Genomic DNA, 44062 nt, shown 5'->3' on the forward strand with positions numbered 1-44062 from the left:
CCCATTTTAAATCCCATAGAATTCATTTAGTGTTGTATACTAAGTAATTGGAATCGGTAACAAAAGGAGATCATCATGATATATTTATTGCTAACTATGCTTGAGAGAGTAGGCATTATCGTAACAGTAGCTTTTTTGACGACAAGGCTTACTTTTTTTAAGAATATGATGGGTGAACAACAATTACAACGAGGTACTATGGTGAAAATGATGGTGTTTTTTGGGTTCTTCGGAATCATTGGTACCTATACAGGTTTATCCGTAGATGCTTATTCCTACGATATTTCAAAGTGGACATTTTCATTAGCTCAAGATGAAGCATTGGCCAATTCTCGCGTAATAGGGGTTGTAATAGGGGGCCTTCTTGGAGGATGGAAAGTAGGGTTAGGTGCTGGCTTATTAGCAGGTTTTCACCGATTCACATTAGGAGGATTTACAGCAATTGCCTGTGGAATAGCTTCTATTGTAGCGGGTTTAATTGCAGGCTTAGCACGTAAAAAATTTAAATCCAATGCTTTTCAATCCTTATCTGTTCCTCTAATAGTTGGGATGGTAGCAGAAACACTGCAAATGGGGATAATTCTCTTGGTTGCCCAACCGTTTGAGGCTTCGTGGAATTTAGTAGAAAAGATTGGTTTGCCTATGATTGTATCCAATGGAGTTGGATCCGCATTATTTATTTTAATTATTCGCAATGTATTTCAAGAGAGAGAACAGGTCGGTGCAGAGAAAACCCAAAAAGCTTTACTACTTGCTAAGCTTACAACGTCTCATTTACGTTTTGGATTAAATAGAAAGACTGCTCAACAAACATGTGAGGTGATTCGTCAAGAAGTAGGTGCCTCAGCGGTTGCCATTACAGATCAGGAAGACATATTAGGATATGTCGGTATGGGACATGACCATCATCAACAAGGACAGCATATCCAGACAGATGAAACCAAAACAGTAATAGAAACAGGAGAAGTCTACATATCAAGAAGAGAAGCTATTCATTGTCAAAAGGAGGATTGCCCGCTTCAATCAGCCGTTATCGCTCCTCTCAATTTAAAAGGTGAAACAATAGGAACTCTTAAATGTTACTTTGAATCAGAAGAAGCGCTATCAAAAGTAACAATTGAGTATATTACCGGATTAGCTGCTCTTTTAAGCCAGCAGTTAGAGATTAGTGATAACGAAAGGGTCAATCAGCTTGCGAAAGATGCTGAAATTAGAGCTTTACAAGCACAAATTAGTCCACACTTCTTGTTTAATGCTCTAAATACTATTGTATCAATGATCCGTTCCAATCCTAGTGGAGCACGAAAGCTTCTGATTACACTATCCAGGTATTTACGTCAGAATATTAACGGAACAAAAGAGAGAGTGATTACCCTTTCGCAAGAACTCCAGCATGTGAGAGCTTATTTATCCATTGAAGAGGCTCGCTTTAACGATAAGCTTCATGTCGAGATGAATATTGAAGACACTGCTCTAGATAAACAAGTTCCTCCCATGACCTTACAACCAATTATTGAGAATGCAATTAAACATGGTTTAAAAGGTATGAAAGAAGAGAGTGCAGTAATAATTAATATTCATGAGGAATTGGAGAAGGTTTTTGTTTCTATTGAGGATAACGGAAAGGGAATGGAAGAAGAACGTTTAGGAAAGTTGCTAAAAGAAAGTGTTGAATCTAAGGAAGGTACTGGTATTGGCTTGGTAAATGTAAACCAACGCCTCACAATGATCTATGGTCAAGAAGCAGCACTTCAAATTGACTCAAGGATTGGAGAAGGTACTAAGGTATCTTTTCAACTCCCACTAAATAAAAATAGAGGAGGTCCTCAGATTGAATAGGCAGATTAACGTTATGGTTATTGACGATGAACCATATAGCCGTGATGAATTGAAGCACTTATTATCTTCTTATGATGATATACGTATAGTAGATGAAGCAACTTCAGGTGAGCAAGGTCTAGAAAAAATAATGCGTACCACAAATATCCATGTACTATTTGTCGATATTGAAATGGGAGGATTATCTGGTATGGACTTTGTTGAATCTATACAAAATTTAAAACATCCACCCCATGTAGTATTTGCTACTGCACATCCAGATTATGCAGCTAAAGCTTTTCGGTATGAAGCTATTGACTACTTACTAAAGCCTTTTTCAGATGAAGAAGTAGAGGAGACTGTAAAGCGCCTACGAAATGTTATGCATAACAAGGAGTCTTCTACTATTGAAGTTAATAATCACGTGAAAGGTAAGTTAGCTATTGAGACAGAAGATCGTATATATTATGTACTACCTGAAGATCTTTTTTATGTGGAAGTGGATAATGGGGAAACGAGGGTTCATACTAGTGAGAAATCATTTGCCACAAAGCTATCTTTAAAAGATATTGAAGAGAAACTTAGTGATTTTTCCTTCTTTCGTACGCATAAAAGCTATTTAGTAAATTTAAAAGAAGTTGAAGCCTTAATCCCATGGTTTAATGGTGCTTACCAATTGAAGTTAAAGCATATAACAGAAGAGATTCCAGTTAGTAGAACATATGCTAAGGAATTAAAGAGTAGATTGAGTTTGTAAAGATGTATGTAATTTCTATTTAACGACATCTTAAAGCTAATTCACGACATGTTATCTCTATACCACCCAATGAAAGCGTTTCATTTTATATAATGAATACACAAACTGATTGAAAACGCATACACATTGGGGAGGGGAACAACGAATGATTACCTTTATTATTTCTATTGCATTATTAATTATTGGCTATTTCACCTATGGAAAATTTGTAGAAAAGACTTTTGAAATTAAAGAAGAAAGAAAAACACCAGCCTATACAATAGGTGATAATGTAGATTATCTTCCAATGGGAACCAAACGAAATTCTATGATCCAACTGTTAAATATTGCAGGAGTAGGACCTATCTTTGGGCCAATATTAGGAGCCCTATACGGTCCTGTTGCATTCTTATGGATTGTATTAGGCTCTATCTTTGCAGGAGCGGTTCACGATTACCTTACTGGTATGATTTCTCTTAGAAATAAAGGGGCACACATACCTGAATTAGCTGGAAAGTTTCTAGGCAAGCCTATGCGACATATTGTAAACGCTTTTTCTGTCTTACTATTACTTTTAACTGGTACGGTTTTTGTTTCAGCACCTGCTTCACTAATTAATAACTTAACTTCGAATTGGATCGGATTGAGTGCAATTGTAGGTATCATTTTTGTTTATTACATTATCGCAACCGTATTGCCAATAGATAAGATAATTGGGAGAGTTTATCCGATTTTTGGAGCACTGTTATTATTAAGTGCTATTGGTATTGGTGTAGGTCTGATTGCAACAGGAGCACCTATTCCAGAGATGTCATTAACGAATATGCATCCTGATAATCTACCAATTTTCCCTTTACTATTCTTAACAATCTCATGTGGAGCTCTTTCTGGTTTCCATGCTACTCAGTCTCCGATTATTTCCAGAACAACTCAACGTGAAGGACAGGGAAGGAAGATTTTTTACGGCATGATGATTGCTGAAGGTGTTATTGCCATGATTTGGGCAGCAGCTGCAATGAGTATCTTCTCCGGTAATGAATTAAATCAAATCATTGCAGAAGGTGGACCTGCTGCAGTTGTTAGTGAAGTATCTAAATCTATGCTAGGTGCAATTGGTGGAACTATTGCTATTATAGGCGTTATCATATTGCCAATCACTTCAGGTGATACATCGTTCCGTGGTTTGCGAATGATTATTGCAGATTACTTTAAGATCGGACAAAAGAAAACAGCAAATCGTCTTTGGATAGCTTTTCCGGTGTTTGCTCTTTCTTTTATCCTGACGAAAATTGACTTTTCCCTTCTTTGGAGATATTTCTCATGGGCAAACCAGTCTACAGCTATGATTGCACTATGGATTGGTGCCATGTACTTGATATTATCTAAAAAGAATTACTTTATCGCCATGATACCAGCATCATTTATGACATTTGCCACCACGACATATATTTTCTACGCAGATATTGGAGCTGGTTTATCTATTGAAATAGCTTATGTTATTGCCGGAGTTATTACGGTAAGTGTGATTGCTTTTTTCTATAGAACAGCTCACAAACGATTGCAACATCCTGTATCCTTGGATGATGGATATGATCAAGTTGCATAGTAACAACACCCCCTTTATGAGATTTTTCTCTTAAGGGGGTAAATTTGTTTGAGTAAATGAAATTATTCGTTACGACATACTCTGTTACTAAAACCATCCATAAATGGAGTATTTCATTTTACTCTATCAAACATCACTAAATGTGAAATACCATCAATACCTTGCTTCTGTTATCGTATATTCTAAGTAGAACCTTTCCTATTGGATATGATAAATAATACATACTATTGAAATTGAGGTGGGTTAGCGAATGAATATCAGAATTGAATTAACGTACAAAACTCCAAAAGGTACAGAAGCCACTTTTCGTTCGGATGAGATGTATATTGGAGAAGCAATTCTAATAGGTGAAGATTTGGAAAAGACTGGACGAATACATAGTATTTCTTTTATCGACAACTATGATACTTCATTAACCTTAAAAGAAATGAAGCAGTTCATGAAGGGTGTACAAACAGAACCTCATAACATTACAGTCTATTTTGATGGTGGATTTAATATAGAAACTTATCAGTCAGGCTTAGGGTGTGCTATTTATTATCATCAAAATAGAAAGTCATTCCGCTTACGTAAAAATGCCTTAATCTATGAATTGAATACTAATAACGAAGCTGAGTATGCAGCTTTACATTTGGCAATGCAGGAGCTTGAGTTCTTAGGTGTTCGTAATATACCTATAACAATTGTTGGCGATTCCCAAGTTGTTATCAATCAGTTAAATGGGGAATGGCCTTGTATGGAAGAGGAATTAACTAAATGGGCTGATCGTGTAGAGCATAAACTTAAAGGATTAGGGATTACCCCAAACTATCATCTTATTTCACGAAAAGAAAACAAAGAAGCAGACAGGTTGGCATCACAAGCATTAAAAGGAGTAGAAATGAGTAGTACAACAGAAACCTAAGTTCATTTTCTAACTTAAAAATGTTTAAGATACATGTAGCTTATTCAACTATAGAGGAATAATTTTGAAGACTTGTATTCGAGATAAATTAAGTTATTTAGCAATGAATTGGCAAATAAAGAGGGATGTTTCCGTAGCTTTTGTGAGAATAAAGGTGGCCGTGGAACAACTCTCGTCCTGCCGGCGGCCCTACACGATGTAGGGTCGTTCGACGTTGTCACACGATGTGACGGTATTAGTCGAACCTCCCCTTCACAAGCCTCCTCTAGCCCAAAAACGGGGCTTTCCGGGGTCTCGCCTACCTCTTTCTCCGGCGGGAGTCTCCTTGTTCCACGTCCACCTTTGCTATTGTTGATAGGAACGGAAACATGGCCAGATATGAGTAAATGAGGTATTTTTATATCTTCGGAGTTAAAATCTATACACTTGTACGTCTTCTGTAACAAATGAAGGTTTTCACTAAAGATATGAACATCTTGTGCGGTCGGAGAGAGGTACTACATTTAGCCGCGGGTCCGATAGCTATTACCCTGATGGGGGTGAAGGGGGAACTGAGAGACTCCCGCGGGAGAAAGAGGTTGGTGAGACCCCGGAGGGAGCGAAGCGAGTGAGAAGGCTCACCAGCTCGCCCGCAGGAAAGCGAGTTGTTCCACCGTAACCCCCCTCCACTATTTAAGTATCGGACCCAATACTTTCCATAATACCTTGAACCCAAGTCTTCAAGATAATGGGGCAAATATGGAATAAATGCCTGGACTTTTCCAAAGCAATCGTTTTAGAAAATGACCTTTGACAGAATTCAGGCATGTACTTTAAACTGAATATGAATATATGTGCATATATTGCAAGTGGTAAATGCTAATATTTTAGGGAAACGTAATACAGTTATAGAACGTTGGAGGAGGTTGCTTTATGGGACATCATCACCATCATCACGATCATACCACGGGGAATATTAAGACAGCATTCTTTTTGAATTTATTCTTTACATTAATTGAAATTGTCGGAGGTATTTTAACAAATAGCATGGCAATCATCTCCGATGCACTTCATGACTTAGGAGACTCATTATCGTTAGGCTTATCATGGTTTCTACAAAAATACTCAAAGAAAGAACATAACAATGACTACACATTTGGTTATAAACGCTTTTCCTTATTAGCCGCTCTAATTAATAGTGTCGTCTTGATAGTCGGTTCTATATTTATTTTTACAGAGGCTATCCCAAGGTTGTTGAATCCAGTAAGTCCAAATGCTAGTGGCATGATTATGCTAGCTATTTTAGGTGTTCTTGTAAACGGAGCAGCTGTTTTCAAACTTCGTGGTGGGGAGTCGATGAACGCTAAAGTGATGACTTGGCACTTGCTTGAGGATGTATTAGGTTGGGTGGCTGTTTTAATTGTAAGTATTATCTTATTGTTTAAAGACATTCCGATTTTAGATCCTCTTTTATCCATTGGTATTACATTGTATATTCTATATAATGTGGTTATTAATTTTAAGAAAACAATGTCCTTATTCTTAGAGAAAGTACCAGAAGGCATTGATTTTGCATCATTAAAGAAAAAAATGGAAGAGATTCATTTAGTTCATTCCATTCATCATACACACCTTTGGTCACTAGATGGAGAACATCATGCCTTTTCAACCCATGTTGTAGTACCAGAGAATACTACTAGAGATGAAGTTTGTACAATAAAAGAACAAATAAAAGATATTTTAGGTGACATTCATCTTGACCATGTCACGATAGAAGTTGAATATGAAGATGAGGAATGTTCTGTATTAGAATTAACCCATCATTAAAAGGAGGGGTATGATGTTAGGCCCATTATTTTATTCAATGGTGGCGATGGCAATCCTTATCTTTGCTTTATTTGTAGCGTTCATGTATTTTGCTATTAAAAAAGGTAAGAAAAATCAAGAGGATGAAAATAGATAAAGAAAGGTGGATAGTGAATGGATGAATTACCTAAATTAGAGGAATTAGATGAAGAGACGCTGTTTATCGTTTCTCAAACGTTTAAAGCTCTCTCAGATCCAACACGGATTAGAATATTGCATTTGCTATATCAAGAAGAATTATCTGTAAATAATATTTCTGAGGCATTACATCTTCGTCAATCAACCGTATCTCACCAGTTGAGGTTTTTAAAAAATTTACGACTTGTTAAGTATCGGAGAGAAGGAACTTCTATCTACTATTCCATTGATGATGAACACGTTATGGACGTCTTAAAACAGACTATTGACCATGCCCAACACCACTAATTACTACTACTATTTTGTTATACGTGTTAAAGTAAAGTTATAGTATAAAAGAGATAATGAACAAGTAGAGAGGGAAATACATGTCAAGAGAGATAGTGAATGTAATGGAAGAATTAGCATCTAGTATTGTCACCGTCATGCTTATGAGCCCAGACTATCAAACATTTTGTAAATGTGAAAAATGTAGAAGGGATATTCTTGCCCTGAGCTTAAACACATTACCTACTCACTATGTCACTACTGAAGGTGGTCGACAGCAAGCATACGAACAACTGAATACAAATGACAATCGAAAGTGGATTAATAAACGGATAATTAGTGCAATACATGTGGTTGGTCGTTATCCGAAGCATAACGAATAAAACTCAAGCAATGCTTGAGTTTTTTCTTTTTTAATAGGAAAGAAAGCATAAGTTTCTGGCGCTTACATGTATAGCCCCAGCCCATCACTCGATGTAATAAGTCAATCATCGCTAAGTGCTACTTCGAGGCTTGTCTTAAGCCTGTATGGGGTGACCAAGTCGCTTCGAGCTTTTCTTAAGTGTGAGATGGTGCTTCTATTGCTTTGGTTTGTTCATTGTGATGTTTAACAGACCTATCATACTGATTGTTAAGCTTTGGTAGGATAAGCATATACCCTATACCTACTAGTATTAATATTCCACCACAAACATAAAAAAGTGTAGTGATGGAGAAGAAAGTAGGAAATCCTACTGAGATAATCCCCAATGTAGTGGTGTGGGAAATCATCATAACAGGTGTAATCCAGCTTTCTACTCTACCCATCATTTTTCTATCTACAATAGAAGGTAACCAGCCACCGATTGCGATATTAGCTAAAGGAATAGTTAATGCTACAAAAGCTGTGATGATAATGAAAATAATTGGAGTAGTGGCAAGACCGCTCATGAACAAAAAGCATCCAGATACTATAAGACCAAGTGATAAACATGTATATAATTTAAGTTTTTTTGCTAGCATGGCTGACAAAATACTTCCAGTAATCATAAACACTCCAAACACGATTCCCACAATAACTGACCAAGTTTCATACGTTTCAGGAACTAATTTATATTTCAATATATAGATTGGCATAACAGAAAAGCCACCGTTTACAATACCAATGATGAAGAATCCAGCAATGATGACCATTAATAGTTTATGTTTTACTATATAAATAAGCCCCTCCTTAAAATCTGCAAAAATGGATGAGTAATGTAAGTCTTTAAACGTATGAGGCCCATTAGGTAGACGGGCTTCTGTGTTGATTATACATGTTCGAATCAACCAAGCGGATATAAAAAATGTAATAGCGTCTCCTACAATCGCTCCTTGAACACCGAATAACCAATATGCACCTAATCCAAGACCTGTAGCAAACAAATTAAAGAAACCTGCCACCATTTGATTAAGTCCTGCTGCAGTGGAATAATCTTCTTCAGTTAAAATACCTTGAATCAAACTCATCTCAGCTGGGGCGAAAAATTTTGCCACGGCACTTCTTAAAAACAGTGCCAAAAAAACTAGTGGCATCCAATCGACCCAAATTGCCACAATCAGACCAAATGAAAGAACTCCACAAATAAAATCACTGTAATAAGCCACTTTCTGCCTATCCATACGATCAGCCACTACTCCAGTAAGAAAGAATACAAGCAACGTCGGTGCGGAATACATCATTTCTGTCACTGTGGCATATATTGGCTGATCAGAAAATCGGTCCAGTAAGTAAAATGTAAAAGCCGTCATACCTACAATGGTTCCAAGTCTTGATGTTATGGCAGCTAAGAATATCTTTGTAAATGTACGGTTTTTAAAAACACTAAAAGTTTGACTCATGATATTCAATCCTCTCTTTATGGCTAACTTATTGTAAGTGTACATAAATTTCCAAGTGTTTCGAACCAGCCATAGAGGGATGTGATCTCAGTCTTGAGACTTAACTTTGAAGAATGGATTTCCATAATTTTAAAATAGGACACACGTATCCTTATCTCAACGAGCTTAAGGAAAGCTTAGATGTGATGTACCCCACCGTCTTACATGGAGGTAACAGGTGGAAGGAAATTTCTTCGCCCAGAACAAAAGCTCGTGGCTCCTGCTTAGCGACGAATATGCTGTGCCGTCCATGAAGCAGGTTGGCTCGATGTTGTTACGTGATGTAGCTTCAACCGAACTTCCTCAACATATTTTTGAGATAAAAACGAAAACATGGGTTAGTTAAGGTTAACTTATCGTAGGAGGCGATGGAAGGATACTAGTCGCTGGGTACTGGGCCACATCACTTTATCAAGTTATCTACAAACTTAACCCCTTTGTAGTTAGACGATAAAAAAACAGCCAGGAAGCCTAGCTGTTTTATTCCTTTTCAGGATCATGGGTTTCTTCTTTTTGTGCATCTTTTCGTTGCGCTTCATATGGAAATAGCTCTTCTGAGGATTCGACTCGAAGCTTTTTAGGAACTAGTAATTGTCTACGTTTTTCATATACTTTTGGCCCTAATTCTAATACTCGATCCTCCATGTATATATGGAAAAATGTTTCAAAAGCTACAATGAAACTAGCTGCTGCAATTGCAGGGAGCACCGTTTGAGTTGGGATGCCATTAATCATTTGTCCGAACAAATATAAAATCCCAAAAGGAATTACAAAATCAGCAATCGATGTAACTATAAGACCGAATCGTCTTAAAATAAATAAATCACCAACGACATACGTTATTCCTAATAGTACAATACTAATTAAGAAAACATTCCCAAGCGATGCATTTGTAATAGCCCCATATATTGGGTAAAGGGCAGTAATCAGAATAACCCATTTTAAGCCTAACGCCTTTAAATGTTTCAGCTTCAACACCTCCAATATTATTTTCTGCATGGGAAGGTCTTTTATGCACAAAAGTAAGGAGGTAGAGGAGATACCCATTCAAGACTCTCAAGGAGGATAATCATGCAATCTTACTTAAATGAAAAAGTCACAGTTTTTCATTCATCTCTCTATCAAACAACATCAACGGTTATAGAAACAGACACAGCATTATTTGTGGTAGACCCTAATTGGTTACCTTCTGAGGTGGAGAGATTAAAATCATATGTAAATAAACGTAGAAAAGGGAAAAAGTTATTTTTGATCTTAACCCATTCTGATTTCGACCATATCTTAGGAGCGAATGCATTTGATTCAGCTGTTGTTATTTCAACTCAAGAGTTCCAAAATCATCCTAATAAACAAGGTATAGTCCAAGAAATTAAGGATTTTGACAGAAGTTACTACTTAGAAAGATCATATAGTATTTCGTATCCAGAGGTGGATATTGTAGTGGAAGAGAATGGGCAAAAGCTAGAAGAAGGAGACATTACATTGACTTTCTTCAAAGCGCCAGGGCATACATATGATGGACTTATTACGGTTATCGAGCCTTTAGGAATAATGATTGCTGGAGATTACTTATCTGATGTGGAATTTCCGTTTGTATTTGACAGCTTCTCTTCATACAAAAAAACACTTCAAACATTCGAACAAATAGTAAGTCAATATAATGTAAAATTGTTAGTCCCAGGTCATGGAAATCCAGCCAGTGGTCTTAGTTCTATCCAACATCGTATAGAAGCATCAAAAAAATATATACAAGGATTGCTAAATAATGAAGATTTAGTGGAGTGGTTGAAACAAGAATACTCCTTCTTTGAAGGAATGAAAGAGGTACATCAACAAAATATAGAGAAAGCCAAAAATGAGGGTTTTTGTTAATTTTATCTAACATAGAACACATATAAAGTACTAAAGGGCGCTTGGACTTCACACGGTCGAAGCGTCCTTTGTTCACGTCTAGCGTACAAATTATAAAATTCTATGCTTGTCTATAACTGAAAATGTGAAGTAGCCACGTCCAGCTCCAGCGCCCAGCGATTAGTAGCTTCCCTCGCCTCCGTACGATAAGTTAACATCGAATCACTACGTTCTTCGTGTTGCCTTTATCTCCTACGGCTCAGTCCAGCATATACGTCGCTAACCGGGCGCTTGCGCTTTTGTAGCGTCCAGCTCCAGCGCCCAGCGACAAGCAAACTTCCGGCACCTCCTTACGATAAGTCAACATCGAATCGCTACCGCTCTTCGTGTTTCCTTTATCTCATACGGAGCCGTCCAGTTTGTACGTCGCTTAACGGGCGCCCCGAGCTTTTGTAGCGTCCAGCTCCAGCGCCCAGCGACTAGCAAACTTCCGCACCTCCTTGCGATAAGTCAACATCGAACGTTTGCGCTTTGTTGCAAGATATTTAATTCTTTTGCAAAAAAGTAAAACCTGAAATTTAGAGTAATGTATTAAACATTACATTTTCTGTTAAAGAAGAATATAACTTTTCACTTTATTAATAATAAAGCCTTTTTATCAACTTCTATTTCATTTTTAGTAAGTTTGATGTAAAATTATTAGAAGATTCAATCGATTTTTTTAGGGTTTTTCTATTTTCTTAACGGGTATAAAAAGAAGGAGGTGAATATTATGACGATAAAACAATTAGAAGCAATTCGTATCCCTGCAAAAAACCTAGAAGAGACGAAGGATTGGTATGAATCTAACTTCCAATTTGAAGCAATTTCGGAGGATATGGATGAAGTAGCATTTACTTTTCAGGAAGGCGCTAATTTAATTTTCTACAAAAGTGAAATGAACCATATGTATCCATTTAGTCCGTTAAATATCAATGTGTTTGATCCCCAAACCTTACATAGAGACCTATTCTTAAAAGGGTGTAAGTTAACAGATATTGAAGATTTTTATGATATGGTCTCATATGAGGTGACAGATCCTAATGAGCTACAGATTGGCATTGTAGGATGGGGAGATCACTCCGGCAATCAAAGGGCATTTCACATCGGTGGTTATTTTCTTCCGGTTGAACAACTGGAACGATCTTCGAAATGGTATCAACAACATCTTGGAGTTCAAGAATTATATCAATTTTCGTTTAACACGCCGATGTATGGGGAATTGCGAGCAGTTACGCTAGATCATATTGGTATTACATTAGTTGAAGTTCCAAGAGATTTATTTATCAGATTAGATCATCCTTTTACACTTGGTTCTAATGATATTAAAGCAGATTATGATACATTACATTCAAGAGGATTACTCGTCACTATCGATAACAATGGTGAAGCTTTCTCATTTCAAGATGGGGAAGGGCACACGATACATGTATCGCAACTAAAATGAGTGTATACTCCTTATTGTGTAGAGCATAATGAATTAGGGTAAAACTGAAGAGAAACCCGACATTAAGGAGGAGCTTATGAGCGTAAAAGCATTTGTTTTTGATGCGTACGGTACATTATTTGATGTACATTCTGTTCAAATCCGTTTAGAAGAGATGTTTCCAAATAAGAGTGAAGCAATTAGCCAAGAATGGAGAAGTAGACAGGTTCATTACTTTTTTATTCGTCAATTAATAGATGGTTATAAGCCATTTGATCAAATTACGAAATGGGCTCTACAAGATGCACTTATAGTAAACCAGGTAGAGTATAGCGAAGAGGATATACAAGAAATGCTTGAAGTTTATAAGCAGCTTCAACCTTTTCCGGAGGTGAAGCAAGTATTAGAAGAACTGAAAGATAAGCAACTGGTTATCTTTTCAAATGGAACGATGGATATGTTAGAACCGTTACTAAACTATAATGAGCTAGATCAAACATTAGGGTTGTTAAGTGCTGATCAGATTCATATTTATAAACCAAGTCCCCATGCCTATCAATTTGCAATAGACCAGCTTGGGTTACAAAAAGATGAAGTGTTGTTTATGTCAAGTAATCCATGGGACATCACAGGTGCGAGTAGTTTTGGTCTTCATACGGCTTGGATACGTAGAGGTCAAGCCAAGTGGCCGACTATAGACGAAGAACCCGACCAAATCTATAGTGATCTAAAAGGTATTTTGGACTGGAAGTAAAGCCTATCTCCTTCAATAAGCTTGAATTTCTACTTGACATTCAAGCTTGTTGAAAGAGATTTTTTTATCGACTAGTAATTTGGTCAACTACACTCTAAAACCCAGCGACTAGTGTGTTTCCTTTACCTTCCTCTGATAAGGCAATATCGAAGAACGCATGTTTCCTCCTATACCCTTTGTGAAATCAGGGAAGTTCTGGTTTCAGGGTCCATTATAATCGCTGTATCGTGCAGCATCATCCGCCCCACCCACGTCATGTGGGTCGCACATATACTTAGTTAACTGGACGACAGCGCTATGTTCTTTAGCTATATACAAGAACCCTTACCTAATAAAGTAATACAGGAGGGAATAATAGTGATAGAGTTATCGCCTATTTTTATTGTAGTGGGAACGTGGGTCTTTATTTTTTTAATGAAGTATCGCCATAAGAAAAAAGTAAAAAATAGAATAGAATATAGAAAAGAATATGAGCTTTCCCCAGAAGAGGTGCAAAAAAGTGGTCTTAGGCATCCTGGTGGTGGGGGAGGAGGTTAATTTCTGCGTCTATTCAAATGAAAGATGTTACTTATGCAGTAGTATTCTACATCTATAGGCTCATATTAACCTCAATATAATGAAAGAAAACATGTAACCATTCTTTTTATGAATTTACAAACATTGAAATGGTAGATTTTTACATAACAATACTTAAGGTGCTATGATAAGATGAGGAAAAGGCAGGTGAGGGTATGATATGGATTCGCAATGGGGAGCGTAAAGATTTACCTGCCATTCATCATATAGAAAATGAAGCAATTTTGAATGGTAATGCGACCTTTGATTTACACGAAAAATCGATAGAGGAAAAGCAAGAATGGTTTACGAAGTTTGAGGGAATGTATCCTATTCTTGTAGCTGAATGGGAAGGAGAGGTAGCAGGCTATGCTTATTTAAGCCCTTTTGAGGAAAAATTAGCTTATCAATCTACTGTTGAGCTATCTGTTTATGTTTACCCTCGGTTTCATGGGTTAGGTATAGGTCATTCACTAATGACTGCTATTTTAGATAAAGGTAAAGAATGCGGGTTTCATACCGTTATTTCAAAGATCACAGAGGGAAATGAACGCAGTGTTCAGTTACATATTCGATACGGGTTTAGCTATGTTGGTACTCTAAAAGAAGTAGGATATAAATTTGATCGATGGCACGATGTCTTATTATATCAATGGTTTCCACAGGAACATTGAATCGATAGCGAGGGTTCTTATGATTCGAACGATGGCTATGACGAAAGACCAATCTCTACACATAGATTTACCAATCGAGAGGTTGCATAATGACACAATTGAATGGTATTGGGTGGATTTTTTTGAACCAACTCCATCTGAAACTCAGAAGCTCGAGTCTGAGTTCAATTTTCATCCGCTAGCGATAGAGGATTGTATCCATACCTTGCAGCGTCCCAAATTAGACTACTTTGATGATCATACTTTTTATGTGATTCACGCCCTAAATGCAAAGTCACTTGATAAAGAAGAAATCGATATTTTTCATGGCTATGGTTATATTGTAACGTACCATAAGGCTACTTCTCCTGAATTAGAGCAAGTATGGAATCGAATTCAACGTGATAAATCTCCACAAAATTGGGAAGAAGACCATGTACTACACCAGTTATTGGACAAAGTAGTAGATAATTATTTTCCAATAGTGTACGCTATAGAGGATCATATTAATGATATTGAGGATAATACAAAGCAACTTTCTATGGAACGATTGCTTGAACAGTTATTCGATACAAGGGCAGACTTATTGACCCTAAGGCAAACGGTACATCCTATGCGTGATTTACTATATAGGATGCTCAGCTCTCAGCATTTAGATGGCATTAAAGAACGTAAAGAATACTTCTCTGATATTCATGATCATTTATTAAAAGTTTCAGAACTTATTGAATCGAACAGAGAGATGACGACTGATATTAGGGATAGTTACATGTCCCTAAACTCACATGAAACAAATCGGACCATGCAAATCTTAACCGTTATTTCAACAATTTTTATGCCTCTTACTTTTATTGTTGGTATATATGGTATGAATTTTACATATATGCCAGAGTTAGATGAGCGGTATGCTTATTTCGTAGTACTATCCATTATGGGAGTAATTGCAGTGCTCATGTTTCTATGGTTTAAAAGAAAAGGATGGTTTAATTAAGAAGTTGCTGTAAAAAACAGTAACTTCTTTTTTTGTCGTCTGGGATAATAAAAAAAGGGTTGAGATTGTGTGTAACTTTAATAAAGTGATGTCGACACGACCAGTGGTAGCAAACTCCCTGAATTCCCTATGGTAATTCAATATCAAATGCTTGAGCTCTTTCATGTTCCCTTTAGGCATTCGCGACGTAGGCTAGTTCGATATTGCTACATGATGCAGTCGTCTGAATCGAGTATTTTTCGATTCAGAACACTTCCTCTTATCAGATTAGGACAGTTTATACGTCGCTATTTTAATTAGGTGGTATTTTCCAATAATAAACTTTTGGTAGGTGCCAATACATCCAATGTTCGTTTACTAACGAAATGAATGTAAAGCTTATAACTCCTAAGCTCATGTTTTCTAATTCCATTAAGCTTATCACCTCCGGTTGTGTAACCTATTTTATGTGAAGAGATGATTGTCTTATGTTAGGCTATTTTTTCTTCTTTATATTTCGTAATGTGTAAAAATAGATATGGTAAAAAGGGGTTTCCATAAATTACAAACGTTGATATAGTAATACTAACTAATCCACATGAAAGATGGTGAAGGGGAGTGAGAGAATCTTCATGGGGAAAGAAGAAGCTCTTTTATTGGAATATATTAATGATAGTATGTATTTTATTTTGGGTGGCTGCATCTAATGTTGCAGCAGCACCCGATCCCTCAGAAGTGGAAACAGCGAAAGAAGAAGCATCATTACAAGTTATCGGTACGGTTACCTCTCATCATCTTGTAGAAGACCTGAGTGTAGAAGGGGAACCTAAACAAAAAAGAAAAATGAAACTATCCATAAACGAAATAATAAAAAATTCTTCTGAAATAAAGAATATTCAGAATGTAGAGGTTTTTTACACATACATTCCAAAATGGTCAGCTAATCAATATAATGGATCGGGATTTTTGGATGTTGAAACAGGTGATGTAATCGAGATTTGGTTAGATAAGACCTCGGGAGGATGGAAGTCTGCTCTTGGAGCTGCTACCTATGAACATAAAACATATGTAAATGATCGGTCAGAGATTATTTCAGAACCTTTTGCTCATCGTATTAATCGAATAATAAATGAAAATATACTGAATGGTCCATATCTCTCCGCTATCGTTTTAGTTTTTTTAGTAGCTGTCTTGTTCACTATAGGTTTAGTGGCTAGAAAAAAGAAACATACGGCTTCCTAAGAAAGGGTGGGAATAAATGGAACACCCTTTCTTAGGAAAATAAATTAGGAAGTATGTTCCTTAGTAGAAGACTGTCTATCAGAATATGGGGGAGGGCATGATTTTGTTTGTTTTTTCTTGCTAAAGTATTTGAAGGTAATATAAGCAATCAATAATACTCCTAACCCTATATAGATATACTGTTGAATACTAGAGAGTAAACTTTTCATTGATTCGAGGTTACCAATGTTTCCTAGCATTAACATGAGGTATATCCACGGAAAAATTCCAATAAATGTGATGACAGCAAAACGGTAAGGGCGTACTTTACTTAGTCCAGAGAAGTATGAGATGTAGTTTCCAAGCCCTAGGGGACGAGATAAAGCAATAGTCCATTCTCCACATCGGTTAAACCACCGTTCAGCTTTTTCAATCTTATTCTCATTAAACCATTGTTTTACTTTATGATCTAATTTGTAACCGATGTAATAGGGTATAAAGCTAAATGCTGTATAAACAATCCCAGCTAATAAAGCAATTCCAAAACTTGCAAGAGCAGACGCCTTAAGTATATATCCATAAGTCAGTACGACAATCGCTCCTGGAAATGGCAAGGAGGAAGCTTCTATGGCTAGACTGAGAAGTAAACCAAATATACCTATGTCCTTAATGAAAGAGATAATGAAATCAAGCATAGGGTCTCCTTTCTGCTACTATTAATCACCTAACTATTCTTTACCCCACATTCATGGTGACTAAAAGAATATTTTGATGGGAATTTGTACCTTTTAAATGTTATAGAGTTATATATAAACAGATAACCCCCCTTTAAAACTATAAAAGCTTTAAAGGGGGGGTATCTAGTCAAAGGTGGATAACTTTATAATTCATCATTCGGCATATACGTTTAAGTTATCCTTGAATCATTGGGAAAACGTATTGAATTAAAAACCAGAGAATTCCAAAGAAAATAATTAAATACGTTACATATTTAATTGCTGCTACGCCTACTTTACTAGAGTCTTGTTTTTTCTCTTTATGTTCTATTTCTACATCGCGATCTTCATAAGCCATTTGTCATTCTCCTTTCAAATGATGATACTAAACTTGAATTGCAACATGAGCAGGAGCTTCGTGATTTGAACGAACCTCACATTTTTCTAATGGTTTCTCGCAAACTTTTATAATCTTCTCATATGCGTATTCCACATTTTCTCCGTCAATAATCATTAAAATAGGCGATTTTTTTTGATAGTAAAGAAAGAAACTTAATAATTTTGGTAGGTTGCTAACATCTGCTATAAGGTCATCTTGATATAAGTACACATCATACGTTCCTTTAGAAACAAAGCGGTATATGTTCATTATTTCTTCCATAGAAATACGTTGGTTAAAATGTACTTGATAGGATGATATTTGAGTCAAGGTAGTCACCTCTAATTTACTTTTATAAAATTTGAATCATGAAGGTTGGTATGCTCTTCATATTCATTATGTACCTTGTTTGTTAATTATCTAATACCCTTTTATTTTATTTTAAAAACAAATATATCGAGATTTATCTACATAATTAAGTGTGTAAATAATCTATATATCTTTCCTTTTAGTGAACTAATTAATGCTCATATATCATTTTTTTCGTCATGCCACCATCAATAACTATATTTTCACCTGTCACGAATGCATTTTCTTTATCACTAAGATAAAAACAAGCTCTAGCCACATCTAGAGGATGACCAACTCGTTTGGAAGGGTGTTGTGTGTGATCAATATCTCGTAAGTGTTCATAATGCTCCGTTTGAATCCAACCAGGGCTTATTGAGTTGACTCTTATTTGATATTCACTTAACGAAATAGCCATTGAATGAGTGAGAGCAATGATTCCGCCCTTCGTAGCTGCATATGACTCTGAGTCTTGTTCAGACATGAATGCTCTGGTAGAAGCCATGTTAATAATTCTCCCATGAATTCCATTATCCCGCCATCTTTTTGCCACTTCTTGTGAACATAGAAAAGCACTTCTAAGATTGGATTGAATAACGTTATCCCAATCTTCAACAGTTAATTCAAAAAAGTTCCTAAAATAACTAACTCCAGCGTTATTAATAAGAATGGTGGGCTCTAGATTTGCTTGATCTATTAATAAAAATGTATGTTGAATGGACTCTGGATTGCGAAGGTCACAATAAAAAAAAGCCCCCTGATTTTCATGTTCATTTAATTCTTGAATGAGTTTCTCACCATTTCCTTGATCATTATCTATTATAATCACATATGCTCCCTTTTTAGCATATTCTTGTACAAGAGTTTTCCCAATTCCATTACTTCCACCTGTGATAACGACAGTATCTTTAGTGAAGTTCATTTAATCAACTCCTAAATCTTCCTTAACAATAATCCTTAATAGTCATACCTTTTTCAATGAATAAATAAACAAAAAATAGTTAGATTTATAATAAGAGGAGTAGGGAAAGAAGAAAAAAAGCATATTGTATGCGGTAAGTCCTTATGATATATTATTTTGAAAACAAACGGAGGGATTATAGATGAGAGACGTTACACTAGTTGATATATTTAAGCATCATATTACCAGGAAATACCTTCGTCGTTCAGGAGTACATCATGCTGTGACTGCTGCTTTCTATGCCTTTGAGTTAGCCGTTGAACGTGGTGTTCAAGTAGATTATGCTGCCAAGGCTGCGCTTTTACATGACATAGGTCATTATGAGTGGTATAACAACGAAGGAGAATGGGATTATGACGATTATAGACAAAATGATATTCATGCCATTAAAGGAGCAGAACGTGCACATAAACTTCTGATAAGGCTTGGGGAGAATCGAGTTGCTGCAAAGCATATTTCGGTTTCAATTTTGTTGCACACAGATTCATATTTACCTTTCTCACTAGATGGCAAACAAACAGCTTTACAAGAAGTAGTTACGTTAGCTGATAATAAAGATGAACAACCTAAAGGGCTACATCATTATAAACAAATGGAAATTAGCGAAGCTATTCGTCAACTTCATCAGCTAGATCAAAAAATAGATGCGTACTTAATCAATCATAATACAGATAGTGAATTGCCTAGCTAAGAATTTTTTATTGAATTTTGTGAAATGTATTTACATTTTCCAAATCATTGCATATACTTTCCATGTACGAAAAAATTAACCAGAAAGTGAGGTCAAACCCATGAAGTATAATAAAACGAATTCAACCAATCAACTGAATACTAAATCCCATTTGACCTTACGTGTACTGCGTTAATCACAAATATAATCCTTCCAGTGACATTTAACTGCCAGGTCTAATGGGCTGCGGTGCTAATGTCTATATAATAGCTTCCTTGTAACCGTGGGTGATAAGCCTGCGGTTCTATTTATAAGATAGGGTGTTAATGTGGCAAGAATGGTTTGTTCCACAAAATATAAAACACTCTTACCTTATCCAATAAGGAAGTAAAAAGCCGTAGAAGAATCTACGGCTTTTTTTAATGGTTAAAAATGGGAGGAGAAAGGGGGAGGATTATGACTTTTCAATTTTTAGTATTTAGTGTTTCTATTAAGAAATCACCACGACAAAAAAATGAGAAAGTAACACAATTGCCTTTTCAAGAACAAACGGTACAAGAAAAGGTAACAGATCGAAAAGCCGTGTATGGTTCACAACTATAAAACAGAAAGGAGCGGATAAAATGTGCAGACAAACAATTTTCATGGAATGGTTAAATGAGGAGAAAGATAGCGCGTAGCCTCTCAGTATAGTAGATAAGGAGGAATATGGTATGCAATTTCAACTGTTTATTTTTACGATTGTCATTGAGCGAAGATCTCACAAAGAGCGCATGCAATCAATGATTCGTACAGAAAGTATTTCAAAACAAATTCAATCCCAACGTGACCGTAATTTATTTATAAAGTAATTTGTGGAAAGAACAAAAGCACAAGCGCCCGTCTAGCGAGGTACAAACTGTCCTTATAAGGAAGTTCTGTACAGGGGGGAGGTTCGATTAAGACCGCTGCATCACGCAGCAACATCGAACCAACCTACATCATGTAGGCCGAAAAGGGAACACGGAGAGCGACAGCGATCCGATGTTGACTTATCGTAAGGAGGTGCCAGAAGTTTGCTAGTCGTTGGGCGCTGGAGCTGGACGTGGTCATTTCACTTTTTTGTTATACACATGCATTGAATTTATAATTTTGCTAGAAAAATGGGGCTTGAATTAGCCCCTTTTTCTAATAGAAAGAAAGTAGCAATATTTAGTATCAAAAACGATGGTTATGGCTTTTGTAGAATCTTACAGGTAGAGATGTGCCTTGTTCTTTGGTAGTGTAAACATAATAGGATTTATTTTAGAAAGGAGAGTGAGGACTATGATTGAAAAGAGAAAGCCTATAGAGGTAACAGAAGCGGTGAATAGAGTGATGACCTATGCTAGAGAACTTACATATGAAATCGTCCCCATTGAAGAAAGTGATGGTCGTGTTCTAGCAGAAGATATATATGCTAGTCACCCGATTCCCTCTTTTGATAAATCCCCTTATGACGGATTTGCGTTTAAAGCTGCTGATACCAATTATGCAAGTCAGGATGCCCCTGTTTCTTTTGAAGTAGTAGAACATATTCCTGCAGGGACAATAGGTAAGAAAACGTTGAAAAAGGGAGAGGCTGTTAGAATCATGACAGGCGCACCATTGCCAAAAGGTGCTGATTGTGTGGCGATGTTTGAAATCTGTCAAACATACCAAGAGAATGAGAAAGAGTATATGAGTATTAAACGTACAATTAATGCTTTAGATAATGTGAATCGAAAGGGGTCTGAAACGCTTGAAGGTACCCATTTAGTAGAGAAGGGAACCTATATTCATCCTGGGGTGAAAGCGGTTCTTGCTACATTTGGACATGCGACTGTTTGTGTAGCAAAGAAGCCTTTAATAGGGTTATTTACAACAGGAACAGAACTGTTGGATGTGTCAGATGATCTAGTTCCAGGTAAGATTCGTAACTCCAATGGTCATATGATAGCATCACAGATTAATCGAGCTGGTGGAGAAGTTAGAATGCTAGGAACATTGGCAGATGATTTTGAAGCAAGTTATAAAGCTATACAAGAAGCCCTTAATGAAGTAGATATGCTCATTACAACTGGAGGAGTTTCTGTAGGTGATTATGATTTAATGCCAGATATCTATGACAAATTGGAGGCTGAGCAATTATTTAACAAAGTAGCAATGAGACCAGGCAGTGTAACTACAGTGGCTGTTAAGGGGAATCAATTATTATTTGGTTTATCTGGGAATCCATCAGCCTGTTATGTAGGATTTGAGTTGTTTGTCCGACCAGTTATTCAAAAGGCAATGTTCTCAAAACAACCATATCCCCCTAAAAGTAAAGCTTATCTCACAACAGATTTCCCTAAGCCAAATCCATTTACACGATTTGTGAGAAGTAGGGTGGTGGCTAAGGATGGTCAGATATGGATTGAACCTGCTGGAATAGATAAGTCTGCAGTAGTCACATCACTTATAGAAACAAACGCATTTATGATGTTGCCTGGAGGTACAAGAGGCTTTAAAAAAGGAGATAAGGTTGAGGTAATCTTCCTCGATACATATCAAGGCCAGACGGAGCCGTGGACAACCTAGAGCTAGGCTTGTACAATAGAAAAAATATACATTTTAACAGACGGAGGAGGGATAATGTGACAGAGCAATCTCAAGCCATAAAAGATCAATTTGGAAGACCTCTGAAAGATCTTCGAATCTCCGTTATTGATCAGTGTAATTTTCGTTGTACGTATTGTATGCCGGCAGATATATTTGGAGCAGATTACCCATTTTTAAATAAAGAAGAGATGCTAACATTTGATGAGATTATCCGTACTGCTGAAGTATTTGCTTCATTAGGAGTAGAGAAAATTAGGCTGACAGGTGGAGAACCTTTATTACGAAAAAACCTTCATTTATTAATAGAAAGACTGTTCTCTATTAATGGGATTGAAGATATCGCATTAACAACGAATGGTGTATTCCTACCTAAATATGCCATGCTTTTAAAAGAAGCAGGACTTAAAAGAGTTAATTTGAGTTTAGATGCCATTGACGACGAGGTGTTTCAATCTATAAATAGTCGCGGTGTTAAGACGTCTCCTGTACTTAAGGGGATTGAAGCGGCAGAAGAAGCTGGCTTGCAAGTAAAGGTCAATATGGTAGTAAAAAGAGGTATGAACGAATCGCAAATTTTACCAATGGCTAGATTTTTCAAAGGAAAAGGGCATATACTGCGATTTATCGAATTTATGGATGTGGGCAATGTAAACGGATGGGAAAATAGTGAAGTTGTCTCCAAACAAGAAATTATTAATACAATTACCGAGGAACTACCACTTAAACAACTTGCACCTAATTATTATGGGGAAGTAGCAACACGATATAGGTATAAAGATGGCGATGGAGAGATAGGTGTGATATCTTCCGTTACAGATCATTTTTGTGACACGTGTACTAGAGCGAGGCTGTCAGCAGATGGTAAATTGTATCATTGTTTGTTTGCCTCTCAAGGTTATGATATTCGGAAGCTGCTTAGACAGGGAATTACTGATAACATGTTCAAACTAGAAGTGATGAAAAAATGGAGTACCCGAGGAGACAGGTATTCAGCAGATCGCGCAGAGGGAAAACTTCCCATAAAGGAAAAGATTGAAATGTCTTATATAGGTGGTTAATCCTATCCATCATGATAATTAATAAACAAAATGTTATAAAGTGGAAAAGGGGAATGTAAAACGTGAAAACATTTAAATTGATTAAATTAAATGTAGTTGAAGGTGAAAGTGATGATATTCAAAAAACAACAATCCCACTTATTGATGGATTAATTATTAACCGCGAAGATGAAGATAATACTTGGCTCATTGAAGCTTATTTAGAAGAACAATACAAAGATTACTTTGAAGCTATTATGGAAAAAGATGAAGAAATTGTTCTACAAGCAAAAATCACCAAGTCAACAAACCAACCAGCTATGTTCTTAGTTAAAGTTATAGATAGTAATGATATTGGCGATAATTGTAATGTATTATTTCTAGGACATATTCTTGATCACAAGAAGGATCAAGTAGAAAATATGCTAAAGGACCTTATTGAAAAAGGATATAACGGAGAAGAACTATTGCATGCTTTCAAAAATCGCGTGGAGGATGCTGAATCTTCAGATTAAGTAGTTAGGTATATATAGCTATTTAATACCATATGTTGGAGGTTGGGCAAACACTTCTGATTATAAAAAAGCCTCACTTGTTGAACGAGTAAAAAGTTCAATAGTGAGGATTTTATATGAGGTTATAGATTATTAAGTGATTGTAATATAAATCATGTTAAAACCTGATTTACAGAAGGGAAGGCCCTCCTTTATAATACTTCAGGTATAGAAATAAATTAGGCTGTATTTTCGAAAGTTTAGAGGTAAGTGCACACTCTCAATCATACATAAGATGAAAAAAACTCTTCATAACCCCAAATTTTTTCCGATAATAAGAAATAAAACTCCTTATTTCGATGCTATACTATTGGAAGGTGCTACTATGAAGAAAGAAATATAGCAGAAGAAGGAGAAATATTATGTGGATCAGACACCGAAGCTTCAGATGGCTCAATGACTTATCCCCGGTTCAAATAATTGTTATGTTCTACGCCTCTGCTGTATTACTAGCATGCATTTTATTAGGACTTCCTGTATCGCATCAGGATGGAGTGGAAGTATCTCTAGTAGATTTAATTTTCACCTCTGTAAGTGCAGTTAGTGTAACAGGATTAACTGTTTTGCCTACAAGTGAAACCTTTAGTGTAACAGGTGTATTTTTACTAGCGTTGGTTTTGCAATTTGGCGGAATTGGAATTATGGCTATTGGAACATTTATTTGGATCATTCTCGGTAAGAAAATCGGATTACGTGAACGTCGGTTAATTATGACCGATCAAAATCAAACAACTTTCCAAGGAATGGTCCGTTTAATGAAGCAAATTCTATTCATGATTTTTTCTATAGAATTGATAGGGTTTCTCGTGCTAGGTACTTATTTCATGCAGTTTTTTGATACATGGCAAGAAGCTTATTATCAAGGCTTTTTTGCTTCTATAAGTGCTACGACTAATGCTGGATTTGATATTACAGGACAATCATTAATTCCATTCCAGCATGACTATTTTGTCCAATTTATCCATATTGTGCTAATTGTGTTGGGGGCAATTGGGTTTCCGGTACTAATAGAAGTGCGTGAATATTTATTCTCAACCAGTGAACAAAGGAAGTTCATGCGTTTTTCAATGTTTACCAAATTAACTACTAGCACCTATTTAATTTTACTTTTAGTCGGAACTGTTTTTATTGCTCTTTTAGAGTTTAATCATTTCTTTGAAAATAAATCATGGCACGAAATTTTGTTTTACTCATTATTTCAGTCTGTAACTACAAGAAGTGCTGGACTATCAACAATGGATGTAAGTCAATTTACTGAACAGACTCAGCTGCTTATGTCAGCGCTAATGTTCATAGGAGCCTCCCCAAGTAGTGTGGGAGGAGGGATACGAACAACATCCTTTGCTTTGGTCGTAATCTTCCTGTTGACGTATGCACGGGGTCAGCAACGTATTCGCATCTTTAGAAGAGAAGTGCATGATGGTGATTTAATAAAAGCAGTAGTGGTTTCCATTATGGCAGTTATTACATTTTTCACGGCAGTCGTCATATTGTCGATTACAGAGCCGTTTGGTTTAAATGAGATAATATTTGAAGTGGCTTCAGCCTTCGGTACAACTGGTCTATCTCTAGGTATAACGCCAGAATTATCTTTAATAGGTAAATTTTTATTAATGGCACTTATGTTTATCGGTAGAATTGGAATTCTATCGTTCCTATTTACTTTTAAGAAAGATAAGAAAAGTGGTAATTATCATTATCCAACAGAACGTATTATTATTGGATAAGTTAAAAGCAGGTATTGCTTTAGGGGGAATACACTATGCCCAACCCATCGAGTTATCAATCTCCTCTTTTGCATAAGTGGGTGCTAGAACACATACAAGAAGCGATTCTTTTTGTGAACGAAAAGGGAGAGGTGATTGATCAGAATACATCTGCATGTAAGTTATTAGATGTATCTGAACAAGGGTTACTATCTATTGATTATTTATTTGACTTTGAAACGTTACGAAATAATCTTGAAAAGCAATTGTTATTACAAGTGAAAGATGGCTCTAAGAGATATTTCCAAGTGAAATGCTTGAAGTTTGAAGAGCCAGAACTTTTAGTATATTGTCTTATTTTTTATCGGATTTCTCTTCATGAAAAAGTGAAAGAAACGAAAATGCGTTTGTATGAATCGATTCAAGCTGATCAAGAAGGGATGGTATTACACGATCAAGGGACTATCATTGATTGTGATGAAAGCTTCGCGAATATGTTTGGGTATACATATCATGAGATGCTACAGAAGTCCGTATATGAATTAGTAACACAAGGGAATCAATATAAATTACGCCAGCAGTTTGTTGATTATCCTGAAATCCCTTATGAGATGCAAGGTATTCGTAAAGATGGGTCATCTATATACGTAGAGATTATGGCACACCCTTACACGTATGATAACAAGACAGTGCGAGGAGCTATGATCCGTGATATCACAGTCCGAATGGAACAAAGGCAACAGATTGAATTTATGGCTTACTATGATGATTTGACAGACCTACCTAATCGATTCTATTTTTTAAAAACCATTAATGAAGCCATATACTCAGCTCAAAAAAGCGGAGAGAAATTAGCTGTACACTTTATGGATATAGACTATTTTAAGCAAATAAATGACACAATGGGATATGTTTTTGGTGATCAATTATTATCTACTTGTGCAAATCGCTTAAAGCAACTTTTGGATGAACATGTTTTTATTGCTCGCATGGCAGGTGACGAGTTCTTAATTCTACAACGTGGTATTCAATGTAAAGAAGATGCAGAAGCATTTGCTACTAAAATAATCAATCTCTTTAAAGAGCCTATTAAAATTGACGATTTTGAATTGTACACATCTGTAAGTATTGGAATTAGTCATTATCCTGAGGATGGAAATGATGAAAACGAACTTATTAAACATGCAGATTCAGCTATGAATGTTATCAAACAGAATAATAGAAATAACTACAAAGTATTCGAAACCTCTATTTCTAAAGACTTTAAGACGATGTTAACGATGGAAACAGAATTAAGAAAAGCAATTGAAGAACAGCAATTTGAGTTGCATTATCAGCCTCAAAAGGATATTGGAAGTGAGAAAGTAGTTGGTGTAGAAGCATTACTTCGTTGGAAACATCCTGAAAAAGGATATATATCACCTGCAACGTTTATACCAATAGCTGAAAAGACGAGCTTAATTTTGGAAATAGGAAATTGGGTTTTACGAGAAGCATGCAAGCAAAATAAACAGTGGCAAAATCAAGGATACACTCCTGTAGTTGTAGGAGTAAATCTATCGGCAAAGCAATTCCATCAAGCAGATTTAGTTGACCAAGTTTCATCTATCCTTCATGAGACTGGATTACTTGCTTGCTATTTAGAGCTGGAAATTACAGAGAGTATGGCGATGTCTAATGAGGAAGATATTATACATACCCTAATAGGCTTACGAGAATTAGGTGTCCATGTTTCCATAGATGACTTTGGGACAGGGTATTCCTCTCTTAAATATTTGAGCAGATTTCCTGTAAATAAACTAAAAATTGATAAAGCGTTTATTCATGAAAACAGAAAGCAAAATGAAGCTATTGTGAAATCTATTATTCACATGTCTCATTCCTTAAATATGAAAGTAATAGCTGAAGGTGTTGAAACAGAGGAACAATTACACTTCTTGCAAAAAGAGAAATGTGATGAGATGCAAGGGTTTTATTACAGTAAGCCCTTACCAGCAACTCATGTTACGCCTATTCTTCAATGTGTTAAGTGATAGTTGAAAAAAAGGGCGCTAGAGTTGGACGTGGCTAAAGCGCAAGCGCCTTGCTCACCCCCTCGGGGTCTTAAGCAAAGCCTCGTCGTGGCAAAATTGCCACAGAGAGGCTTTGCTTAAGACCCCGAGGGGGTAGGCGCTGAAGCTGGACATGACCACTTCACTTTTTCAGTTATAAGCAAGCATTGAATTTTATAATTTTCTAGTGTACACGATAAGAAAAACCCTCTTTGAAAAAAGAGGGTTTTTGTTTGTCTCATTTTTTATTAGCAATAAAAAGCTGCACCTACGATAATAAGCAGAATGAATAGTACAACAATTAAAGCAAATCCACCACCATAGCCAGCGCCGCCATAGCCGCCACCATAGCAACAACCGTAGCCACCATATCCATAGCCCATTCATATCACCTCCTGAAGACTTTACATTCATACTATATGGTGAAATGACCAATATTGTATGGACGCCTGCCTACCATTTGGTAATTTCTTAAGAGGATATGGGATAGATCCCTTTTTAATCTCTACTTTCTTACCCTCTGGTGAATAAATAGCAATTAGCAATGAGGGTGTCTCCTTAACTAATCCATTTTGCAAATATTCATCTATGTCAAAAGACAATAGGTCAATCATGGTGTGTTTGTGTAATTCCTTTCTGGTGTATCCTTGTTCAGAGAAGTCATAATACTTCCATACGTGTTCATATATCTCTTGTTTCTCTTGATGTTCTATTCCCCTTTGTTTCCAACTATTTCTAGGCTTTTGTCGGAAATTCAGATAATAGTCCATATCCATTAACCCTTCAACTATATCAGCATGATGTAAGGCATGTTTCTCTATGAATTGGTATAACCTGCTAAACAAATCAGTTAGTTGGTGACCGATTTTGTTCCATTTTTGCTGATGCCAGTATTCACCAAACAATTGAAAGAAGTCAAAAGGTGTCTCAAAAATATGTTCAACGATATAGTTTACAGTGTAATCCATAAAGTGTTTATTCCAATATTTCTCTAATATATCTTCCACTCTTTTTATTTTTATTACATCTAAAAATGAAAGTGCGTTATTGGATAGCATTTCATATGGAGCATAATCCATATAAGTATATCCCCATTGATGAGCATTATTACGAAGGCCGGTACCTCTAAGCATTTTTAAAAAACCAAGCTGTAATTCTTCAGGTCTCATTGCAAATACATCATTAAAGGTTTGGCGAAATGATTGATAGTCTTCTTCTGGTAACCCTGCGATAAGATCTAAATGTTGAACAACCTTCCCACCATCTTTAACCATCGTAATTGTACGAGTTAGTTTGTTAAAGTTTTGTTTTCGCTTTATAAGCTCATTGGTATGATCGTTGGTGGATTGTACACCAATTTCAAAACGAAATAAACCTTCGGGTGCGTTTTCGTTAATGAATTCTAAAACTTCCGGCCGCATTATGTCTGCGGTAATCTCAAATTGGAATACGACACCCGGTCGGTGATGTTTAATAAGAAAATCAAACATTTCAAAGGCATATTTACGATTGATATTAAATGTTCGGTCTAGAAATTTTATTGTCTTAGCTCCATGATCCATTAAGTAGGTTAACTCGTCCTTCATGCGGTCAATATCAAAGTAACGAACACCAAACTCAATTGAGCTTAAACAAAACTGGCAAGTAAAGGGGCACCCTCGACTTGTTTCAACATATGTTACACGTTTGGATAAGTCAGGTAAATCTTCTTCAAAACGGAAGGGGGAGGGAATCTCATTTAATGGGAATTTAGGTGCGTTAGGGTTTGATTGTATTTCGCCTCTTTCATCTCTGTATGTAATTCCATTTAGTGAATGGAGAGATTGATTGGTTTGTATAGAACTTAGCAATTTATTAAATGTTTGTTCACCTTCCCCCCTCACAATAATATCGACTTCAGGTACACGCTGTAACCAATATTCACTATCGTAGGTTACTTCTGGACCGCCTAGTATAATTCTTACATTTGGATGGATTTTTTTTAAGATCGAAATCACAGGAATGGTTTCTTCTATGTTCCAAATATAGCAACTGAAGCCAATGACATCTGGATTTAGATCATATAGAGTACCTGCTATCTCTAAGGAAGGATCGTTTATTGTAAATTCTTTTATGAGTACATCAAAATCTGAAGAAGTAGCTTTTAGATACCTTAAAGCCAAAGAGGTATGAATATATTTAGCATTTAACGTAGATACAACCGTTTTCATGTTTACACTCCAATTCATCTCATTACGTTTATTTAATATATTACCATATTGTAGAAAGGAAATCTTTTCAATGTTTAATATAGACAAACTACATACATCAACATAGTGATCAGAACCATACCAGGCATACAATGTTTCCCCAAGTTTACGTAAAGTAAAATGAAGCTATTTTGTACAATAGTTTTCCTATTTAAATAAAATCTCATTATGTAGAGGTTAGTAGAGTAAAGAAATTGTTTTCGTTGCAGTTTCATATCTCACTGTGTATAATGAATGTACAACAAATGTACAATAAGGCGGTGAGGGATATTCGAAAAATAATTATCATTGGTGCTGGACCAGGAGGACTTGCTACAGCAATGTTACTGTCTGCAAAGGGATTTGATGTTCATGTATATGAAAAACAATCCCAAGTAGGTGGTCGAAACGTGGCATTAACATTAGGTGAGTACAGGTTTGATGTAGGTCCAACATTCTTTAGTATGCCTCACATTTTAGAAGAATTGTTTCAAGCAGCAGATCGAAAGCTTGAAGACTATATGAATCTCAAAGAGTTAGACCCGATGTATGATTTATTTTTTCCAGATAAGCAACTAACGATGTACCGAGATTCTGAGAAAATGAACCAACAAATCAACATTCATTTTCCAGGTGATGAACAGGGTTATACAAGATTTATGAATGATACACGCAAACGCATGAATGCATTAATGCCCATGTTGCAAAATCGTCACCATCGACTTGTTGATTATATACGCCCCAGAACGCTAAAAGCTTTACCATATCTAGCATTGGGGAAATCATTATACGGTGTATTATCTGACTATTTCTCCTCAGAACAATTAAAACTCGCTTTTACTTTTCAAGCTAAGTATTTAGGGATGTCCCCATGGGAATGTCCTGGAGCATTTTCAATACTTTCTTTTATGGAACATGAATATGGTGTGTTTCACCCAATAGGTGGAGTGAATCAAATCTCTGAAACGATGGCAGAGGTTGTGAAAGAACATGGTGGCAAAATTCATTTAAATAGTGGAGTGAAAAAACTTTCACTTTCTGGAAAAAAGGTTACTGGAATACAACTTGAGGATGGCTCTTCTATTGATGCAGATGATGTGGTAGTAAATGCAGACTTTGCTCATGCAATGGAACATTTGGTTGAAGAACCAGTACTAAAGAAATATTCATCCGAAAACTTAGCAAATAAAAAGTATTCATGCTCCACTTTTATGATGTATTTAGGTGTGAATGAAGAAATTAATCTACCACATCATTCAATCATTTTTTCGGAGGATTATAAACAGAATGTGGAAGAAATCACTCAATCTATGAAACTTTCTGCAGATCCTTCTATATATATACACAATGCATCTATTACTGATCCGACTTTAGCACCTACTGGTAAATCAGCATTGTACGTGTTAGCCCCCGTGCCAAATAATTTCTCGGAAATAGAATGGGACACAATGAAGTATCAGTTTAGAAGTTTAATTTTACAACAAATTTACAACCGAACAGGTATTAACCTTACAGAAGAGATAATTGAAGTAGAAAAAATTCTAACACCAAGAGGATGGGAAGAGGATTACTCTGTTTATAAAGGTGCAACCTTTAATTTAGGTCATCAGTTATCTCAAATGATGTACTTCCGACCTCATAACCGATTTAATGAATTAAAAAATTGTTGGATTGTTGGTGGGGGCACACACCCTGGAAGCGGTTTGCCAACCATATTAGAATCCGCAAGAATTACAGCAAATTGGCTAGCTGAAGGGGAAGAGGTGAAAAACGCATGACACGAGACATATCTATCGTAGGAGGTGGCATAGGTGGTTTAGTTACTGCACTATTGCTATCACAAGACACAGAAAATCGGATTACTATCTATGAAAAACAACAAACAATGGGTGGGCGCCTCAGTTTCATTTATGAAGGTGAAGATCGAATAGATCAAGGTCCGACTATAATCCTTCTACCTGACATGCTTTTATCTATTTTAAATGAAGGTGGAATATCTAGAGAAAAGTTACCTATTGTCCCATGTGACCCCCTATATTCAATAGAGCATGAAAATGGTAAACGAATGTATAAATATCGTGATATACAAAAACAAAGAGAAGAAATCGAGCGGTTATTTCCAGGTGAAGGTGAAGGTTTCGATCGATTTATTAGGGATATGAAATGGCGTTACGCATTAGGAGAAAAACAATTTTTAAAACAGCAATTTATTAATAAAAAAGACTTTTTCTCAAGAAAAAACCTTCATTCCCTTGTGAAGATGAAAGCATATCTTCATGTGAAGCGCCTTCTAAAACAATATTTTAAGAGTGAAGAGTTACAGAATATCTATGCTTTGCAGACGCTATATATTGGAGGTAATCCTGGAGAATCACCTGCCCTTTATTCACTAGTCTCCTATAGTGAACATGAACATGGGATTTGGTATTTAAAAGGTGGATACGCTAGCTTAGTAGATATTATAGTAAAGGAATTAGAGAAGAGAAATGTGAGTATGGTTAATGGTGCTAAAGTGGAAGAAGTTGTTGTTCAACAGAAGCATTGTGAAGGGGTGAAAGTGAACGGTGAGTTTGTCCCTTATGATGATGTGATTATGAATGGAGATTTCCCTATCATGGATCAATTAATGCCTGTTGAAAACAAATTAAACCGAACTTATACACCTTCCTCAGGATGTTTTCTATTGTACATGGGATTAGATAAAAATTATGAACAACCTTCTATTCATCGATTCTTTATGGGGAAAGATTTCGACTCTCATATGAGAGATGTATTTCAACATAAACGTTTACCAGAAAATCCATCTATTTATACGTTTCACCCCTCATTAATCGATCATTCCTTAGCGAAAGATAGTGAAGGCATATTATATACGTTGGTTCCAGTGCCCTCTGGAGAACAAATAGATTGGTCACAAAAAGAGGAATATGCTGATTATATCCTGGAATTGTTGGAAGAGAGAGGCTATCCAAACTTACGAAATCATCTTACATGGTTGAAGATTAAAACCCCTCAAGAAGCAATGCAAGAAGGTTTATATTCTGGTGGAAGTTTTGGAATAGCCCCAACCTTATTCCAATCCGGCGCTTTTCGTCCTCAGTTAAAACCATATGATGTGGACAATATATATGCCGTAGGTGCCTCTATTCATCCAGGTGGGGGTGTACCTATTGTGATGCAAGGTGCTAAGTTGCTTGCAGATTATCTTATGGAGCAAAATTCTGCTATACTACAACATAAGTGAGGTGCATTGTTTTGAATACTACCCAGTCTGCTTATGAATACTGCAAGGCTATTATTGACAAACATTCTAAAACTTTCTCTAAAGCATTTGCTCTACTGCCAAAAAAACAAAAACAAGCAGTCTGGGCGATTTATGCTTTTTGTCGCCAAGTAGATGATATCGTTGATGAAGGTCAAAACCCTTCAAAGGAATTAAAAGAATTTGAACAAGAGTTCCATTATTTTTTAGCTGGTCATTTACCTAGTGATGACCCCATGTGGTTAGCTTTACAAGATGTTTTTCAAAGATTCAATATGGATACTGTACCATTTCAGGAAATGATTGATGGTCAAAGGTTAGATATTGATTCACATATCGTCCAAACAGAAGATGAATTAATGAGTTATTGCTATCTTGTAGCAAGCACAGTGGGCTTGATGCTTCTACCTGTTATTGCTCCTGGTAAGGAAGAGAAACTTCGTGAAGGAGCTATTCATTTAGGAAAAGGAATGCAATTGACGAATATATTGAGAGATATTGGGGAGGACATGGAACGTAATAGAGTATATATACCTGAGGAAGTAATGGTTAAGTATGACTATGGTTATGATGAGTTATACAATCAAACAATCAATTCCTCCTTCATTCAACTATGGGAAGACCTAGCTCATAAAGCTCAAAAACATTACGAACTTGCATTAGAGACAATACATGAATATCCATTGTATTCGAGAACACCTGTTAAAGGAGCTGCTTATCTTTATAAAGCTATTTTACCAGCTATTCGCGAAAATAATTATCAGGTATTCAGTGAACGCAATTATGTAAGTGATCGTCAGAAGAAAGAAATCTTAGCGAACATGAATATGATAAAAGCGTAAACCTCTAGAGGGTTTACGCTTTTTTGAAATTTATATTTAGGAATAGAGGCATAATGTTGAAGACTTGAATCCGAGTTATTAAATGAAAGGGGAGATAATTAAAGAGAGTAGGATTGCTATTGAACCTACGCAGTACTTGTTTCTTTAATTGAGAAATTTAATGTGTAAGCGGACATAGAATGCGTTATTATCCCCCATCAAGACGATTTTTGGTACTCAAAGGACATAGGATACCTTATTTGAAGCAAATCAGCCTTTATGGAGAGGGATTTAGCTAAATAAGGTATCCTATGTCCGTTTAACTTTTATAAATAGCGTTTTTTCAGTAAATAAGAGATTATATGTCCGTTAAGATAGGTGAGACAGTATTGTTAGCTCCAAATGCTTCAGTGCTAATTTGTAATATCAATCCGTCTAAAAGTAGCTATTCTTCTATCTTAAATCCGTTTTCATAAGTAATCCTAAAAGCATTTTAAGACGTTTCTCTATCCTTGTTTATTAATGACCTGGCAACATTTTTACCACTTAATACCACCATTGGCGATCCTCCACCAGGATGAGTGCTTCCACCAGCAAAGTATAGGTTAGAGATATCTTGTGATTTATTATAAGGTCTTCTGAATGCATCTACTTTCTTATTAGACGCTGGCCCATAAATAGATCCACGAAAAGCGCCAAAATGTTTACGTATATCTTTAGGGGTCCATACCTGCTCTTCTTTTACATAAGGTTGAATGTCATATCCAAATGCTTTTAATCGATCATATATCTTTTGTTTGTATTCATCGGTATCAATACCAATATCACCATCTTTAGGTATGGCTGGAGCATTGACTAGAATAAAACAATTATCTCCATCAGGTGATACGGTAGGATCTGATTTTGAAGAGGTGCTGATGTATATTGTTGGTGATTCAGGATAAACACCTTCTTGTAGTTGAATAAATTCTTTTTGATAATTTTTAGTGAAGAAAAGATGGTGATGGTGCAGGTTCTCGACTCGTGTGGTAAGGCCTGCTAATATAACAAAAGCTGATATAGACGGCTCGAAATCCCTCACTTTTTGATTAGAGAAATGAGGCCTGTGCTCTTCTTTTACTAACTCTGGATAGGCTTTTAATACATCGCCATTTATTATAACTTCATCTGTTTTGAAAGTTTGGCCATCTGATAATATTACATCTGTGACAGCTGAGTCTTGTATATTTAATTGGTTCACTTCATGATTTGCATAAAGTTCTACTCCTAACTCTCTCGCTGCTCGTTCAAATCCCTCTGCAATTTTCGTGTTACCACCTTCTATGTAATAAACACCATCAATCAATTCTAAATAAGCTATCATAGAAAATGTTGCTGGAGCAATATATGGATTAGATCCAATATATGTCGCATAACGATCAAGTGACTGTATAATCTTTGGATTATCAAAATAAAGGCTCATAAACTCATGCATACTCTGATTAGGTTTAACGTTCAACATGGCTTTAAAGAGTGAAGGGGATAGGTAATCACGCCATGATTCAAATGTACGATGAAGGAAGTGTTTGTCAGAAAGGGAATAAAGCTTAGTAATTTGATTCAAAAACGCTTGGTATTTAGAGGCCCCCTTAGGGTCAAGCTTCTTTAATTGGTCTAGCATATACGTTTTAGAAGAGGATAAATCAAATGTGAATCCATCCCCAAAACTATTACGGGTATGTGTTTCAATTTGCTTAAACGTAAAGTAATCATCTGGATTTAATCCCGCATCACTTAATACATTTCTAAAAACATGTGGCATGGTTATGGTGTTTGGACCGAAATCAAAATGATAGTTACCTAAGTCCACTGCCATCATTTTACCACCAAAGTGGTTATTCTTTTCAAATACCTTAACATGATATCCTTCAGAGGCTAAGTATATTGCTGAAGACAGACCGGCTAAACCGCCTCCTACAATTGATATTTGCTTCATTGATATGATCTTCCTTTCCAAACATAAGCTTTGCCAGTAATGGCTTTGTACATTGATGTCCATAGCACCCCAATTAACATTGCTGCAGATAATGGCATGCCTAAAGAGTAAAATGGACTCGTTCTGGTTCTTATATCCACGATACCTTTTTGTAAAATTGTTAGTACAAGAGGGAGGAGAAACATCCATTGTTGATTTAAGACTGCATATATAGCTAATAAAAACGGAGATATGTAAAAGATAGCATAGAAGATAGATAATCCTACTGCACCAATCTTTGATCGACCAATGCCAATGAATATATTTTTTGTGAATCCTTCCCATGCTTCTTGAATCGTATCGTACATAAAACAGCTAACAAGCTTTGTAATATTTGCTAATATCATTCTTTCTCCGTGTTTTTTTACTAATCTTCCTAATTCCACATCTTCCACTAAAGAGTTATAAACTGCTTCGTGACCACCAATTTTTTTATAAGTAGCTTGTTTAATTGCGATAAATTGACCACAAGCAGCGGTAGTGGCTTGTCGTGTTGTATGATTTGCAAAAAATAAAGGGAGGTGAAGATGGATGACAAAGTGTTGCATGGTTACAAGGAATTGAACAAGTTTACTATCTCGATACGTTGGAAAGCCACTAACCATACTTGCATGCTGGTTCTCCATAAGTGCTAAGGTATGATGAATAGTTGTTGGTTCAATTCGAACATCGGCATCAATAAAAAACATGACCTCACTGTTTGAGTGGTTGCTTAAATGGTGACAAGCATGTACTTTCCCGTTCCATCCTTCAGGAAGTTGTTTCCCGTTTATAATTGTAAAACGAGAATCCCCATATGTATATTGCAACAATAATGATTTTGTATCATCTGACGATTGATCATCGAGTAGGATAAACTCAAGTTTTTCATAATTAACGTTCCTTAATGAAGCTATAAGTCCTGGAACATTTTTAGATTCATTGCGGAGGGGGATAAGTACAGATACTGTTGTATTATTACCGGAGTAATTTGTATAGCTGTGAAGAGCCGGTAACCATAATGGATTAATAACAACCCATAGGAAGAGAAATGCTTCTAAACTACTGAGTACAAAGAATATAATAATCATGTTACACAACTCCTTAATAAAATGAGCGGAAAGAATCCGTTTGATTGAGAATAATCTGTTGTTTTAGTTGGTCGAGTAGTGTAGTACATTGTTCCTCAAAAAATTGAGTTCTAGCATCTCTCTTCAAGTGATTATAGTGACTCGGAACGATGCTTTCACCAATAGATATATAAACAGACGCTTTACGAGTTGACTGAAACGTATAATAAATAGCAATAGGAATAACCTGTACATCCTCCGTCTTTTCAGTTACATAGGCAGCTCCTGTGTTAAATTCAAGTGGACGTTTTTCGAGATGTTGCTCATCACCTTGAGGAAATATCCACACGTTATCGCCATTGCTCAATTGTTTACTTGCATACTTAAGTGAGCTTAAGATGTCTTTTGGGTTGTTCCTATTTATGGAGAAAGCTCCAAGACGTCGAAAGATGGGTACCTTTTTTATCCCTTCTTCGTGCATCATCGCATATGATTCCCCAAGAAAGATATGTTGATTTAGGAGAAAAATGATGATGGGATCCCACCAAGCACTATGATTAACAAGAAATAATGTTCTCTTGGATGAGGAGGGGGGAGTCCCGTTGATATATATATTTTGAAAATGGAATTGGGTTAAGCGTTTGACAAAGAAATCAAAGCCTCGCTCCCAAAATCTGCTTTTGTTGGCTGGTATCATGAATCATTCCTCATTTTCACATAAACTAGTCCCCAGAGTAGCATTAAACTTGTTACAAGGAGAACAGCACCATATAAACCTCCTAGAAAAGCAAGCCAAATAAATAGTAATTGAGTGCTACTATATACGACAATAATTCTAGTTCGCCATCCACTATCTTTCGGTGTATCGCTGGAGAACCAAATATGCGCCATTAGTTGAAAGAAAGCTGCTAAAATAAACCAGCCACTAAAGTTAGTAAAAGGAATACCATAATAAAAGCTTCCTTGTGCCCAAACCCAATAATTTTTAACATGAAAAGCAACAGGATCTAAAATCAAGTCGATACTTACTGCTAATAGACCACCTGTAATAATAAATAATAGTAGATACACTAGATTTGAAAAACGACCCAGTAGAGTTCTTGATATTTCATGTGCACCTGCCATGACCATAAGCCAAGCAAAACCTATTGCAAAAGGGACGCCTCCAATCATTGGACCAAAATCTTGGGTGTAATGATAGTGGCCAAACCACCATTGGTATTTCACGCCTATATGTTCAATGGCAATTGATATAATAATAACAAATAAACTGTAAGCTATCCCTTTTTTTGCCCCATATTGCTTATGAAAATATAGTCCCCCAAGTAAACCAGCTAGGATTAAAAATACTGCATTTGCCCATTGTAGGTATGGGGGAAGGATGTCAAAGCTTAATAATATAAAACCACACCCAAACCAAATCAGATAAAACCTGTAAAGCCAAACGTACACATTATCACCCTCTAATTATATATATATGAATATTGTAATATAACATCGAATGCTCACTATAATAGTAATGTGTTCTGAATATGTAGGAAAATAGAAAGGAAAGAGGACATGGAATCTACTAAAAAACTTGACATAATCTATCCTAGTAAGCAGAACGGGTTGGTAGTAGTAAACCTTTGTAGACAACATTCTGTTCGTGTTAATGATAAACTCCTTCGATATTGTTGTTGGAAGGAATTAACAAGCGAAGAATTCGGTTTATTACTTAATAATGAAGTTACCTGTGTAGAGTTTAAAGCAAATCATATGTTGATTATTTATCCGGAATATCGAGAAATCAAGCTAGCATTTGTACCCATACCAGAACAACCTCCCAAAAATGAGGCTCTATTTCAAATCGCTCACTATTATTCTTTATGGTCGTCTGTGCGTGTGAAAGCGAGATATGGGGATCAACTTGAAGAAGATTTGCGGTACCAATCTATGACATCACCTATACTATTGTATGCTCCAATGGATATCCCAATCGACATTACAGAAATAAAGCATGGTGATTCAGTAAGTCTAGAAAAGTACTGTTCAAAAAAGAATACATGGACACTGTTATGTATCGTGGATAATTATAATCCTTTGTTGCATCTAATTGAATACGTCTTTACGTAAACCACAAACGTACACTCATGAATACCACAGCAATTACCATAACAAGCCGTACAAAGCCTTCTCCTTTCTTCACAGCTGATTTACTTCCAATAATCGCACCAATACTATTTCCAAGTGCGAGTACTAGACCGTACCCCCAATGAATTTGATCATTTAGAAGAAATACAATAATGGAAGACAAGGTGTAGATAGCAACAATGAAAACTTTTAAACTATTGATATGTACTAGATTCATTCCCGTTGTTAACGTAAGCATCATCACAATGACAAGACCGACACCAGCTTGAATAAAGCCACCATAAAATCCTACCAGTAGAAACACAATAAATAGCAATATCCGTTTTTTGGTTGTCATGTTCGAGGTAGCTTTTGTGAACCAACGTTGGGGTTTAATAACAATGGTTATTAACACAAAAATCATGACAATAGAGAGAATTCGATTGAATAAATCATCAGATAATTCAATGGCCATTTTCGATCCCGCAATAGATCCTAAAACAGCTGGAAACGAAAGAAACACTGCAAGTTTCCAATGAAAAATACCACTATTACGGAAAGAAGCAATAGCAGTTATATTCTGTGCTAAAATGGCAATTCTGTTTGTACCATTTGCCATAGCAGAAGGCAGGTTCAAAAAAATTAGCATTGGTAAGGTAAGGAGTGAGCCTCCTCCTGCAAGAACATTAATAAAACCAGCACAAATGCCAACTACTAAAACAATGAGCATCATTGTAAATGTCATATACTCAATCCTTTTTGTATAGTTGTATGTATCATTCTACTATATCAAATGAGAGGTGAAGGAGGGAACCAAAGTAACTTTTCTTTATAGCTACAGAAACTTATTATGGTTTAATTCCTTATTGATAAGTGACTTGACTAGATTTTCTTAAATCAATAATCACAAAAAAACCCGAACCTATTATGTTCTTAGGTACGGGCTAGTGTTACATTTATTTATATTCTAATTCAAGTTTATTGTTATCATTTTTAATTTTTGGTTTATGGTTCATTTGTTTTCTAATAAATGGTATGACCCAACGATCCAATCCGTATTTACCAGCATTGAAACCAGCTACTAGAATAAAGATTGCGATTAATACCATTTGAGGATTAGTGCTGGTTGTTCCGCTGAATAGGAAAGCAAAGTTCATTGTAATTCCCATCAGTGCTGCAAATGTTGTGAATAAACCAAGAATAAGTGCAATACCCACTAACAATTCACCCCAGGCAACTAGAAAGCTAAATAATTCTCCATTAGGTACGGCTACATTTTTTAAAAACGCTGCCCACCAACCTTGTACGGCTGGGTGATCACCAGTTGCTTTGCCGATAGCACCTTGCATAAAACCAGTTGCATCAAAACCACCTGTAACTTTTCCCCAACCAGCTGTAATCCATTGATAACCTAAGTACACTCTTAAAAAGGTTAATACTGCTGTAGCCAATTTGTTTTCTCTCAACATAGTAGTAAACATAACTAATCACTCCTTGTGATGGTTTATTTGATAATGCTTGGTAATCACTTAAGCCAGCTTTTTAAGTGAATCTTTTCTTTACATTTATAGTGTAGCATGGCAAATGCTAAAAAAAATGCAAATGTGAATCATTTCACAATTTATTCAATAAGTGATGGCGATATTGTGACTAACTCATAAATAGGGTAGAATTTTAAAAAATCTAGACATTGCTTAATGGAATGAAACAATAAGAAACCCTAGCTCATATACGTGTTCTAGGGTTCATATTAGTAGGGGGATTTTTAGCAAGCATATGGACCTTTTTTTACGATTGACCCTCTTCTAAGTGGGTTGTTGTAGACACTAATTTTCTTTGACTTTCTAATAGTTTTAATTGACCATTCTCATAACCTATCGTGTAGGTGGAATTGTATCGTTCGGTTACTTTTTGTTGATCTGCTTCGCGAATAACATAATCACTGATTACCGTTAGTTTAGCTTGGTTATCCTCATCAATGGTGACTTGAACATTTGAAAGTGTAATATCTGTAGTGTGTACATACATATCACGAAATGCAGTATAAGATTGTTTAGCTTGCCAATCGCTTCCTAACATTGAATAGGCTGTTATATATTCTCGCATCAATAAACTTTCCTTAAAGTACCCAAATAAGTACCGAGCGTCTTCCTTGAGTTGTTCTGTATCAATAGTTGTAGAACTAAGATTACCATTGTACTCTAAGTCTTTTGAATCAGCTTGGTCTGACCATCTATTTACTTGATTCATAACGTCTGAGAGGGGGATGCTAAATCCGATACCTCCTTGGGCTGTTCCAGCAGAATTAATTGCGATAATCTTACCAGTTTGACGATGAATTAATGGACCACCACTGTTACCGTGTGTAATGGGGGCGGAAATTTGATATGCATTCTCATACTTAAACTCATCTATTTTAAAATCTCGTCCTTCACCTGATATGATGCCTGTTGTAACTGTATTTTGTAACCCTAAAGGACTTCCTACAGCAATTATTTCATCACCAATATCAACTTCGATGTTAGTGCCAATTGGCATAGGCGTCCGATTTGCTAGGGAAGGAACTCGTATAACTGCAATATCGGTTTCTTTCCCGATTCCTACAATAGCAGCGATAAATGTTCGGGCATTTGCAGTTGTTACCTGAATAGTTTCTGCATCCTTAACAACATGAGCATTGGTGATAATATCTCCTTTATCATTAAAAAGGAAACCTGAACCTATATTTTCTCCCCATTCAGCTTTTCCCTCAATTTGGACAACATTTTTTTCAGCTTCGTGAATAATTGTCTTTAAATCAATGCTAGTAGATGTATTTTTTTTAGTAACCTCTTGAGCAAGCGTACTCGTAGTTTTAATAGGTTGTTTATAGACGATATTATTTAATTTATATACACCAAAAGCAGTGGAAAGTACAACTATCACCGTAAGTATAATAGGTAAGGCTAAACGTTTGTTGCTCATGTACTCACTCCGACTGTTGCTATTCTAAAAACCATTTTACTTTGTCTACTTTTACATCTAACGAATTCTTCACATCATAATGTGTGAATTCTATATTACCCGTTTCTCCAGGATAAAGGGTGTCTGGGAAAGAGTAGACTTCATTTGATAAAACATTCTCACCGGAATCATTCACTAAAATATAAGATAAAGATACAGAGTTAATTGGGACAGTAGCCACACTTTTTATTTTTCCTTTAACAATGAGATCTCCAAATTCATTTAAAGTTGCTTCAAGAGATGTAACTTTTACAGCATCTGTTTGATTCTTTTCACTTTCTTTTTCTGCTGCATTTATAGCTTGTTCAATTCGATTTTGTTGAGCTGTTTCAAATGCTGTTTTCTCTTTCTCAATCGTTGTTTTTAAACTCTGGAGCTTTTCACTATTAGGTGCATATCTTAATCCTTCTTCAACAAAGCTTCTTGCATTTGAATATTGTTTTTGTTTTAATCTTTCATTCGCATTTGAGAAAGCATAAGCAACAATTTGTTCGCGAATTTGTTTGACTATTTGCTTAGCTGCATCTGTAGGAATTGATTCTGCCTGCCACAATATATTTTTTAGTTCTTCAATGGAAGGTTTATCTTCCATGGTTTCTTCAAGCTGGTCTATCTTAGTATTGTTTCTTAAAGACACAATTTCTTCTAATAGATTGCGAACAACTTCACCATTATAATTTTTTAGGAGCTCCTCAGCTGCAGTTAGGGTTTCAAGAGATGTTTTATACCGCTGGTTATATGTCTGTGTTCTCGCCTTATCGATTTTGGATTGTACATCTAAAGCGATAGTCATAAATTGTTTATTATGTGAAGCGGCTGGGAACTGATGGGTGAGGGACTCGGCTGCTTCAAAATAATCTTTTGCTTTGCTGTAATTTCCTTTAAGAGCAACTTGTTCACCGGAACGAAATTTTGCTTGAGCAGTTGCTGTCTTTTGTTCCATAATAAAATATGTAGTTCCTAAAGAAATAATGGATAATATAAGAACGACCATAGGTAATAACCACCAACGGTTAAACTTATTGGAATTCGGATGTATTCTCTTATATAAATCAGCAGGTAATTCTTCACCACAATATATACAATATAATTCTTTATCATGTGTACGAGTACCACAATAGGGACAATGAGACATAGTATCACCTACTTTTAGTGAACATTTTATGCTATTAGTTTATCACATGGAACCTATGGCTGTACCCATTTCTTGTTAATCACTACTTAATTATGTGCTAAAATAAATAAAGAAGATGAAGACAATATTTTATCTGATTTTTGATAAAATACATATGATAAGGCTAATTAGGAGGTGGATCTAAAATGTTTGAAGCAGTATTTGGAACAGTTTCACTACTTATACTTATTATTAATATTGGATATTGTATGTTTGACCATAGTTAAAATGGTAAGCAGATAAGAGATGAATCGATTAACGGTTCATCTTTTTTTATTGTTTAGCGAAATTATAAAATTCAATGCTTGTGTATAACTGAAAAAGTGAAGTGGCCACGTCCAGCTTCAGCGCCCAGCGACTAGCAAACTTCCTGCTCCTCCTTACGATAAGTCAACATCGAATCACGCATGTTTTCGTTTTGCCTTTATCTCCTACGGAATCAGGGGAAGTTCTGGGGTGAAGGAGGTTCGATTAAACTCGCTGCATCATGCAGCAATATCGAACTGACCTACCTCCTGTAGGCCCGCCTCGTGCAGCAACATCGAACCAACCCACATCGTGTGGGCCGCAGCATATACGTCGCTAGCAGGGGGCCCTGAGCTTTTATTCTTGTGATGAATTGTTAAATCTTCCTGTAGATATCACATTATAGCCCCATTATCTTGAAGACTTGGATTCGAGATATTATGGATTAGAG

The 44062-nt window shown here is 36.1% G+C and carries 42 protein-coding genes and 1 pseudogene; 27 read left to right on the forward strand and 16 right to left on the reverse strand.

Annotated features, from left to right (window positions below):
- The first annotated feature begins 75 nt into the window (after nt 1-75).
- The 8 genes from N782_RS12735 to N782_RS12765 all read left to right on the forward strand — a co-directional run bounded on the left by N782_RS12735 (nt 76) and on the right by N782_RS12765 (nt 7697).
- Nucleotides 76-1839 (forward strand): sensor histidine kinase, encoded by a 1764-nt coding sequence (locus N782_RS12735; RefSeq protein WP_036820580.1) that lies wholly within the window; start codon nt 76-78, stop codon nt 1837-1839.
- Nucleotides 1832-2575 carry a LytR/AlgR family response regulator transcription factor gene (locus tag N782_RS12740; protein WP_036820583.1) on the forward strand — a complete coding sequence of 248 codons (744 nt, stop codon included), beginning with the start codon at nt 1832-1834 and terminating at the stop codon, nt 2573-2575. The genes N782_RS12735 and N782_RS12740 overlap by 8 nt, the downstream gene beginning before the upstream one ends.
- Nucleotides 2576-2720: 145 nt before the next feature.
- Complete coding sequence (locus N782_RS12745) at nt 2721-4160, forward strand: carbon starvation CstA family protein (RefSeq protein WP_036820585.1); 1440 nt, start codon at nt 2721-2723, stop codon at nt 4158-4160.
- A gap of 250 nt (nt 4161-4410) precedes the next feature.
- A complete protein-coding gene (locus N782_RS12750) occupies nt 4411-5064 on the forward strand; it encodes a reverse transcriptase-like protein (RefSeq protein ID WP_036820588.1) in 654 nt (217 codons plus the stop codon).
- Between the two features lie 912 nt (nt 5065-5976).
- The gene (locus tag N782_RS12755; RefSeq protein ID WP_036820590.1) at nt 5977-6870 is read left to right on the forward strand and encodes a cation diffusion facilitator family transporter; all 894 of its coding nucleotides are present in this window, start codon (nt 5977-5979) and stop codon (nt 6868-6870) included.
- Nucleotides 6871-6883: 13 nt separating this feature from the next.
- Nucleotides 6884-7006: a hypothetical protein gene (locus tag N782_RS22095; protein ID WP_272913646.1), complete on the forward strand. Its 123-nt coding sequence runs from the start codon at nt 6884-6886 to the stop codon at nt 7004-7006.
- A 17-nt stretch (nt 7007-7023) separates the two neighbouring features.
- A complete protein-coding gene (locus N782_RS12760; RefSeq protein WP_036820593.1) occupies nt 7024-7335 on the forward strand; it encodes an ArsR/SmtB family transcription factor in 312 nt (103 codons plus the stop codon).
- Between the two features lie 80 nt (nt 7336-7415).
- Nucleotides 7416-7697: a late competence development ComFB family protein gene (locus tag N782_RS12765; RefSeq protein ID WP_036820595.1), complete on the forward strand. Its 282-nt coding sequence runs from the start codon at nt 7416-7418 to the stop codon at nt 7695-7697.
- A 175-nt stretch (nt 7698-7872) separates the two neighbouring features.
- On the opposite strand, the gene N782_RS12770 is transcribed toward N782_RS12765, so the two are convergent.
- The gene (locus tag N782_RS12770; protein WP_036820597.1) at nt 7873-9174 is read right to left on the reverse strand and encodes an MFS transporter; all 1302 of its coding nucleotides are present in this window, start codon (nt 9172-9174) and stop codon (nt 7873-7875) included.
- Nucleotides 9175-9693: 519 nt separating this feature from the next.
- On the reverse strand, nt 9694-10188 hold the full coding sequence (locus tag N782_RS12775) for a DUF2512 family protein (RefSeq protein ID WP_036820600.1): 495 nt from the start codon (nt 10186-10188) through the stop codon (nt 9694-9696).
- A gap of 96 nt (nt 10189-10284) precedes the next feature.
- Between N782_RS12775 and N782_RS12780 the strand changes: the two genes are divergently transcribed.
- The 7 genes from N782_RS12780 (at nt 10285) to N782_RS12810 (ending at nt 16703) form a co-directional block, all read left to right on the forward strand.
- A complete protein-coding gene (locus tag N782_RS12780; protein ID WP_036820603.1) occupies nt 10285-11085 on the forward strand; it encodes an MBL fold metallo-hydrolase in 801 nt (266 codons plus the stop codon).
- 751 nt (nt 11086-11836) lie between these two features.
- Nucleotides 11837-12550 carry a VOC family protein gene (locus tag N782_RS12785; RefSeq protein WP_036820606.1) on the forward strand — a complete coding sequence of 238 codons (714 nt, stop codon included), beginning with the start codon at nt 11837-11839 and terminating at the stop codon, nt 12548-12550.
- A 76-nt stretch (nt 12551-12626) separates the two neighbouring features.
- Nucleotides 12627-13283 carry a haloacid dehalogenase type II gene (locus N782_RS12790; RefSeq protein WP_036820609.1) on the forward strand — a complete coding sequence of 219 codons (657 nt, stop codon included), beginning with the start codon at nt 12627-12629 and terminating at the stop codon, nt 13281-13283.
- A gap of 357 nt (nt 13284-13640) precedes the next feature.
- Nucleotides 13641-13820: a hypothetical protein gene (locus N782_RS12795; protein WP_036820611.1), complete on the forward strand. Its 180-nt coding sequence runs from the start codon at nt 13641-13643 to the stop codon at nt 13818-13820.
- 194 nt (nt 13821-14014) lie between these two features.
- Nucleotides 14015-14512, forward strand: coding sequence for a GNAT family N-acetyltransferase (locus N782_RS12800; protein WP_036820614.1), 498 nt, complete (start codon nt 14015-14017; stop codon nt 14510-14512).
- A gap of 19 nt (nt 14513-14531) precedes the next feature.
- Nucleotides 14532-15482: a magnesium/cobalt transporter CorA gene (corA, locus tag N782_RS12805; protein WP_036820616.1), complete on the forward strand. Its 951-nt coding sequence runs from the start codon at nt 14532-14534 to the stop codon at nt 15480-15482.
- A 672-nt stretch (nt 15483-16154) separates the two neighbouring features.
- Nucleotides 16155-16703: a hypothetical protein gene (locus N782_RS12810; RefSeq protein ID WP_161783109.1), complete on the forward strand. Its 549-nt coding sequence runs from the start codon at nt 16155-16157 to the stop codon at nt 16701-16703.
- 44 nt (nt 16704-16747) lie between these two features.
- Here N782_RS12810 and N782_RS12815 read toward each other — a convergent pair whose 3' ends face one another.
- From N782_RS12815 to N782_RS12825, 4 genes are all read right to left on the reverse strand, one after another.
- Nucleotides 16748-17377 carry a DedA family protein gene (locus N782_RS12815; protein ID WP_036820622.1) on the reverse strand — a complete coding sequence of 210 codons (630 nt, stop codon included), beginning with the start codon at nt 17375-17377 and terminating at the stop codon, nt 16748-16750.
- A gap of 217 nt (nt 17378-17594) precedes the next feature.
- Nucleotides 17595-17756 (reverse strand): hypothetical protein, encoded by a 162-nt coding sequence (locus N782_RS21835; protein ID WP_202595696.1) that lies wholly within the window; start codon nt 17754-17756, stop codon nt 17595-17597.
- A gap of 27 nt (nt 17757-17783) precedes the next feature.
- Entirely contained in the window at nt 17784-18107 is a 324-nt protein-coding gene (locus tag N782_RS12820; RefSeq protein ID WP_052111328.1) for a hypothetical protein, read from the reverse strand.
- Nucleotides 18108-18297: 190 nt separating this feature from the next.
- On the reverse strand, nt 18298-19047 hold the full coding sequence (locus tag N782_RS12825; RefSeq protein WP_036820625.1) for an SDR family NAD(P)-dependent oxidoreductase: 750 nt from the start codon (nt 19045-19047) through the stop codon (nt 18298-18300).
- 181 nt (nt 19048-19228) lie between these two features.
- Between N782_RS12825 and N782_RS12830 the strand changes: the two genes are divergently transcribed.
- The 8 genes from N782_RS12830 (at nt 19229) to N782_RS12855 (ending at nt 27684) form a co-directional block, all read left to right on the forward strand.
- A complete protein-coding gene (locus N782_RS12830; RefSeq protein WP_036820628.1) occupies nt 19229-19777 on the forward strand; it encodes an HD domain-containing protein in 549 nt (182 codons plus the stop codon).
- Between the two features lie 435 nt (nt 19778-20212).
- Nucleotides 20213-20359, forward strand: a complete 147-nt coding sequence (locus N782_RS21555) for a hypothetical protein (protein ID WP_161783110.1) — start codon at nt 20213-20215, stop codon at nt 20357-20359.
- Nucleotides 20360-20469: 110 nt separating this feature from the next.
- Complete coding sequence (locus N782_RS21560; RefSeq protein ID WP_161783111.1) at nt 20470-20607, forward strand: hypothetical protein; 138 nt, start codon at nt 20470-20472, stop codon at nt 20605-20607.
- 454 nt (nt 20608-21061) lie between these two features.
- Nucleotides 21062-22333 carry a molybdopterin molybdotransferase MoeA gene (locus tag N782_RS12835; RefSeq protein WP_036820630.1) on the forward strand — a complete coding sequence of 424 codons (1272 nt, stop codon included), beginning with the start codon at nt 21062-21064 and terminating at the stop codon, nt 22331-22333.
- Between the two features lie 56 nt (nt 22334-22389).
- Nucleotides 22390-23412, forward strand: a complete 1023-nt coding sequence (moaA, locus tag N782_RS12840; protein ID WP_036820633.1) for a GTP 3',8-cyclase MoaA — start codon at nt 22390-22392, stop codon at nt 23410-23412.
- 62 nt (nt 23413-23474) lie between these two features.
- Nucleotides 23475-23906, forward strand: a complete 432-nt coding sequence (locus N782_RS12845) for a YwpF-like family protein (protein WP_036820636.1) — start codon at nt 23475-23477, stop codon at nt 23904-23906.
- A 401-nt stretch (nt 23907-24307) separates the two neighbouring features.
- Nucleotides 24308-25672, forward strand: coding sequence for a TrkH family potassium uptake protein (locus N782_RS12850; RefSeq protein WP_036820639.1), 1365 nt, complete (start codon nt 24308-24310; stop codon nt 25670-25672).
- Nucleotides 25673-25707: 35 nt separating this feature from the next.
- Nucleotides 25708-27684: an EAL domain-containing protein gene (locus N782_RS12855; RefSeq protein ID WP_052111329.1), complete on the forward strand. Its 1977-nt coding sequence runs from the start codon at nt 25708-25710 to the stop codon at nt 27682-27684.
- A 266-nt stretch (nt 27685-27950) separates the two neighbouring features.
- Here N782_RS12855 and N782_RS21975 read toward each other — a convergent pair.
- Both N782_RS21975 and N782_RS12860 read right to left on the reverse strand, forming a co-directional pair.
- Nucleotides 27951-28028 (reverse strand): annotated as a pseudogene (locus N782_RS21975) (YjcZ family sporulation protein); the annotation flags it as partial.
- An 84-nt stretch (nt 28029-28112) separates the two neighbouring features.
- On the reverse strand, nt 28113-29912 hold the full coding sequence (locus N782_RS12860) for a B12-binding domain-containing radical SAM protein (RefSeq protein ID WP_052111332.1): 1800 nt from the start codon (nt 29910-29912) through the stop codon (nt 28113-28115).
- 269 nt (nt 29913-30181) lie between these two features.
- Here N782_RS12860 and N782_RS12865 point away from each other — a divergent pair, with 269 nt between their 5' ends.
- The 3 genes from N782_RS12865 to N782_RS12875 are packed head-to-tail and all read left to right on the forward strand — an operon-like array spanning nt 30182 to nt 34034.
- Complete coding sequence (locus N782_RS12865; RefSeq protein WP_237582656.1) at nt 30182-31708, forward strand: phytoene desaturase family protein; 1527 nt, start codon at nt 30182-30184, stop codon at nt 31706-31708.
- The gene (locus tag N782_RS12870) at nt 31705-33174 is read left to right on the forward strand and encodes a phytoene desaturase family protein (RefSeq protein WP_036820645.1); all 1470 of its coding nucleotides are present in this window, start codon (nt 31705-31707) and stop codon (nt 33172-33174) included. The genes N782_RS12865 and N782_RS12870 overlap by 4 nt, the downstream gene beginning before the upstream one ends.
- Before the next feature lie 11 nt (nt 33175-33185).
- Nucleotides 33186-34034: a phytoene/squalene synthase family protein gene (locus N782_RS12875; protein WP_036820647.1), complete on the forward strand. Its 849-nt coding sequence runs from the start codon at nt 33186-33188 to the stop codon at nt 34032-34034.
- Between the two features lie 472 nt (nt 34035-34506).
- Here N782_RS12875 and N782_RS12880 read toward each other — a convergent pair whose 3' ends face one another.
- The 4 genes from N782_RS12880 to N782_RS12895 are packed head-to-tail and all read right to left on the reverse strand — an operon-like array spanning nt 34507 to nt 38528.
- Nucleotides 34507-35988, reverse strand: coding sequence for a phytoene desaturase family protein (locus tag N782_RS12880; protein WP_036820649.1), 1482 nt, complete (start codon nt 35986-35988; stop codon nt 34507-34509).
- A complete protein-coding gene (locus tag N782_RS12885) occupies nt 35985-37097 on the reverse strand; it encodes a glycosyltransferase family 2 protein (RefSeq protein WP_036820651.1) in 1113 nt (370 codons plus the stop codon). The genes N782_RS12880 and N782_RS12885 overlap by 4 nt, the downstream gene beginning before the upstream one ends.
- A gap of 13 nt (nt 37098-37110) precedes the next feature.
- On the reverse strand, nt 37111-37773 hold the full coding sequence (locus tag N782_RS12890; RefSeq protein ID WP_036820653.1) for a lysophospholipid acyltransferase family protein: 663 nt from the start codon (nt 37771-37773) through the stop codon (nt 37111-37113).
- A complete protein-coding gene (locus N782_RS12895) occupies nt 37770-38528 on the reverse strand; it encodes a carotenoid biosynthesis protein (protein WP_036820656.1) in 759 nt (252 codons plus the stop codon). Before N782_RS12895 ends, N782_RS12890 begins: the two co-directional genes overlap by 4 nt.
- A 108-nt stretch (nt 38529-38636) precedes the next feature.
- On the opposite strand from N782_RS12895, the gene N782_RS12900 reads away from it, so the two are divergent.
- The gene (locus N782_RS12900; protein WP_036820659.1) at nt 38637-39191 is read left to right on the forward strand and encodes a hypothetical protein; all 555 of its coding nucleotides are present in this window, start codon (nt 38637-38639) and stop codon (nt 39189-39191) included.
- Here N782_RS12900 and N782_RS12905 read toward each other — a convergent pair.
- The 4 genes from N782_RS12905 to N782_RS12920 form a co-directional block, all read right to left on the reverse strand.
- On the reverse strand, nt 39184-39933 hold the full coding sequence (locus N782_RS12905) for a sulfite exporter TauE/SafE family protein (RefSeq protein ID WP_036820662.1): 750 nt from the start codon (nt 39931-39933) through the stop codon (nt 39184-39186). The two genes, N782_RS12900 and N782_RS12905, sit on opposite strands and share 8 nt — an antisense overlap.
- A 211-nt stretch (nt 39934-40144) precedes the next feature.
- Nucleotides 40145-40669, reverse strand: a complete 525-nt coding sequence (locus tag N782_RS12910; RefSeq protein WP_036820665.1) for a DoxX family protein — start codon at nt 40667-40669, stop codon at nt 40145-40147.
- Between the two features lie 307 nt (nt 40670-40976).
- On the reverse strand, nt 40977-42152 hold the full coding sequence (locus N782_RS12915) for a S1C family serine protease (protein WP_052111330.1): 1176 nt from the start codon (nt 42150-42152) through the stop codon (nt 40977-40979).
- A 19-nt stretch (nt 42153-42171) separates the two neighbouring features.
- Nucleotides 42172-43134, reverse strand: coding sequence for a tetratricopeptide repeat protein (locus N782_RS12920; protein ID WP_152600772.1), 963 nt, complete (start codon nt 43132-43134; stop codon nt 42172-42174).
- Nucleotides 43135-44062: the final 928 nt, after the last annotated feature.

It is taken from the genome of Pontibacillus yanchengensis Y32, assembly GCF_000770635.1.
Taxonomy (GTDB): domain Bacteria; phylum Bacillota; class Bacilli; order Bacillales; family BH030062; genus Pontibacillus; species Pontibacillus yanchengensis.

Coding starts and splice junctions, on each gene's coding strand:
- N782_RS12735 (WP_036820580.1), top strand. CDS start 76: ATGATATATTTATTGCTAACTATGCTTGAGAGAGTAGGCATTATCGTA.
- N782_RS12745 (WP_036820585.1), top strand. CDS start 2,721: ATGATTACCTTTATTATTTCTATTGCATTATTAATTATTGGCTATTTC.
- N782_RS12750 (WP_036820588.1), top strand. CDS start 4,411: ATGAATATCAGAATTGAATTAACGTACAAAACTCCAAAAGGTACAGAA.
- N782_RS12755 (WP_036820590.1), top strand. CDS start 5,977: ATGGGACATCATCACCATCATCACGATCATACCACGGGGAATATTAAG.
- N782_RS22095 (WP_272913646.1), top strand. CDS start 6,884: ATGTTAGGCCCATTATTTTATTCAATGGTGGCGATGGCAATCCTTATC.
- N782_RS12760 (WP_036820593.1), top strand. CDS start 7,024: ATGGATGAATTACCTAAATTAGAGGAATTAGATGAAGAGACGCTGTTT.
- N782_RS12765 (WP_036820595.1), top strand. CDS start 7,416: ATGTCAAGAGAGATAGTGAATGTAATGGAAGAATTAGCATCTAGTATT.
- N782_RS12770 (WP_036820597.1), bottom strand. CDS start 9,174: ATGAGTCAAACTTTTAGTGTTTTTAAAAACCGTACATTTACAAAGATA.
- N782_RS12780 (WP_036820603.1), top strand. CDS start 10,285: ATGCAATCTTACTTAAATGAAAAAGTCACAGTTTTTCATTCATCTCTC.
- N782_RS12785 (WP_036820606.1), top strand. CDS start 11,837: ATGACGATAAAACAATTAGAAGCAATTCGTATCCCTGCAAAAAACCTA.
- N782_RS12790 (WP_036820609.1), top strand. CDS start 12,627: ATGAGCGTAAAAGCATTTGTTTTTGATGCGTACGGTACATTATTTGAT.
- N782_RS12800 (WP_036820614.1), top strand. CDS start 14,015: ATGATATGGATTCGCAATGGGGAGCGTAAAGATTTACCTGCCATTCAT.
- corA (WP_036820616.1), top strand. CDS start 14,532: ATGATTCGAACGATGGCTATGACGAAAGACCAATCTCTACACATAGAT.
- N782_RS12815 (WP_036820622.1), bottom strand. CDS start 17,377: ATGCTTGATTTCATTATCTCTTTCATTAAGGACATAGGTATATTTGGT.
- N782_RS21835 (WP_202595696.1), bottom strand. CDS start 17,756: ATGGCTTATGAAGATCGCGATGTAGAAATAGAACATAAAGAGAAAAAA.
- N782_RS12825 (WP_036820625.1), bottom strand. CDS start 19,047: ATGAACTTCACTAAAGATACTGTCGTTATCACAGGTGGAAGTAATGGA.
- N782_RS12830 (WP_036820628.1), top strand. CDS start 19,229: ATGAGAGACGTTACACTAGTTGATATATTTAAGCATCATATTACCAGG.
- N782_RS21555 (WP_161783110.1), top strand. CDS start 20,213: ATGACTTTTCAATTTTTAGTATTTAGTGTTTCTATTAAGAAATCACCA.
- N782_RS21560 (WP_161783111.1), top strand. CDS start 20,470: ATGCAATTTCAACTGTTTATTTTTACGATTGTCATTGAGCGAAGATCT.
- N782_RS12835 (WP_036820630.1), top strand. CDS start 21,062: ATGATTGAAAAGAGAAAGCCTATAGAGGTAACAGAAGCGGTGAATAGA.
- N782_RS12850 (WP_036820639.1), top strand. CDS start 24,308: ATGTGGATCAGACACCGAAGCTTCAGATGGCTCAATGACTTATCCCCG.
- N782_RS12855 (WP_052111329.1), top strand. CDS start 25,708: ATGCCCAACCCATCGAGTTATCAATCTCCTCTTTTGCATAAGTGGGTG.
- N782_RS12860 (WP_052111332.1), bottom strand. CDS start 29,912: ATGAAAACGGTTGTATCTACGTTAAATGCTAAATATATTCATACCTCT.
- N782_RS12865 (WP_237582656.1), top strand. CDS start 30,182: ATGAATGTACAACAAATGTACAATAAGGCGGTGAGGGATATTCGAAAA.
- N782_RS12870 (WP_036820645.1), top strand. CDS start 31,705: ATGACACGAGACATATCTATCGTAGGAGGTGGCATAGGTGGTTTAGTT.
- N782_RS12880 (WP_036820649.1), bottom strand. CDS start 35,988: ATGAAGCAAATATCAATTGTAGGAGGCGGTTTAGCCGGTCTGTCTTCA.
- N782_RS12885 (WP_036820651.1), bottom strand. CDS start 37,097: ATGATTATTATATTCTTTGTACTCAGTAGTTTAGAAGCATTTCTCTTC.
- N782_RS12890 (WP_036820653.1), bottom strand. CDS start 37,773: ATGATACCAGCCAACAAAAGCAGATTTTGGGAGCGAGGCTTTGATTTC.
- N782_RS12900 (WP_036820659.1), top strand. CDS start 38,637: ATGGAATCTACTAAAAAACTTGACATAATCTATCCTAGTAAGCAGAAC.
- N782_RS12905 (WP_036820662.1), bottom strand. CDS start 39,933: ATGACATTTACAATGATGCTCATTGTTTTAGTAGTTGGCATTTGTGCT.
- N782_RS12910 (WP_036820665.1), bottom strand. CDS start 40,669: ATGTTTACTACTATGTTGAGAGAAAACAAATTGGCTACAGCAGTATTA.
- N782_RS12915 (WP_052111330.1), bottom strand. CDS start 42,152: ATGAGCAACAAACGTTTAGCCTTACCTATTATACTTACGGTGATAGTT.
- N782_RS12920 (WP_152600772.1), bottom strand. CDS start 43,134: ATGGAACAAAAGACAGCAACTGCTCAAGCAAAATTTCGTTCCGGTGAA.